The following is a 55,150-nucleotide window of genomic DNA, read 5'->3' as shown; positions in this document are numbered from 1 at the left end:
GGCTGCTCGGCTCCATGATCTTCGCGTCGGTCTGGCAGGCCGCCACCGCCCGAACCCGACAGTCGGAGCCTGGCCGCCGGGACGCCACCGTCGTGATCGACGAGGCCCACAACATCCTCAACCTCGCCGGCTCCGTCAACGACATGCTCGCCGAAGCCCGCGGCTACCATCTCTCGCTCGTCCTGGCCCATCAGCACCTCGCCCAGCTCCCCCGCGACACCCAGCTGGCGATCTCCGCCAACGCCCGCAACAAGATCTACTTCACCTGCTCGCCCGAAGATGCCCACGCCCTCGCGCGGCACACCCTCCCCGAACTGGACGAACATGACCTCGCCCACCTCGACGCCTACACCGCTGCCACCCGGCTCGTCACCAACGGCCGGGAGAACCCCGCATTCACGCTCCGCACGAACGAGCTTCAGCCCGCTCAACGCACAGCTGCGGACACCAGCCGTCCCACCCCGATGCCGCTCGCGCCTGCGAAGGTGTCGGACAGTTGACCGGAGGCCCCGCGGCAACACAGGCACGATGCGGACCGATATCGCCAACTGATTGAGAACGCCGCCAATATTGACCGACTGGGTCAGTTATGAAACAGTCACATCATGCCTCGTCGGATGCCGCCGGACCGGTTCGCCGCTGTGGTCGCGGCGTCTGCACAGGTGTTCGTGGCGCATGGGTTTCAGAGGGCGCAGGTGCAGGACGTCGCGGACGTGCTCGGGGTCAGCAAGGGCGCGCTGTACGGGTACGCGACCGGCAAGCTCGCGCTCTTCTCTGCGGCGTTGAGGTACGCCGACGGGGTCGAGCCGCTGCCGGACCGGTCGATGCTGCCGGTCGCACCAGGGCTGCCCGGCGACCTCGCGGCGGTCGTCCGGGGCAGGCTCGCCGCGCAGCTCCCGGACCTCGAGCTGACGGCGGCACTGTTGCGGGACGAACCACCAGACGGCGTCACGGGGCCGCAGGAGCTCACCGCGGTGGTGGCCGACCTGTACCGGCGGCTGTCCGCGAACCGGTTCGGGATCAAGCTGGTCGATCGCTGCGCGCCGGAGTTCTCCGAGCTGGGGCAGGTCTGGTTCGAGGACGGCCGCTCCCTGCAGATGGGGGCGATGGCCGACTATCTGCGTCGGCGCGGCGCCAGCGGCCACCTGGTCGTCCCCGGGGTGGTCGAGCTGGTGGCCCGCACCGTCGTGGAGCTGTGTGTGCTGTGGGCGGTACACCGGCACTGGGACCCCGCCGGCACCCCGGTCGGCCTGCCCGCCGGCCGGGAAGACTTCGACGACGACGAGGTGGTCGACATGCTCACCCAGCTCCTGGCCCGCGGGACGGCGCCCGCGCCGTCTGTCGCTACCAAGACCGGTGGGCGACGGTGACGGCGGCGGGGACGCACGTCGCGCACCCGGTGTTCGCAGCGCTCTACACCCGGATGGCCCGCGGCATCGAGGCCGGTCCCGTCGGCGCGGAACGTCGGGCGCTGCTGGCGTCCGCCAGGGGCGTGGTCGTCGACCTCGGGTCGGGGGTGGGGCTGAACCTGCCGCACCTCGGCCCGGCCGTGACCGCCGTCCACGCGATCGAGCCCGACCCGCACATGGTCCGCCGGCTCACCCCGAACTTGCCACCGGGCGCGGTCGTGCACCAAGTGGGGGCCGAGACGCTGCCGTTGGATGACGCCAGCGTAGACACCGTCCTCGCGACGCTGACCCTGTGCACCGTGCAGGACCCGACCGCCGCAGTCGCGGAGATCCGGCGCGTCTTGCGGCCGGGTGGACAGGTCCTCGTCCTGGAGCACGTGCGGTCCCTAGACCCGGCTCTGGCCGCGTGGCAGCAACGGCTGCGGGTGCCTTGGCGGTGGTTCGGCGCCGGCTGTAACCCAACCCGGGACACGGCCGCCACGTTCACCGCAGCAGGCTTCGACACCGGCGGGCTGCGACGGATCGACGTTCCCGGGCTGCCGGTGACCCGGGAGTGGGTCACCGGCACCTTGTGGGCGCCATGAGCCGCGCCTGACGTGACTCAGCGAGCAGCGACGGCACGGGCGACAGCGGCGGCCAGGGTGAGCGCTGCGCCGGCGCCGTTGGTGTCGCCCTTCTCGAAGTCGTCGCCGGCGACGGCCATCGAGTTGGTGACGTGGGCGATGCAGACCACGTCGCGATCGCGGGCGGCGGCGTAGGCGTACAGGGCTGCGGCCTCCATCTCCACACAGATAGCACCGGCGTCGACGGCCACGGCGATCGCTGCCTCGGTCTCGCGGTAAGGCGCGTCGGTCGTCCACGACGAGCCGCTGAACAGTGTGCCGCGTGGGGTGGTGAGGGGTGCGAGTGCTGCGGCGAGGTGGCCGGAGAGGTCGGACCAGGTGCTCGGTGGTTGGTAGTGCAGGCTCGTTCCTTCGTCGCGCAGGGCGCGGTCGATGAGGACGAAGTACGGCGGGTCAGCCAGTGGCGCAAGCTGGCCGGCGGAGGTGATGCTGACGACGAGGGTCGCTCCGCTGACGGCGAGCTGCTCGGCGACGAGGACCGCGAACGGGGCTCCGACCGCGCAACCGACGACGCCCGCGCGCAGGCCGTCCCACTCGGTGGTCCACATCTGGGTGTGGTAGCACGCCCAGCCCGGCTCGAGGCGACCGCGCCCGGTCTCGACGAGGTGGCGGACGACGTCACCGTCGGGGTCGAGGAGGCAGACGTCCGGGACGGGCCGGTCCGACAGCTGCTTCTGCCGGCGCGCCTCGCGCAGCAGGTTCTCCGGCCGGAAGACCGACGGCTCGGCGTACGCCTTGCCTTGGAGCAATGGTGGTGCGCCACCGGTCGACGCGAGCTTCACGGTCAGGGCTCCTCTCGGCCGACACATGTCGCCAGTCCAGGTGCGTGTCTGCTGACCGGCGGTCAGGCCGATTGCGATGCGGGTTCGCGGTGCATGGTCTCGTACATCCTGGCGGCGACGAGCAGGCCGGAGGCGGCGGTGAGGGCCGCGACGGTCCAGATCGCCGGGCGGATGCCCCAGGCGTCGGCGACGAGGCCGCAGAGCAGGGCGCCGACGGCGAACCCGCCGTCACGCCAGAGCCGGTAGATCCCGACCGAGCGGGCCCGCCAGGTCGGGTGGGCGACGTCGCCGATCGCGGCGAGCAGGGTCGGGTAGACCATCGCGGTCCCGGCGCCGAGGGCGACCGCAGCACCGGCCCAGCCCGCGAACGACGTGGCGATGGCGAACCCCGCCAGGGCTGCGGCCTGCAGGAGCATCCCGGCGACGATGAGCGGTTTGCGTCCGACCCGGTCGGACAGGGCACCGGTGACGAGTTGGCCGGCGCCCCAGACCGCCGGGTAGAGCGCGGCCAGGACGCCGATCCGGGCCACGGACAGCCCGGCTGCGGCGAACAGCAGCGGGAACAGGCCCCAGGCGAGGCCGTCGTTGAGGTTGTTCACCATCCCGGCCTGGCTGGCCGACGACAGTGCACGGTCGCTGAACGATGTCCGCGTGAAGATCTGCCGGTCGGTCAGCCCACCGTGATGGCTCGCCCCGTCGTCCGACTTGGGGACAGGGGTGGTGCGGGTGCCCGCTTCCAGGCGTGCGTGGTGGTGGGTCTCGCGGACGAACAGGGTAGAGACCCCCAGGCCGAGGGCGGCGAAGGCGAGGCCGAGGTAGAACGGTGCCGGTCGCAGCCCGTAGCGGGCGGCGAGGTAGCCGGTCGCCAGGGCGGTCGCGGCGACGGCGCCGTACCCGGCGGCCTCGTTGAGGCCCATCGCGAGCCCGCGTCGGGCGGGGCCGACGAGGTCGATCTTCATGATGACCGTGGTCGACCAGGTCAGGCCCTGGTTGACGCCGAGCAGCACGTTCGCGGCGATCACCCAACCCCAGGAAGGCGCCCAGATGAGCAGCAGCGGGACGGGCAGCCCGACGAGCCAGCCGGCGACGAGGACGGGCTTGCGCCCGTACCGGTCGGACAGGGTGCCGGCAAGGTAGTTCGTCGCGGCCTTCACGGCACCGAACGCGGCGATGTAGCCCAAAGCCGAGGTGTACGCCGGGACCTTGAAGACCTGGTCGGCGAGCAGCGGCAGGACGGTGCGTTCCTGGCCGAGCATCCCTCCGACGAGCGCGTTGACGGCGACGAGCAGGGTGAACTGGGCCGCGTTGACGCCGAGCCCGAGCCTGGGAGTACCCCGATCCGGGATCACGACCGCTCCCCCGCGCCCTCGGAGACGGCCGGGCTCCCAGAGACTGCCGGACCACGGGCCAGGTCGGTGCCAGTGGCGGCGCAGAGGTCGTCCGGGCCTCCGGCAAGGACGGCGACATCGGTGCGCCCGGCCGCGAGCAGCAGGCTCGCGGCGGACATCGCCCGTTCGCCGTGCCCGCACATGACCAGCACCGGCCCGGGCCGGATCGCCGCCACCGCCTCAGGGTCCAGGAGCCGGCCCAGCTCGAGGTGGACCGCTCCCGGCACATGCCCGGCCGCGAACTCGCTGTCCTGACGGACGTCCAGGACGGTCGTCCGTCCAGTGTCGCCGGCCGCCTCGGACGCAGAGACGACGCTCGTGGCGGTGACCGGCAGCCCAGCGTCACGCCACGCGCGCAGGCCACCGGCGAGTTCGCCGACGACATTGTCGAAGCCGACCTTGAGGGCCTGCCACACGACCTCGTCCATTTCGTCGACGTTGTCGCGGTCATCGACGTCGTGCGGGGTGGGCCGGTCGCAGACGACGACCACGGGACGCTCGGGATCGGCGAGCCAGCCGAGCCAGGTACCGAAGGCCGGGCGCAGCGGGTTCGACAACGATCCGGGAACGTGACCGGCGGCGAAGGCTTCGACGGGTCGAACGTCGACTACCTGAGCGCCCCTGCCCTGCAGGGCCAGGACGTCATCGACGCTAAGCGCCGATGGGGTGACCGGGACCGGGACCAGAGCCGGCCCACGGCGGTTGAGCTCGCCGAGGCGACCGAAGTAGGTGGGGTAGGTGCCGAGGCCGGCCAGGAGCCGGGACACGAACTCGTCCTCGCCCGCGGGGGGCCCACCGATCCCGACGAGCAGCGGGTTGGTCGTCCGCTCCCGGCCGATCGTCGTGGTCCGGTCGGCGCCAGGAGGAGCCGAGCAGAACGAACCGGCGCCGTGCGTCGGCCATACCGGCAGGTCGTCGGACAGTGTCAGCAGCCGTCGGACCGATGCGTACTGGGCCCGAGCGAGCTCGACGGTCCGGTCCGGGGACACCAGATCGGTACGGGCGGCGGAGCCCACGATGAGCGACCCACCGGTGAACACCCCGAGCGGGCGGTCGCCGTCCAGGAGCAGGAACGCCAGGTGCTCACCGGTGTGCCCAGGCGTCGCCAGAACCTGCAGCCGCAACCCGCCGAGGTCGACCTCGTCGCCGTCCTTCAGGCCCGTGTGCGGGAACTGCCGCTCGCCGGCGGCGGACGCCAAAACCCGGGCTCCCTCGTCAGCGGCGAGCTGGACCGCCCCGGACAAGAAGTCGGCGTGCAGGTGGGTTTCGGCGGCGAACGTCACCCGAAGCCCGGACCCCGCAGCGGCCCCGCGCAGACGGCGCAGGTCCCGGCTGGCGTCCACAGCAAGAGCACGCCCATCACCGAGATCCACCAGGTAGGCCGAGTTGCCCAGCCCCTCGTCGACGAGAGCAATCACACCCGGAACACCCGGCACCCCTGACACGCTCGCCACGTCAGCCTCCTCGCTCGCCCCTGCGATATCCCAACGTGGACAACCGATCGGGACTATAGTCCAATAATCTCTGGAAGATTGGACGGTATCGTCGGATGGGTGAAGATCCTCATACTGCTGAACGACCCTCCCTACGGGAGCGAGCGGACCTGGAACGGGCTGCGACTGGCGGGGTCACTGGCCCACCGCGACGACGTCGAGGTGCGGGTGTTCCTGTTCGGCGACTCGGTCGGGGCGGCGGTCGCCGGCCAGAAGGTGCCCGACGGCTACTACCACCTCGACCGGATGACGTCCGGTGTCCTCCGGCACGGCGGCCAGATCGGCTGCTGCGGGACCTGCCTGGACGCCCGCGGCCTGACCGATGTCTCCCTCGTGGACGGCGCGGAGCGCGGAACGCTGGACCTGTGCACCGACTGGACGCTGTGGGCCGACAAGGTCATCTCCTTCTGACCGTCAGACGTCTGACCGCCAGGCGCCTGTGGAACGAAGGCACGCGATGAGCCGCCGCGCGGACAAGGACGCACTGTTCGAGCAGTTCGCCCGCATCGGCAAGGCCTTGGCCAGCCCCAAGCGGCTGGAGCTGCTCGACCTCCTCGCCCAGGGCGAACGCACCGTGGAATCCCTCGCCCGCACCGCGAACCTGGGCGTGACGACCTGCTCGGCACACCTGCAGACCCTCAAGCAGGCCCACCTCGTCACCACCCGAAAGGACGGCGTCCGCGTCCACTACCGCCTCACCGGCCCCGACGTCGCCGCCCTGTACGGCCACCTCCAGGAGGTCGCCGCCACCCACCTCAGCGACCTGCAGCCCGCCGCCCGCGCCTATCTCGGCCCCGAGGACACCGAGGCCGTCGACCGCGACGAGCTGCTGCGCCGCGCCCGTGCCGGCCAGGTCACCGTCATCGACGTCCGCCCCGCCGAGGAGTACGCCGCCGGGCACATCCCCGGCGCCGTGTCCGTCCCGCTCGCCGAGCTCGCCGACCGCCTCGACACCCTTCCCGCCGACCGGCAGATCGTCGCCTACTGCCGCGGCGCCTACTGCGTCATGGCCCACGACGCCGTCCGCCGCCTGCGCGCCGACGGACGCCCCGCCGCCCGCCTGCGCCACGGCATGCTCGAGTGGCGTCTCGCCGACCTCCCCGTCGCCACCGCCTTCGCGGACGACGTCGCATGACCGACATCGCCACCGACACGGGAGCCGGCCCGTTCCGGAACGGACCGATCTACCTGGACTACAACGCCACCACCCCGATCGACCCAGGAGTCACCGACGCCATGCGGCCGTACTTCGCGGAGCACTTCGGCAACCCGTCCAGCAGCCACGCCAACGGCACCGCTCCCCGCGCGGCTCTCGCCGCCGCCCGAGCCCAGGTCGCCGCCCTCGTCGGCGCTGCCGCGGGCGAGATCGTCTTCACCGGCAGCGGCTCCGAGGCCGATACCCTCGCCATCCGCGGCGTCGTCCTGGCCGCCCTCACCGACGACCCGACCCGGTGGGCGCACGGCCGCCCGCACGTCATCACCCAGGTCACCGAACACCCCGCCGTCCTGCGTGCATGTGAAGCCCTGCACCGCCTCCACGGCATCGACGTCACCTACCTACCCGTCGACACCGACGGCTTGGTCGACCCCGGCGCCCTCGCCGACGCCATGACCGACCGCACGGTCCTGGTCACTGTGATGCATGCGAACAACGAGACCGGCACCATCCAACCCATCGCCGAACTCGCCGAGGTCACCCACGCCCACGGCGCGCTCCTGCACACCGATGCGGCCCAGAGCATCGGCAAGGTCGCCGTCCACGTCGACACCCTCGGGGCAGACCTGCTCACCGTCGTCGGGCACAAGATGTACGCCCCCAAGGGAATCGCTGCCCTCTACGTTCGCGAGGGGCTCCGCCTCGAGCCCGTCGTCCCCGGCGGCGGGCAAGAACGCGGACTGCGCGCGGGTACCGAGAACGTCGCGTTCGCCGTGGCCCTCGGCTCTGCCGCGGATCTCACCGCCCACGCCATCGCCGCCGGCGAGACCGAGCGCCTGCGCGACCTGCGTGACACCCTGCACGACCTACTGGAACAACGACTCCCGGGCAGGGTCCACCTCAACGGTCCGCTGCACGGCAGGCTGCCCAACACCCTCAACATCAGCATCGACGGACTCAGCGCCGACGCCCTGCTCGCCGATCTCCCCTCGGTCGCCGCGTCCACCGGATCGGCCTGCCACAGCGGCCGAACCGAGCCGTCACCGGTCCTGACCGCGATGGGACGGACACCTCAGCAGGCACTCTCCGCGGTCCGCCTCTCACTCGGGCGGTGGACGACCCACGCGTCGGTCACGGCCGCCGCCGACGCTCTGGGCGCTGCAGCCGCCGTGACCTGATCGGCCACCAGAACCCAGGAACGACACACATCCCTGGTGGCCTTCACCATGGCCGTCCGGTCACGACTCGCATCCTTGGTCGGGGCAGCCGCACGCGTCGTCCCCGGCCCCTTCGCGACCCGAATCCTGGGCGATCGGCGCGCAAGAGCAGGCCTCGCCTCGCCAGGCCGTCCTTCCTTCGCGTACGGCGAGGCTGGCGACGAGCAGACCGACCACGGCGTCGGCCCACCACCAGCCGAACGCTGCGTTGAGCGCGAGCCCGGCGAGCAACACCGCCGAAAGGTAGGTGCACAGCAGGGTCTGGCTCGAGTCGGCGACCACCGCGGCCGACCCGAGTCGTCGTCCGGTGCGGCGCTGCGCCCACGACAGGAACGGCATCACCATCAGAGACAGGGCGGCGACGGCGATCCCGATCCGTGACGGGTTCGCCTGGTCGCCGCCCGTCAGGGCCCGCACCGACTCGAAGGTCACGTAGGTGGCGAGGGCGAAGAATGAGATCCCGATCAGTCGCAGCGCCTGGCGTTCGCGGGTCTCGGGCAGTGGGTGACGGAACTGCCACAGGATGACCAGCCCGGAGGACATCTCCACGATCGAGTCCAGCCCGAACCCGACCAGCGCGATCGAGGACGCCGCGGCGCCGGCGGCGATCGAGACGACCGCCTCGACGAGGTTGTACGCGACCGAGGCGGCAGCCAGCTGCTGCGCCCGCCGTCCCAGCCGGGCTCGCGCGCCGGCCTCGAGCGCGATCGCCGTCCCGCTCACGAGGCTGCCCCGACGCCGAACCTGGGACACAGCACCACTGCCTGGCCGGTGGCGGACAGCAGCGTCTCTGCGGCCCGAAGGACCTCGAGCACCTCCGGCCCGACAACCAGCGAGTACACCGACGAGCGCCCCACCGCCTGCACCGCGACCATGCGGCAGTCGAGCAGGCACCGCAGATGGGCCGAGACGGTCGACTGCGCCAACCCCAGGTGCTCGGTCAGCTCCCGCACGTTGTGCTGCCCGAGCAGCAGGTGGTTCACGATCGCCAGCCGCGACGGATCACCCAACCCCCGGAACAGGCTCGCCGCAGCGACCAACCCCACCTCCGCATCGGCGGCCGAGATTCCCTCGCCATGCCCATCGAGGTTCACCGCTAACATCGTCACCTTGCGATGATAGATCTTCGCGGCCGGAAGGCTCCACTCCTGGATATGACCGAGCACACTGACCGACCCTTGACGCAGGGATTCTGTTAGTGAATTCTAACCGTTAGTGGATACTCACCGAGCAGTTGATGGCTGGGACGCCCTCGCCGACGGGACTCGGCGGGCGATCGTTGCGAGGCTGGCGGACCGCGAACTTGCGGTCGGTGAGCTCGCGGTTGGACTGCCTGTCACGCGGTCGGCGGTGTCGCAGCACCTGAAGGTGCTCAAGGACGCCGGGCTGGTCAGCGAACGAGCTGCCGGGACACGGCGGATCTACCGGCTCAATCCCAGCGCGGTGGCCGCGTTGCGGGACCAGCTCGACACCTACTGGCAGCGCGCCCTGGCCGGCTACGCCGACGTCACCGCGCAGGCACGACTCACCGAGCCGTCACCGGCCGAGTCGCAACCCGAGGAGAACTCATGACCGAGGCCGTGGTCCGCAGGACGGTCGTCGTCCAGGCGCCGCAGGACAAGGCGTTTCATGCCTTCACCGAACGGTTCGGCGACTTCAAACCACGAGAGCACAACATGCTCGCCTCGCCGATCGCCCAGACCGTCTTCGAGCCGCGGGTCGGGGGCCACATCTACGACCGCGGGGAAGACGGCTCCGAGTGCAGGTGGGCGCGCGTGCTCGCGTTCGACCCACCGCAACGGGTGGTGTTCAGCTGGGACATCGGCCCGACCTGGCAGGTCGAGTCCGACCCGGCCCTGACCAGCGAGGTCGAGGTCCGGTTCGTTCCCGAGACCCCCGACCGCACCCGCGTCGAGCTCGAGCACCGCCACCTCGACCGCCACGGGCCGGGCTGGGAAGCCGTAGCTGACGGCATCGGAACCGACGACGGCTGGCCGCTGTACCTGGCCAGGTACGCCGACCTGCTAACCGGTGGTGCCTGACGTGACCGCGACGGTCGTCAGCACCGACATCAACCGCAGTGCCGCGGAGGTGTACGCGTATGCCACCGACCCGACCCGTTTCAGCCAATGGCAGGCCGGGGTCGTCGACGGCCACCTCGAGCACACAGCGGCCGCAGGCGTTCCACCTGCGGCGCCGACGATCGGCACCCGATGCATGACCACCCGACGCATCGGCGGCGCGAACCGGTCGTCCACCTCCCTGATCACCCATGTCGACCCGCCCAGGACCTGGGGCGTCCGCGGCACCGACGGACCCATCCGCGCCATCGTCGACCTCACCGTCGAACCCCTCGACGGCAACCGCAGCCGACTCACCATCTCCGTCGACTTCACCGGACACGGCATCGGCAGACTGCTCGTCCCCCTCGTCGTCCGTCGACAAGCCCGCACCGAGATGCCCAACAACCTGGCCGACCTCAAGCGCACCATCGAAGCGAGCGCTCGCATTCGGTCCGGGAATGAGTGAGGCCCCGGATGCGGTCCGGCTAGGTGCGGACGTGCAGGCGCCAAGCAACCCCTCGTCGAACAACCCTGCCACCGATGCCCCGGCGGGGCCGGGCTCCGCGGCTGTGGCCTTGGCTGCCCCGATGCGGCAGCAGCGAGGGATGCCTGTCGTCTTCACCGCCGGCGCGGCTGTCGGGATCCTGGGTGGGATGATTGGACTGGGCGGGGCGGAGTTCCGGCTCCCGCTGCTGATCGGCCTGTTCGGCTTCGTCGCCCTGCAGGCCGTGATTGTCAACAAGGCCCTCAGCCTCGTCGTCGTCGCCAGCGCCCTGCCCGCCCGGCTCGCAGCCGTGCCCCTGCACGACCTGTCCCCGCACTGGACCGTCGTGGTCAACCTGCTCGCCGGCAGTGTCGTCGGTGCCTGGCTAGGCGCGTCCTGGGCCACCCGGATGCGCTCGACCACCCTCTACCGGGTCCTTGCCGTCCTGCTCGTCCTGATCGCTACCGCCCTGGCCGCCAACCACCTCGGCACCCTAACCACACTTAACCTGCCGCCTGCCGTACGCGTGATCGTCGGGCTGGCCGCCGGGACCGCGATCGGCGTCGTCGCAGCCCTCATGGGCGTCGCGGGCGGCGAGCTCTTGATCCCCACCCTCGTGCTGCTCTACGGGGTCGACATCAAGATCGCAGGCAGCCTGTCCTTGGCCGTCTCGCTGCCGACCATGCTCGCCGCGTTCACCCGCTACAGCCGCGACGCCAGCTTCACCGTCCTGCGCGCTAACACCCGGTTCCTCACGGTGATGGGCGCAGGCTCCGTCACCGGCACCGTCATCGGCGGCCAACTCCTCGGCATTGCCCCTGCAGTCCTCCTGGTCCCCGTCCTCATCGCCCTGCTCCTCGCCTCGGCCATCAAGGTGTGGACCCACAAGTAGGGACCCCCTCCCTCGCTGTGCTGGGGTCGTGCTGGAGCGTTCAGCGACGATCGGGGGTGAACTAACAGGAGCAGTTGCCGGAGGCGCAGCCTGAGTCTGCAAGCTTGGCAGCGGTGCGGCGCTTGAGCCACCACATCCCCGTTGCCGCGGCGATCAGGAGGCCGGCTGTGGCCAGAAGGATGTTCTCGGTCAGTGCGGCGCCCGTGGCGGTGAGCAGGCCGCCGGTGATCAGGACCGGGAGCGCGCAGCACGCGGCGCAGGCCAGCGCTGCGAGGGCGGCGGCGATCTTGCTGCGGCGCGGTGGCCGGCTGTCGGTGGGGTGGAGGTCGGCGAGGTCGGCGCGATCGGGGTTGTGGTCCTGAATGGTCACGGGGTGGCTCCTTCGGCGAGCGAGGCGAACGGCAGGGGGCAGTCGTGGCAGGAGCAGGCGGTCAGGCTGTCGCAGTCGGCGGCTATCACCTGGTTGAGGGTGTCGCGGATCAGGGTGAGGTCTCGGAGCTTGTGGTCGATCTCGTCGAGCTTGGCCCGGGCCCGGTCCTGAAGGTCGGGCGTCGGGTGCGCGCGCCGGCCGGTGGCGAGCAGGTCGGCGATCTCGTCCAGGGTGAACCCGAGTCGTTGCGCGGCTTTGATCACCCCGATCAGGGTGACGGTCTCGGCAGGGTAGGTGCGGTGTCCGCCCGGGCTGCGTTGCGGGGTGGTGATCAGTTCGCGTCGTTCGTAGTACCGCAGGGTCTGGACGTTGACCCCGGCCCGTTCGGCGACCTCGCTGGTGCGCAGGCCCCGGTTCATCGTCCGGTCACCGGGTCACGAGAAGTCAGCGGCAGGCCCGCTTCGGCCCATTCGGCCTTGCCGCCGGGATAGACCCGTACGTCGCTGTAGCCGAGGTGTTCGAACGCGCGGGCGGTCAGGGTGGAGCGCCCGCACCCCGGGCCGGAGCAGTACACCACCACAGACTCGGACCTGCGCGGGACCAAGGCGACGGCGAGGTCGACGGACAGCGGTCCGGGAACGTTGACGGCGCCAGGTAGGTGCCCGGCCTGGTACGCGGCCACCGAGAGCGCCTCGACCAGCACCGCCGAGCCGTCGTCGAGCAGGGTGACCAACTCGTCCAGGGTCACGCTCCTCATGACCAGACCTCCCGCTGTCCGGCTCGCGGGGCGGCCGGTAGCCCGCCGCCGGCTCGGTGCGGGCGATCCTGGTGGGCCATCAGCCTTCCCCTCGGCGGTCGTGCGATGCGGGGTGATGGGTTGCTCACGTGATCGACCCTAAGGCTGTACCTGGGTACCGGATTCAAGCCCGCCGTGCCGTGATCCAGGTCACGTCCACAGGTGCCGGGTGCTGGGTGGGTCGTGTAGACATCGTGCGTCAGCACTCTCGTCTGGCCACGCGCTGGAGGTATCCGGGATGGACGGCGTGCTCGCCCTGGCCGGGTGGCTCGAGCGACGCCTGGTGCTTCTGGTCCTGGGGGTCGGCACGCTCGGGGTAGCCGTGCCGGGGTTGCCCCGGGCGGTCGCCGATGTGGACGGGATCAGCATCGCGCTGGCGTTGCTGGTGTTCTCGGTAGGGCTCGGCGTCGACCCGGGTGGCCTGTTCCCACCCCGGGCGCTGCTGGGCCGCTGCCTGGTCGTCACGGTGGGCGCGGCGGCGGTGCTGCCGCTGCTGGCGTGGTCCTGCAGCCGGCTGGTGGACGATCCGGCCCTGCGCGGTGGGGTCCTGTCGGCCGGTGTCGCCCCCGCCGAGGTCGCTTCCGTGGCGCTGGTTGCACTGGCCGGTGGTCCCGCCACGGCCGCGATGACCGTCCTGATCGGATCCACCCTGCTCAGCGTCCTGATCGCGGGCCCGGCGCTGAGCGCGCTGGCCCGCGGAGCCAGCGCCGACCCGGCCAGCATCCTGGGGGGCCTGCTGCTGGTGGTCGCGCTTCCGCTGCTGGTCGGGGTCGGGGTGCGAGCCCTGCTTCGGGACCGGCCGGGCCCGGCCCAGGCGAGCCAGACCGGGAGCCTGGTGTTGGTCCTGCTCCTGGCCTGGCTCGTCGCCGGACAGATCGAGCTGAGCCGGCAGTACCTGATGGTGGCGGCCGCCCTGCTGCTGTTCCTGGTCGGCTCCACCGCCCTGGGACTGCTGCTGAGCGCCGGCCTGCCGGCGCCCGAGCAGGTGGCGTTGACCCTGCCCGTGGGCATGCGTGACTTCGCGATCGCCGCCGGGATCGCCACCCAGGCCTTCGGAGACGCCGCAGCCGCGCCGCTGGGCCTGTACGGGCTACTGGTCCTGCTGCTGGGCGCGGCGGCCGCGGCACGATCCGGAACCCACGCCGCGACCGGTGCCGCTCACCCCTGACCGGACAGGGGAGCGTGGGCACGGCCGGACCGGATCTCCCGCAGTTCGGCGGGCCGGGTCACCTGGCCTTCGGTGATCACGATCGGCACGCCGGTGGCGGCGACGAACCGGTCGTGGACCTGCTCCACGTCGGTCCACCGCTGCTCGGGCAACTCGTAGAACAGGTCCAGCACCGCGCGGGCCGAGTCGTCGTCGATCGTGGTGGCCTCCCACAGCACCTGGTCGGCGACCACTGTGACGGTGTTGGTCATGAACGCGCAGCAGGCGTTCTCCCGCGCGGCCAGGTCCCTGGCCCAGGCCTCGATGCCGTCGTCGGCGCGCAACCGCCATCGCATTCCCACCTCGGTGTGTTCCCGCGAGATGAAGGCCGCGTCGAACAGGCGGGCGTACTCGCGCAGCCGTTCCTGGCCGGTGTCCGGCGCGTCAGTCATGTCGCATACCACGGCCGGCAGGGCCGGCCCCGACGTGCTCAGCCCGTCGGCCGGGTTCACTGTCGGGTGCTTCGTGGCTGTGGGGACGCTGGTAGTCGCATCGGTCATCGGTCCGCTCCTCAGATGGATTCCGGTCGGTCAGGATGGACCGTAGACTCTGGACCATGGTCCAGAGTCAAGAGCATGTCGGTGGACGGCTGCTGAGGATCGGCACCGTGGCCCGCCAGGCCGAGGTCAGCATCGACACCGTCCGCTACTACGAACGACGCGGGCTGCTCACACCCGCAGGCCGGCTCCCCTCCGGGTACCGGCTCTACACCCCGGCGGCGGTCGCCACGATCGCCCTGGCCCGCAGACTGCAGGCCCTGGGCATGACGCTGGACGAGGTCGCCGACGCGCTGCGCGCGCACGACCGCCCGGACGCCACGTGCCAGTCCGAGAGATGGCGGCTGGAGGAAGTCCTGGACCGCACCCGCGCCCGGCTGGCCGAACTGACCACCGTCCAGAACGACCTTCAAGCCGTCCTCGAATGCTGCAGCGCCGGCCGCTGCGAACTACGCACCGACCCCACAGCCGACCCGACCTGAACCTGCCGACCCGCCAAGGGTGACTGAACCCAGGGCTGACCGGGCCGGCGATGGACCGCTGGAGGTGGGCGCCGGAATCGGGTCGGAGCGGGCGCGGCGCGGAGGTTCCGCGTCATGCGTGAGCCTTGACCTCACGCCTGGACACGCTGCCTCGGATCACGGAGAAGGCAGCTACGGCCGCCAGCAGGTGCAGGAGCGCAACCACAGCCGCCAGGGAGGCCAGACCCGGGCGCGACTCGTTCAGCTGGTGGGCAATCTCCCGGACATCGAGGGCCGTGAAAGCAACCATCGTGGCGGTGATGGCGACCGCGACCAGAGGAGACCCCACGGTCAGGACAAGGACAGCCAGCAGCACGGACAGCAGGACCGCGGCCACGACCAGCGAGGTGGACTCGGGGTTGACGCCGAGCAGGCTCTCCGAGCTGCCCTGCGCCGCATGCACCGCCCCCGACTCGGTCCCCGACTCAGCGCCTGACTCTCCAGCCACTGCAGGGGCTTTGGATGCTTCTGAAACGGCTCCGTCGGCAGAACTGGGCTGTGTCGAGGTAGCCGCTCCTTCCTGGCCACCGTCCCCATCACCGGTCGTCGTCGCCGCCGGGCCTTGGGCCGTGCTGGCTGGTTCCGCGGGGCTGGATGCGATGGTGGCCGAAGTGCTTTCCGCGCTGGTGGCGCCGCGTTCGAGAGCGACGCCGGCGGCGAACGCGCCGGCGGACACCAGGAGCAGGGTGGCAGTAAGGATCCTGGCGCGGGTCAGCAGCATGTCGAGTCCTTCGGGTCGGTGGTCGCCAGACGCACTCCCCCGTGCTCACTCGGATGGAGCAGGTCGCGGTTCGCCATCGGCGGCTTCGGTGAGGGTCGTCGCTGGTAGGGACGCCGGCGGTGCTGGGCTGATTGCATCGGGGTTGCATCAGGTCTGATCGGGGCGTGCTGCAATCACGGTGACGTCCGAGACGTCCCTGTCAGTGAGGGGTGGTGAAACGCGCAGATGAACCGCTCGGGGCAGGGCGAGGACTTCCTGCAGGCCGCGTTGGTGCATGCCGACGTGGTCCACGCCCTTGCCCGCAGGCTGGCCCCGCATCCTCAGGACGCGCCGGACATCGTGCAGGAGACCTACCTACGGGGGTACGCCGCCTGGGGCCGACGGCGGCCCGACGATGTCGGGGCCTGGCTGGCCACCATCTGCCTCAATGTGGGCCGCGACGCGCTGCGAAGGCACGCCCGCCACAACACACTGCTGGACGACCGCCCCGCCCCCGACCTGCCCTCGGCCGTCGACACCGCCGACGCGGCGCTGGAGCGACTGGGCAACGACCGGATCGAGTCGGCCCTGTGGACTCTGCCCGAGGTCCAGCGGATCGCGATCACCCTGATGGACATCTGCGGGTTCACCGCGGCCCAGGTCGCCACCATCACTGCCGCACCCCGCGGGACGGTCCTGGCCCGCGTGCACCGCGGCCGCAAGACACTGGCGTTGATCCTGACCGATGAGCGAGCCGAACAGCGACAGCCCCGGGAGGTGTCGGATGGGCCCTGACCCAGAGGCGCTGGCCGCTGCCTACCTGACCGACATGCCGGCCCGGGCCCGCGCCCGCCACGACCAGCACCTCCTGACGTGCGAGGCCTGCTGGCGCGAGGTCAGCCTGGCCCGACGCGGCCGGGAACTGGCCGAAAGTGCTCACCAGGCCGCACCGGCAGGGCTCCGGGAGCACCTACGAGCAAGCGTCGCGGCGGCCGCCGCCGATCCCGCAGCAGGTCAGCGGGCCGCGGACCTGCCACTAGCCCGGCGGCCTCGCCCAAGGCTGATTCTGACGGTGGTGGCGACCGGACTGGCCCTCGCCATGGCGGCCTCGGTGTGGCAGCCGTGGCGGCCGACTTCCGAGCAAGGTCCAACTGCAGCGATCGCGACCACCGCAGCGCTCGATGCCGCGCTGGCCAGCTTCCGAGACGATCGGCTCCCCGGGACCGCGGTGCCGTCCGAGCCGGCCCCGGACCTGACAGCGCTCGGTCTGCGGCTGGTCGCGGCCGGAACCGGCCGTCAAGACCAGGCGGAGGTGACGATGTACGCCTACCGCGCCAACTCAGGGTCCAGACTCGCCGTCTACCGCAGCAGCCGGCCCTTCCCCGAAACCGACCAGTCCCGCGAGATCCCGGGCACTGAGACCGCCTGGAGCCTGCAGTCGGACGACATCACCGTCCTGTGCGGACCGGACACCCACACCATGCTGCTGCTCAGCACCGACCCCGCGGCCGTCCACGAGGTCGGTGAACTGCTCGACCTCACCTGACACAAGCCTTGGGTGACGACGGCTCAGCACGACGATCTCCTCGCCGCGACCCACATGGCAGCCAGGCAGTCGACTGCTGATCGACGAGATCGACGCCGATACATTCGTGGTCATGGAACAACCGGCCGGGATGGCGCAGCTTGACGCCGTCAGACTGCGGCGCGCAGTGCTGATCGTGGCCGCCTTGAACTTCGGGTACTTCTTCGTCGAGTTCAGCGTCGCGTTGATGGCCGGATCGGTGTCTCTGCTCGCCGACAGTGTCGACTTCCTCGAGGACACCTCGATCAACCTGCTGATCTTCATCGCACTGGGGTGGCCGCTTGCGCGCCGGTCACGCCTGGGGAAGGTGATGACACTGGTGATCCTTGCTCCCGCCGTCCTGGCGGGATGGGAAGCGATCCACCGACTCACAGCCCCCCGCATCCCCGACGTGGTGCCGCTGGTGGTCGCATCGCTCGGAGCGATCGCGGTGAACGGCACCAGCGCCTGGCTCTTGGCCCGCGTTCGACATCACGGCGGTTCGCTGAGCGCTGCCGCGTTCCTGTCAGCGCGTAACGACGTTCTGGTCAACCTCGCCATCATCGCCATGGGCATCTGCACCATCTGGGTGCGGTCCGGCTGGCCCGACCTCATCCTCGGCTGCGTCATCATCGCTCTGGCGCTGCGCGCTGGATGGGAAGTGTGGGAGGTCAGTGAAGAAGAGCGACTGGCCGCCAGAGCCCTGGCCGGTGAAAGGATCGAATGATCACCCAGAAGGACCAGAACTCCATCCTCGCTGGGTGGCCGACCCAAGCGGTTCTGCACGACTCCGCATCCCGCTTCGGCACGAGACCCCGGGCGGGTCAGGGTCAACTTGCTGGGTCAGCGCGCGGCCTCGTCGCTGCTGCCGAGCCCCACGGGAGAGACACATCACCCGCCGCCGATACTACGAAGGCCACCGAGGGCGCTATGAGCGAGGCAGCCTCCATCAGCGACCGCCCGAGGTGCACGAGCTGACCGATCGCGGGTCCACGGACACACGCGGCCCTAACGACGCTGTCACCGTGTTCGTCCGGCTAGCAGCTGATCTCGTCGTCGCAGGTGTTGCCGCGCCAGGTGTTCCACCCTGCCTGCAGGCAGGCTGCGGCCACGACCAGGGCGACGATGGGGTCGGCCCGCCACCAGCCCAGGGCGGCGTTTGCGACCAGGCCGATCAGGACCGCGATCGACAGGTAGGCGCAAAGGATGTTCTGGGTGCCGGCGCCGCTGGTGGCGTGGGAGCCGAGCTGGCGGCCGAGGCGCTTCTTGGCTCGCCCGAGGATCGGCATCAGCGCCGCGTCGATGCCGGCCAGCCCGATCCCGACCCAGCTGCCGCCCGCAGCGTTCCCGGTGGCCAGGTGGTCGATGGCGGCGACCACGATGTAGGGCACCAGGAGGATGAAGGAGACGGCCACCACCTTCTGCGCCAGGCGCTCAGCGGTGACCGAGTGGATCCGGTCGCCACTGAACCGCCAGATGATCACCAGCGCGGCGGCGGCCTCGATCGCGCAGTCCAGGCCCCATCCGATCAACGCGACCGAGTCCGCGGCGATCCCGGCGCTCATCCCCACCACGCCGTCGATCGCCAACCACACCAACGTCACCCAGGACAGCACCCGGACCCGCGCGGCCAGCGCGAGCCGATCAGGGGACCCGGCGGTAGCCGGGACGAGGACCATCCCCGTAAAGTAGCAACACTTCCAACTATCAGCAAGGATTCTTGATGAGTAGTGAGGTCGACTCCGCCGTCGTCGACGAATGCCGGCGACTGGCCCACACCTGGGCGCCGGTGCTACAGGCCTTGGGCAACCCCGAACGCCTCCTCATCACCCTGTGGCTGGCCGGAACCACCAGCTCGGTCCGAGACCTCGAACGCGTCACCGGCCTGAGCCAGTCTCTGGTCTCCTACCACCTGCGCGCCCTGCGCGAGGCAGGCCTGGTCACCGCCACCGCCCAAGGGCGCGCCAACCGCTACGAACTCGCCCACCCCGACCTCGACAAGCTCGCCCAGTTGGTCGGTGGCCTCGACACCCGAACCCTCCCGGCGGGAACGCACGGACCCGAGACGACACCGCCGGCTACGCGATCGGTCCTCGAAACCTGACTTTGCCGAGACCCTGACCCGATGCCAAGGCGTGGCTAACAAACCGCCGTCCACGGACGTCAACGACGGTCTATGCCGAGTCGCTGCATGCCGGGGCCGTCGAGGCCGTCGAGCAACTTCGCCAGCGGGACGTCGAGGGCGCCGCACAGCGGTAGCAGCCAGTCGACGCCGATCTGGCGAGAGCCGGCTTCCCAACCGCCGACCGTGGCACGGGAGACGCCGAGCTGGCCGGCGAGTTCGGCCTGGGTCCAGCGTCGGCGCACGCGTTCAGCCGCGACGTTGCGCGCAAGGAGCGCGGACAGCGGCTGGGACACGAGTGACATGGTGGAACGAGCGCAGGTCCGACCAACACCGCCGCGTGAGTGATTGCTGCGTTTTGCATCTTGACGCTGCGTATCGCAACACCATAGCCTCCTACGTGTCCGGTTGATGCGGGTTGAGTCTCAAGCTCCCCGCATCAACCAGGACCTGGACGCCCGGTGCGTCGGCGAGAGCGTTGAGGGTTCGAGCCGAAGCCAGCCGGGGCCACTGCGGTCCCCCTGGGGCCTCAACCCCCACCGTTGGGGGCCGCAGTGCGCCCTCAGCCAGTCACCCTTCCGCCTGCCGGGCCAGATGATCCGCGTCGTCGTAGACGGGCCCGACAAACCCCCGACAAGTCCCCGAGAAACCCCCGACAACCCCCCAGCAACGGCCGAGCCGTCCACGGCTCGGCCGTTGGCGCATTCGTGCAGGTAGGAGGCCCGCGATGCCCGATCCGACGCCGCCGGGCCGACCCCGACAAGCCCCTAAGAGGGCACCCTCCCGTACGGGGGATCATAATCAGCCATCCAGAATGCTCGCCGTCGTCCACCAGCTCCAGCCCCGCGACCACGTAATCGCCGCTCTGCTCGTCGAGCACCGCACCCTGACCACCGGCCAGCTCACTGCCGTCCTGTTCGACTCGCCGTCCACCGCCCGGGCCCGCCTCTACCGGCTGCGACACCTGCGCTGGGTGGACCGGTTCACCCCCGTCCGCACCGGCCAGCACCGCCAGACGTACTGGGTCGCCGGACTGCTCGCGGCCCGCTACCACGCCGTCCACCAGGGCAGCTCCGCACCCACACCACGAGCCTGGCGGGACCGGGTCGAAGCGATCGCCGCCAGTACGCACCTGACCCACACCCACGGCGCCAACCAGGTGTTCATCGACCTCCTCGCCTACAGCCGGACCCACCCAGGCACCCAACTGGCGCGCTGGTGGGGACCAGCACGGACGGCGGCAGCCGTCGGACAGCGAGTTCACCCCGACGGACACGGCGTCTGGGCCGAGGACAACGACACCCACGGCCACGACGGCGACCGGCAGGTCGGATTCTGGCTGGAGTACGACACCGGAACCGAACCCCTGGCCCGCCTGATCGGCAAGCTCGACCCCTACGCCCGACTCCAGGCCGCCGGCGGCCCCGACTACCCCGTCCTGTTCCACCTCCCTGGGTCGGCCCGTGAGGCCCACCTCCACGACCTCCTCGCCCACCGCCCGCAGCGGCCAGGCGTCATCGTCGCCACGACGACGCCCACGGCCGCGGCGACGAGCCCGGACGCCCTGACCGGTCCGGTCTGGCTGCTGGACGGCGCCACGACTCGGTGCTGCCTGATCGACCTGCCCAGCAGCCCCGGGCGGCCCGGGCCCTATCACCCGGGCCCGCCCATCGCCGACCAGGACCCCCTGTTCCTGCTCCGCCAGCCCCCACCCCACGACGAGGGCCAGTTCGAGAACGAGGGCCAGTTCGACGCCAACGGCCAGTTGGTCGACGACGTACCCAACTGACCCAACCAGCCGCTCTCGGGAGCTTGCCTGGTTGGGTCGATCGCCTACGGTCGAGGGACAACAGAAACCCCCACAAGATCCACCCGCACCACCGGGACTTGGCCATCGCGGCCGCAGATCCGACATCGCCCACCGCCTCTCGGCTGGTCGGCCCGGACCTCTCCGCAAACAGCCAACCCATCGCCACCCAGCTACGCCGCCCACCTCGGGCTCCCCACTCGCCGCCGCGCGAGCACTCACGCCCCGCATCGAGGGCACTCCCCTACCCGGCAGTCCCTGTCGGTTCAGCTATTCGCAGCTGCCTGCCATCACCCGCGACCGGGTGGGACGTCGTCCCACGCGGCGCATCCGCATGCCCACCTCCGGGCACCCAACCAGGAAGGAACCAACCGAGATGTCCACTCCAGCCAGCACCGCAACGACGGTGCGCCTCCGCGAGCCCAGCGATCTGGTGACCGCTGTGCCGTACCTGCTCGGCTTCCACCCCGACCCCGGCAGCATCGTCGTCCTCGGCCTGCACGAGCGCCGGATCGCGATCACCGCCCGCGTCGACGCCTCCGCCGTCCACACCGACCCGACCGAGATGTGGCGACGACTCGCCGGTCCCCTCGCCGACGCCGACACCCACGCCGTCGCGCTCATCGGCTACATGCCCGCCGACGAGGTCGACATCGTGTTCACCCTCGCAGCGACCTCACCGCTCCCCGTGCTGGAGATGCAGCGCGTGGACGACGGCCGCTGGTGGTCCCTGACTTGTACCCAGGACTGCTGCCCACCCGGCCAACCCATCAGCTCCGACACCCCGGTCGACGTGGCGTTGATCGCCGCGAGCGGCTCCCCCGCCCCGACCCGGGACAGCCTCAACGCGCACCTGCAGCCGGGACCAGACGAGCTCGTGGACGACGTCGCCGCCCACCTACCACGACGGCCGCGACCGACCACCGGTGACGCCTACCGGGCGATCGACGACGCCCACACCGCCCGCACCGACGGACCACTCCCCCTCACCCCCGACGAGGCCTCCCTGCTCCTCCAGGCCTTGGCAGACGTCGTCGTCCGCGACGCCGCCAGCGGCTGGCACGACGACGCAGCCTGGTGGCTGTGGACCGACCTGATCCGCACCGCACCCACCGGGTGGATCGCCCCCGCGGCAACACTCCTCGCGACCACCACCTACCAACGCGGCAACGCCGTCCTGGCCCGGCTCGCCGCAGAACACGCCCTGCGCGACAACCCCGACTACGCCCTCGCCCAGCTCGTCGTCGGTCTGACCGAAGCCCACGTCCACCCCGGCCAACTCCGTGAGGCGCTGTCCGTCGCCGTCCGGGACGTCGCGGAGCTTCACCCCGGCCTGGCCGACCTGATGGGCGGTGACCCCGATGCCTGACGACAGCCACCGACCACGACACGGCGCCGTCCGCGTGACACCCGGCGGGTCCCCGGTCATCCACACCGTCGCCTGGCTCGCACTGCGCACCCGCGGCGTCCACGAAGGCCTCACCCGAGACCTGCATACCTGGGCGCGCCGTCATGGCCTGCGGACCCAGCCCGGCAACCGCAACGACCCGACCGAGACCGCTTGGCCCGAACTGGCCACCGCCTGGTGTCGAGAAGGCCACCACGGTCTGGCGGCGTCCAGTCTGATCAGGCACTCGGCGAGCCGGCTCGACGCCGCCGTCTGGGTGCTGCCGTCCGCCACCATCGACGGCCGCCGCATCGTCATCGTCGGCGTCGACGGCCGCCCGCCCACCATCTACGCCGACGGCTGCCGCGACAGCTGGGCCTGGCGAGACGCCGACAGCCTGGTCATCACCTGCCCCGCCGGGCACGGCTGGACCTGGCGAACCGGACGCGAACTGCTCACGACGACGGGCCGGGCAACCACCCTCACCGCCGTGTTCGGGTCCAACCTCGACGTCCCGTTCACCACCTGCCCAACCTGCACCGGCGTGATCACCGACCGAGACGACGACGCAACGACCGAAAGCAAGCACGACGACAGGGACGACGTACGTACCGCCTGCGGGTGTGACCGCGACCCCTGGATCGTCTGCCCCACCTGCGGCCAGGTCTGCACCCTCAGCCTGCCCACCCCCTGACTGCCAACCCTCACTAGGCAGCACCTCAGCCGGCCCACTTCCCCAACCGGGACGACGTGGAGCCGGCTTTCGCATGCCCACCAACAGATCGACAACCCGTCGAGCTGACAGGAATCAACGACAGGAAGGAAGAGCTCGTCATGGCACACGAACTCGAGACCATCAACGGCCGCACGGCCTTCGCCACCGCCCGGGTGCCCGCCTGGCACCAACTGGGCACCGTCACCACCGACTGCATGACCGCCACCGAAGTCATCACCACCGCTCTGCTCGGCGACTGGAACGTCCGCAAGATCCCCGTCGCCGGCACCGCTCCGGACAGCACAACCGTGGCCGCACCCGACAAGGCCATGACCGTACGGACCAACCCCGTCACCGGCGCCACCGACTACCTCGGCGTCGTCGGCCGCGACTACACCCCCGTCCAGAACGAGGCCTGCGCCGAACTGCTCGACCTGCTCGCCGACGCCTCCGGCGCCCACTTCGAGACCGCCGGCTCACTGCGAGAAGGCAGACGCATCTTCATCACTCTGCGGATGCCCGACGGCATCCGCATCGCCGGCATCGACGACCTCGACCTGTTCCTCGCGGTCTCGACCAGCCATGACGGATCCATGGCCCTGCGTGTGGACGCCACCCCGGTCCGGGTCGTCTGCGCCAACACCCAGCGACTGTCCCTCAAGCGATCCGTCGGGCACTACACGTTCCGACACACCACCAACATCAAGACGAAGATCGCCCAAGCGCGCCAGGCGATCGGCATCAGCTACAGCTATGCCGACGCGTTCGCTGCCGACGCCGAACGGATGCTCGACACCGCCCTCGCCGAAGACGCCTTCCGAGCCGTCTGCGAGCAGATCTGGCCCACCCCACCTCTGGACGCCCCTGCGCGGACCAGGACCAACCACCGTCGCCGCGCGGCGACGCTCGACTACCTGTTCACCGACGCACCCACCCAGGCAAACATCCGCGGGACGACGTGGGCCGGCTGGCAGGCCATCACCGAGTACGTCGACTTCTACGCCCCCGCCCCCAGCCAGGCCCGGCGCGCCGAACGCACCCTCAGCTCGGCCACGGTCACCGGGATCAAGCAGAAGGCACACGACCTGCTCGCCCCCGTCCGCAACTGAACCGCCCCTCCACCCGGACCGAGGCGGTGGCGCCTCCCTGGCCCCACCGCCTCGGCTCCCGGCTTCCCCTTTCCCTGTCGGGCAACCAGCCACGACGACTACTACGACACGAAGGAGAGCAGGATGATCAATCCCGACTCACGCGTCACGATTCATCCCGGCGGCTACGTCACCGTCGACGTCCTTGTATGGCTCGACCAGCGCACCGGCGGCCCCATCGATGAACTGACCACCGCGCTACAGAACTGGGCATCCCGACCGGACGCGGCACCCGACTGGCTCGAGAACGCACAGACCTGGATGACGACCAGCGGATTCGAGCCCACGAGCCCCGAGCTCGCCGTCACCGACGTCATCGCCCACGTCGAGACCCGGCTCGACGCCGAAGTGTGGATCCTGCGCGGCATCCACCGGGATTGGGGGCCGGTCGCCGTCGTCGGGATCAACCATGACCCGGCGACCGTGTACGCGGACGCCTGCACCGACTCCGGCGACTGGTTCGACGCCGACAGCGTCGACATCACCTGCCCCGGCGGACACGGCTGGACTTGGCAGGAGCGACCGCGACCTCATCACCGCGGACGGGTCGTTCGTCACCCTCACCGAAGTGTTCGGTCCCAGTGTGGATGCCCCGTTCAAGCCGTGCCCGCACTGCCGCGCCTACATCGGCGGCTATCGCTCGAAGCCGTGCGGCTGCGACGGCATCCCCTGGATCATCTGCCCGACCTGCGGCCGCCGCTGCGACCTCCACCTGCCCACTCGATAACCAGTTCGCCCCGCCCCTGGGGGAGCCGACCACGGCGTCTCAACCCCAGCCTGTCTCGGCTCCCCCAGGTACGCGCTCACCCAGCGCACGCCCTCACCCGCTGCCCCGCCGCCGGTCGCGCATAACCGGCCTTTCTGCGTTTGGACGCCGTCATGAACCGCACCATCCGCCGTCGCGGCACTCGCTATCCCCCCACTTGCCCTGAGCCTCGGCGTCGGACTCCTCACCAGCGGCGCAGGCGCGGCCTGCCCTGCGCCGGCCGCCAGCCCAGCCATCGCCACCGCTTCGTACGGCCCGTCTGTCAGCGCCGCGACGATAAGTTCGCCCGACCCCGCAGCGACACGTACGCCGGCCAGCGTCTGGGACGCCGAGCAACTCGCCAACGCCCGCATCATCACCACCGTCGGCAACTCGCTGGGCGTGCCACCACCGGGACGGATCATCGCTCTGGCCGTGGCGCTCCAGGAGTCCAGCTTGAACAATCTCCCGTACGGCGACCGCGACTCCCTCGGCCTGTTCCAACAGCGCCCGTCGCAAGGGTGGGGCACCCCCGACCAGATCCTCACCCCGACCTACGCGGCGACCCGCTTCTACCAAGCCCTGGTCGCGATTCCGAACTGGCAGCAGATACCGCTCACCGAAGCGGCGAACGCTGTCCAACGCAGCGCCCACCCGTCCGCATACGCCGACCAGGAAGCCAAGGCTCGTCAGATCTACAACACGGTCACGGGTGCCGGCGCCTCAGCGGCGATTGGCGGTGTCGATCAACTCCTGGGCAACCCCGGGTGCCTGCTCGGCGGCGGCGACGGGCTGCCCTCCGACGTCGCGTCGGTGCTGCCCGCCGCCTTCTCCCTGCCCGTCGACACACCGTTGCCGGTCCGGACAGCGATCGTGTGGGCCCTCGGCCAGCTCGGCACCCCCTACTCGTACGGCGGCGACTGCACCGACGCCCACTCCGTAAACCCCGCCCACCAGTGCGACTGCTCCAGCCTCGTCCAGCAGGCCTACGCCCATGCCGGGATCCCCCTGCCCCGCACCACCGGTGACCAAGTCCAAGCCGGCCAGCCCGTCCCCAGCCTCGCCGACATCAAGCCCGGAGACCTCGTCTTCATCCCCGGCGCCGACGGCACCCCAGCCCGCCCCGGCCACGTCGGCATGTACATCGGCGACGGCCTAGTCGTTCAAGCACCCCACACCGGCGCCGTCGTCCAACTCACCAAGATCAGGTCATGGGCCACCCAGATCACGGAAATACGGCGGGTTCGAGCGTAAGGCCGCCGTCGTGTTGGACGTGGCTACCGTCGCCGCGTCGGAAGGTGTGCGGTGCTCCACGTCGAAGCGACCGACTGGCTCAGCACCAACCTCCGCCGACCGCCGCCCCATGCCGTGACTTCACGCAGATTGGGGACGTTCGACCATGACGTCGCTCTCGCTTCCCCGCCCATTGGACACTTCCGCTGGTAGGTATTGAGGATAGCGTTCGCGCAAATAGGCAAGACCTGAGTCGTGCGAAGTCTCGTAGTCCAGAGAGTTCTGCACAAACTTGAGACGATGCTGGGCATCGGAGATCAACTCACTCCACTGCTTGACCACCAAGCGGTATGTGTCGGTTTCCTGAACGACGCCAAAGGGTAGGTTTCGTTGGCGGCGCTGTTCGTCCACCGTGCGGGTCGTCTCGTTGCCGACCAGCCAGAAGTCCCATTTCACGTTTGGCTGGGCGAAGCTGTCATCATTGACAATCGCACTTGCGTACGCCCGAAGCTGGCTGACGTCGTCGTCGTCGAGTTTGTGTTTCGGCCTCTTGAGTTCGACGACCAACTGTTCGAAGGAGTCGGCGTTGGTCTGCAGTCGCCGCCCTAGGACCAAGTCCGGGATCGCGTCGGAGCCGTCCTCAAGGCGGACTTCTTGCAGGTCCGCAAGCTCAACTTCCTTTCCGAGCTTCGATAGAAACTTCCTCAGGACCTTGGTCAGTCGCTCATCGTCCCCCGTGAGACTCCACTCTTCGCCGAAGATCCAGGTCTCGTGGGCCAAGATCCGGTGTAGCTGACGCCGCTCCAGCAAGCGGCTCTTGATCTGCCGATCAAACAAGATCGTGTTCAAGCCGCTCAGGAAGTCCATCCTGGAGCCGATCGCCCGGCCTGTCTGGATGAGTTGAGACAGGGTTGTGTGCCTCAGCATCTGAGCAAGCTCGTCGATCCGTGCCTTCGGAAGCCGCGCGAGGTCGGTGAGAATCGGGAGCAGCGCCTCGGGATCATTCTCGAACGTCTCCCTGAGCAGCCGGAGGGCGAGCGCTTTCGATTGCCCACTCTTGCTCTCGTCAACAGTGCGGGACGCAGCCATGGCAACAACTCGGAAGGTGTCACGGGTAGCGGCCTCAACCTGAGTTTTCGGCTCCTCCTTATACGGCCAGACGCCTTCGTCCCGCCATCGCTGGATGGTGGCGGCCTCGCGAAGGCGGTGCCGCTCCGACAGATGCTGACGGATGGCATCGCGGGCCGCCGCGATCAGGCGGCCGGTGGGTGTGTCAGTGTCGTCTTCCAATCCAATCGGTTCCCGACCGCCGAAACCGTCCCACTTGAGGTAGGCAGTGAACTCGGAGCCGGGTGCCTGAATCCGCGCCTCAACCTCCTCGAAAACGCGGTCATCCGCATCGCACAAGAAGATCGCACGCCGTACACTCTGTAGTTTCCACTCAATGATGGTTAGGGTCGCGACGCCTTCCCATTCATCGGCATCCTTCAGCGCAATCACTTCGCGATGCTCTTGGACCGACCCGGGATCGATGTCATGGCCCAGAAAGCGGATACTGAAGTCCTTGTGCCGGTCAAGGTGGAGCGCAAACTCGATCAGGATCGACTGACGCAAGTCGCTGACGGCATCGAATGCAGCGACCGCCTCTTGAGTCAACTGGATGACCGAGACGCGAGTACCCGTCTCGGCGGTGTCCGGCTCAGGTTCGAATGTCTCGATGTCGAAGCTGTCTAGAGATGTCCGCCGACCGGTGACCCGGACAGTTCCGAGGCCACCCTCTACCTTTTCGGCAGTCGACACCCAACGAACGACGTTGCCCAACCCGAAGGCAGCGTATCGCCCCCGGCCATGCCGACCGTGGACCACTCTGGTACCGCCGACGCTCTTGGTTCCCGGCATCAACTTCCAGCTGTCACCGACCCGAGAGAAGGACCGTTCAGCACGTTCCAGCCCCATTCCGTTGCCATCGTCCGCAACTTCAATCTCTTCGAGGCCACCAAGGCCGTTGTAGCCACACGTAATCGTCACGACGTGGGCATCCTCGTCGAAGGAGTTCCACACCAGCTCGGACAACCCAACAGAAGGCCGCTTGACGTAGCCCTCCAAGATCGACTGCCCCGCCTGGACCTTGACCGTTGTCATGGAGTCATGCTGCCACGAGGCACCGACAGAGCAGGCGGGCCCGCACGCTGAGGTCGCTGCACGTAGAGTGGTGCTTGTGATCGATCTATGGGCGGAGTCCGACCTGCCTGTGCTCGTTGAGCTGGTGCAACGGCTGGAGGTTGAGGGCGCTCACCGTGTCGACACGCCTCTGCACGTCGGCGATTTGACAGAGCGGCAGATACAAAGCGCCCTTCGTCGCCTCGAAGACGGTGGCTACATCGTCGGCGTTTCCACGCAGATGCGGTACCCCGTCGTGGTCACCGGCGTCACAGAGCGGGCACGACGCGCCGTTGGGGCCTGGCCCTCAGCGGAGTCGCTTACCGAGCGACTACTCGTCGCACTCACCGATGTCGCCGAGCAGGGAGAGACGCCAGAGGCTCGCACACGAGCCCGACGACTTCTGGACGCGGTCGGACAGGATGGACGCGGCATCCTCATCGGCGCCTTAGGGAGCGCCTTAGGCTCCAAGTTGCTCGGCATATAGAGGACGCAGCGGCGCGAGTCTTGGTCGCGGAGATCGGTGACCATCACGGCGTAACTGCGCAGACTGCCGGCCTTCACGATTCTGGGCGGGTGAACGCCCTGGGCTGGGGATTGAAGATAAGGCGATCACACAACGCGTTTATACGATTTCGCCATGGCAAGAGTTTCATGAGACGGCACTTCGTCGATCTCAAGAAGAGCCACCCGCAGACGGCTTAGCTCGGTGTCAATCGCCGCATCGTCGCCAGCCCGAGCCAGGGCGGTGATCGCCCTTCTAGACAGTTCCTCGTTGGTTGCGTCGAGCGCAGCGGCACGCAGGGTCAGTTGGGCAGCCATCGCACCATCCTCTGGTGCGATTTGATCCGCGAGCTGCGTATGGGCGCGGATAGCCTTCCGGCGTAGTTGTTCGCGAACCGGCTCGAGCCAGTTGTGGTCTTGACCGCGAGCCAGCTCAAGCACGGGCGCACTCACAACGACCTGCAATAGGTGCACTCGTTCCGCCGGATCAGACGCTGCCACCGCCGCGCCCATGGCGTCCTCCAGGTGCCAGAGGTCTACGTCGACGACATCGGTGTTGAGATGGTAACGGCCGCCAGTGTTGACGACGGCTTGAGCCGATTGGTCGGGCAAGGCGAGGCGTATGCAGCGCCGGAGGTTCCCGACCTCGGTCGAGAGCCGCTCCGCTGCGCGGCGCAACGGTGCGTCTGGCCAGATCGCTTCAAGGATGTCGTTCTTGTCCGCTCCCTTGCGGTGCAGGGCGAGGTAGATGAGCAACGTGCCGGCGTTCTGCCGTAGCCCAGGCACCGGTAGGCCTTCGTCGTCGAGGACCGCAACCTTGCCGAAGAGTCGGATCCTGACCTTCGCGGCGTTCATGCCCTGCGGGACAACTGGCTCATGATTCAAGGTCGGCGGCTCGTCGAGATCACCGTCGGTCTCCCCTTCTGGGGACGAGTCATCCGCGCGGTCCGGTTCGGCTTCGGCGATGACGCCCAGCAGTTGTGCGGTGGTCGGCTGGTCGAGGACCGCGACTCGGATCGACCCCGGCTTCCCATCACCCGCGGTAGTGCGGCCGTCAGCTTCGATGGTCGCTGTAGAGCCGGAGGGCCAGTCACCGAGGAACACCGCGGCGGAGTTCGTGCTGGGTCCTTGCTCAAGGAGGGCGATCAGCCGTTGCGCCGCCTGCTCCCCCGTTGGGACGTCCGCCAGAAGCACGAGCTGCGGCATGGGTGGGTTCGTCGGATCGGCGCGCAGTGCCGCGATGTCGGCAGCGTCGTGCTCATCCAGGAGTCGCTGCCTACGCAGGATGATCGCCTCGATCTCGGCGATGGCTTCATCAAGATCAGGAGTCACGCAGAGCCGTTGCAGGTCCTTCACCGGGCCGGCGTCGCTGGCGAGCAGCCGTCGGAGCGTTGCCTCGGGGACTACGACCTCGCCCTGCACGTCCGGGTCGTGCGTCCCTCCGGAGGTCAGCGCGGCGACGAGTAGACCGCGGGCAGCAGAGTCGGCTCCGGCACCGATCAACCCCAACCCGCGATCCGGAACAAGCTCGCTGAGATCGGCGAGCTCCAAACCCGACGGACCCACTGCCGGAGGAGACACCAGCGACTGACGGGCGATGTGTTCGCTGACTGTCGAGGGCGCCGGCACCGGCTCCAGCAGGGTCGGTGCCTGCTGACGGATTGTGCGACGCAGACGGTCAACGACGGCGGGCAGTGGTTGCAGATCCTCGTCGTCGACATACGACGGGTCTCCGGAGTCGCGGTCTTCGCCCGGGTTCGACCAGAGAGGCAGATATCGATGTCGGCGGCGACGGCGTACCCAGACCATGGCGGCGGCTCCACTGATGGCAGCTGCCAGCGGCAGCCCGACCCACCCGCCAGGTAGCTCGACCCCGGCCGAGGGCCCGCGCTCGACCTGACGATTCGTTGGCGTTGCCTCCGCCGAGGGCGTCGCGACGGAGGCGACGGACGGCGAGGCCGCCTCAGTGATGGTTGAGGACGACGGCGTCGGTAGCCCGTGTTGCGACGGCGCAGGGGCCGAGGTCGGGGACGCTGATGGTTCGCTCGGCCGTCGGTGCGAAGGTGGCGGCTGGGGCTGAGATGCGGGCTGGTCGGGCAGGCTGAGGATCCAACCGGGTTGGATGAGATCGGGGTCGGTGAGTCGGCCGCCGTCCGGCTGGAGTCTTCCCTGGTTGAGGCGGTACAGGTGGGGCCACGCGTTGCCGTCGCCGAGATGCGCCTCCGAGATCGACCACAGGCTGTCACCGCGGAGAACGGTCACCGTGCCGTCTCTCGGGCTATGCGTCGGGGCGCCGCTGGTCCGGGTGGATACGCCGTTCGCCGGCGCAGCCTTGTCCTGCAGGTCGATGGGCAGGGCGACGGTCCACCCGGGGCGCAACAGTCCGGGCGAGGTCATGACGACACCGTCGTGCTGCTGACGCCCTTCGTTGAGCTGCCAGATCTCGGGCCATCGTTGCCCATTGCCGAGGAAGTGGTCGGCGAGATCCCAGAAGGTGCCGGGGCTGTCGGCGCGGATCGTGTAGGTCGACACCTGTTCAGCCGCAACACCATGAGACGAAGCGGCAACCGACTTGGGTGGTTGCGACGTGCCCGCATTCGGGGCAACGGCAACCGAGGCGACGACGGCTTGTGGTGACAGTGCCGGGGACGCGATGCTGGCGCCGTTGGCCAGCAGGAACGCGGCGGTGATGAGCGCGTGGGCCAGGCGGCGCTGCCCGGAGAACACCACTGGGAGTTGGTCGGGGATGCGGACTCGGGTAGTCGCCGCGATCGCCTCTATCAGGACTGCGATCGCGAACTGGGCCCAGGCGACGTAGGCGACTGCAGCCAGGACGTCGATGAGGGCGGTGTCCGATAGGTCGCCGGCGGCCAGGTCTGGCCAGCCGCGCAGGGGGTTGCCGATGGTCACGGCGAGGAGGCCGGGGATGCCGATCACCGTTGCTACGAGCAGCAGTCCGGCTCCGAGGGCGCGTAGGTATCGCATCACGGTCCTCCCGGCGTCGTGGTGCCGTGAAGGACAGTGGCCGTCGCAGTTGCGGTGCCGGTCAGGTCGTTGATGCCGACCGCGGTCAGCACCGTGGCCTGCCGCGGCACGTGCGCTGTGACGGATACGTCGAGGCCGGCGATGGTTACCTCACCTGTGGCTCCGCCGAGCGCCAGCACTCGATCAGTTGCGGCGCGGGCTGCGGTGGGGTCGACTCGCAGGTCTGTCGGGGTGAGTCCCCGCAGGGACGCTGGGGACAGGGCGTCGGCTCCGGCTCGGGCGGCCTGCTCGGCGAGGTCGGCCGCGCGAGCGCGGGCGGCAATCGCTGCTCCCCCATCGATGACCAGTCCAGCCATCGCCATCATCGCTACCGCCCACACCGCCAGGTATACGGACACGGACCCTTCGTCGCCCTGGACACTCCACCCCGTGGGCGGTCGGCGGTTGCGTTTCAGTGCGCTGGGCGTCATGGGATCGGTCCGGCGAGGTCGCGGTGAGCTTCGATCGGTGAGTTCGCTGAGGCCCGCATGGCAAGTGTTCCCGGCAGTCCGGCCATGGCAGTCGCGGACAGGTCCACGGAGCACGTCACGGTGACGGCGACCTGGCCGCCGGGCCGAAATGCACCGGTGTCGACGGTCACCCCGGCCCCGATGCAGGACAGGCCCGCGGCCGTGAGGGACTCGCGAGCGGCCTGCGCAGCGTCGGCGTGGGCTTGCCCTGGCGTGGTTGCGAGTGATGCGGCGCGGGCGGCGACGGCAGCGGCTTCGTCGACGAGCGCGCGACCGTGGGTGACTCGCCCGAACGCCACGACGACGAGAAGCATGATGAGCACGACCGGGGCGAGGATGGCCAGTTCGATCGCCATCAACCCCTCCTCACCTCTTGCAGCCCTACGCCAAGCCCATCGAGCGCTGCCACCGCTGCGTGTCATGAGAATCGCTCCACGGGCGCTGTTCCGGACTCGTCGACCTGGAATGGCCCACCAGGGATGACCGAGAGCACGCCGGCCCGGATGTGAACGGTGACGGTGGTTGCAGTGCGCGAGACCTCGACTCGTGGCGCGGTGACCAAGGTGGGGGCGACAGCCTGCAGGTAGCTCTGTGCGGAGCTCTGACCGTCAGCGGCGGTGGCCTGGTAGGCACGAGCAGCGCGGAGGCCGTCCTGGACGGCGGACTCGACGACGTGTCGCCCGTGCCAGAGCAGAGCCCACTGGACGACGAGCATCGTGAACAGCACCACGGCGGGCAGCGTGATCGCCGCCTCCACGACGGAGTACCCACCGTCGCCCTGTCGACGACGGCGTAGACGCAGCCGGTCACGGATCCCGTTCACCGGTGGCCTGCTACTGCGTGCGCACGGCGTTGGCAGCGCCGATGGCCTTGGCGACCAGGATGCCCACGACGATGATCGCCGCCGCGGCGAACAGACCGACGATGATGGCGGTCTGGACGATGTCGCCACGGTCGTCATGTCTGTGGGCGCGGAGGCGGGTAATAAGCCAGGCCCGCACGAAGTTCAACTGGGTCAACACGAGTTGCCTCCTCAGAGCATCAGCACCGCCACGACGGCCGGGTAGGAGATGAAAGTGATGAAGCCGAACCCGATCAGCACCTGGGCAAGGCGCATCGATTGCTCCTGCTCACCGGCGCGACCCTCCGCTTCGGCAAGCTCGCGGCGGCGCATCGTGGCGGCTCGCGCGGTGAGGGTGGCGCGGACTCGGGCGCCGTCCCGCCCGACGAGACGGACCAGAGTGCCGAGGTCGCGGAGCTCGCCGACCCCGATCCGCTCTCCCAGGTCGGTGAGCGCCTGCCACGGGTCGGTGCCGGACAGAGTCGCTCGCCAGAGGGTGTCCCGCAGCAACGCCAACGGCCACCCCGTGCCGACCCGGGCGGCGTTGGGCAGCGCCTCGTTGGGTGCGGCCGAGCCGGCCATCTCGAGGGCGACGAGGTCGAGGTAGGCACCCAGAGCGCGGCGGAACTCCCGACGCCGCGCACTTGCCAAGCGGTGCGCTTCCAGATCGGTCAGGAACGAGAACCCGACCCCGATCAGGAGAGCGAGCAGCACCGGCGTCCCGGCAGGCAGTGCCCAGCCGGCGAGCAGTTGCATCACGGTCGCGGTGACAGCGACCAGAGCGAAACCCGCCAGTCCGGCGAGGAGCTTCCGGCCGAGCGCCCACTCCAGGCTGTGGCCGGTCAGGGCGAGGTCGCGGCGCAAGGCGGTCAGCAACACCCCTCGTCGCTCGAGCGCCTGGGCCAGCAATGCCCCCGCTCGGTCAGGCTGCCACGAGTTTCCTCCGACATCGCCCCGGGACACCGTAGTCAGCCCATACGTCGCCCCTCCGAGCGTCGAGGTGCTCGTCGTCGCGGCGCGCTGCTGGGCGTCGAACCGTCCGAGCTGCACGAGCGCCGACGGTCGAGGTGCAGCGAGACGCCAGATCAGTGCGAAGACCGCGAGCCCGAACCCGGCCCCGACCACCGCGAGGGCGATCATTGCCGGGCCCCGTTCGCAGCACCGGACCGAGCTGGCTGCCCCGTCAGGGACGCGACGAGCCGCTGGTGATCTGCGTCGAGCACGGCAGGGCTGCCAGGCCGGGCCAGGAAGGCCGTGACCGGGTCGGCCGCCGACAGTTGGCGCAGCCAGACGAACCCGGTGGCGAACATGCTGACCACGACCAGCAGCGCCACCTGCCCCGAGACCGTGTCGTACGGGCGTACGTAGGTGCCACCGAAGGCCATCAGGAACGCCGCGAACACCACCGTCATGCCGACGACGATCTGCACGCCTCGGCGCAGCCCGGCGCGCCCGGCTGAGACCCGTCGCCGCATGTCGAGCTCCTCCCGGGCCGCGACTGCCAATCCGGTGAGCACTTCGGCGAGTCGGTCGCCTCGACGCCGTACGTTGAGGATCAGAGCGGCGCACACCAGGTCAGCGCTGGCGTCGTCGAGTTCGGCGGCCAGGCTGAGCAGGGCGACGTCCAGCGGGGCCCGGGCGCGGATCTGACCGGACAGTCGGGTCAGAGCCGGGCGCAGCAGGAGTGGGCAGCTCGACGTGGACGCCGGGATCGCCTGCTCCAGACTGGCGTGCGCCGCAACGGTGTCCCGCAGCGACTCGGTCCAGACCACCAACGCCTCGAGTCGGGCGATCTGGGCCTGTTCGGCCCGGAGCCCACCGAACAGTTGCGGCCACCCTGCCACCAGTGCCGCGACCGCGACGGCAGCAACCGGCCATCGGGTGAGCAGCAGGACGACCAGGCCTACGAGCAGCACACCCACCAGCCGGGAGGCCGTCGCGGGTGAGGTGAGCCGGCGCCACAGCGCCGTCCATCGTCCGGGCGGGCGGCCCGGCTCGACGAGGGTGCCCCGGATCCCGACGACAAGCAGCACGAGCGCACCGGCCAGACCAGCGCCAATCAACGCGCCAAGCAGTGGTTCCGCCTGCAGCCCCATGGTGATCACCCAGTTCCGGAGGCCCAGGGCTGAATGCCTGCGGCCGCTCCGTGCCAGGCGCCGTCGTCGTAGCCGGCCTCCGCGAGCGCCCGCCACCGCATGATCGCCACCTCCGGGTCGCGGATCGCCGACCCGTCCGGCCCTTCGGCAAAGATGCGGGAGCGGGTGACCCGCCCGTCCGCGGATCCGGTGACCTCGAGCACCTCCATCACACAGCGGCGGCCACGGAGCCGCGGGTTCTTACGGACGAAAACGACGAAGTCGATAGTCGAGCCGATGAGGGCATGGCTGACGTCAAAGGACAGGCCTTCGTACTGGGCGGCGTAGGTGGCCAGGCGGTGGAACACATCGCTGGCGTCCCTGGCATGAATCGTCGACAGGGACCCGTCGTTGCCCTGACTCATCGCCGACAGCATCTCGACCACCTCGGGCCCGAGAACCTCGCCCACGATCACGCGGGACGGGTTCTGTCGCCGGGTTCGGCGCACCAGCGCCCCGATGCTGACCCCTCCGCCGCCCTCGGACGACGGCAGCACCTCTTCCATCTCGACCACGTCGGGATGCAGGTCGGGGTGGCGGCGCAGCCCGAGCTCCATGGCCCGTTCCACCGTGATCAGCCGCTCGGACGGCGGGATGCAGTTCACCAGTGCCCGCAGCAGGGTGGTCTTCCCGGCGTCTGTCGCGCCGGCGATCATCAGGTTGCATCGCGCGAGGACCGTCGCGCGCAGGAAAGCCGCGAGCTGGGCGTCGATCGACCCCAACTCCAGCAGGGTCACCTGCCGACGAGAGCTACTGCCTGGACGACGAGCGTCCCGGTGGCCGTTGCCTCGGGGACCGGCGGTTACGACCGGGGTGTCGTCGAGGAACATCTGCGGGAATCGGTTGCGACGGATCGACACCGACGGCCGCTCGCAGGCACCCATGATCGCCGACAGGCGCGACCCATCCGGCAGACGCAGATCCAGTTCCGGGGTAGCAGGAGTGAACGGCCGGGCATTGATCCCGGCGTACGAGCCGAGGGTCCGGACGATGTCGACCAGGTCCTCATCTGTCGCGGCGACAGGGCGTGCCCGGACTTTGCCCCGGTCACCGGCGTAGGTCACCCAGACCTCGTCGCAGCCGTTGATGTCGATGTTCTCGACGTCCGGGTCATCAAGCAGCTCCTGCAGGGCACCGGCGCCGAACATGGCCGCATCGACAGCCTCGACCAGATCGATGTCCTGGGCCGGGTCGGGCAATTCAAGGCCTACGGCGATCTCGGCCCGACGATGCCGAGCAACGGCGTCCCGAATGAAACTCAGCGCGAGTTGACGTTCGTCGGCCGCCGTCAGCTCGGGCTGGCCGCTGTTCTGGCGTGCCTGCTTCGCCGCGGTCATCCGATCCGCGACCTGACCCTGAAGGATGCGGACGAGCCCGTAGCCCGGGTCGCCGTTCACGATGCCACCGTCGCTGCAGCGGGGTCTGCTGTGGCAAGCGTCGGCCACCGCTGAGTCACCCTGTCGACGACATCCGCAGCCGACCTCAGCAAGTGTCCACGGCTCATCCGCACCGAGATCTGGCCCTCACGCAACCGTTGCGCCGACCCAGGATCTATCGCCAACGAGGCGAGCACCGGCACCGGGCACCCCACCGACTCCAGCACCCGGCTGATCTGTTGAACGGCGTCTGCTGCGTCCCGGCGCCTGGCCAGCGCAACCACGGCGACCGGGTTGACGGGCTGGGAGGGGTCACCGAACTGGGAAGCGAGCTCAGGAACTCGGGCTCGCAGGTGGAACAGGTGCTCGACGCTGACCTCCGTGAGCACCAAGATCACGGTGGATCGATGAGCAATGGCCATCGTCGGCGTGCCCGGGTAGAGCCGCCCGAGATCGGCGAAGGCGGTCCCCGGCCAGGCCGCGAGAGTGTCGGCAACGGCTGGCCAGAGGCTGCGCATCGGCGCGTACGACGTAGCGTTCGGCGGCCCGCAGATCACATCGACACCCCAGAGCGTGGGCTGCGCATAGCCCGGCAGGGCCTCAGGCGACAGCGTGAGGCGGGTGTCGGCCGCCAGAGCAAGCAGGCCGCCCTCGCTGCGGATCCGGCCACCAGTCGTGGGATGCCGGGCCCGGAACTCCAGGTCACCGCCGGCCGGGTCGGCGTCCACCACCAGCCGTTCCCCTGGCCAGGCCATAGCCAGGGCAACCGTGGCCGTCGTGACTCCCGGCGAGCCCTTGTCCGCGCAAATGGCCACGATCATCGCGGGGCCACCCGAATCAGCGCGGCCCGGCCAGCGCCACTCGCCGCCGCAGCTGCCACCGCCCGCTCCGCGGGCACAACGAGCGTCAACAGCGTGCCACCCGCCAGAGCCGGGTCATCCCGGACGGCGAACACCGTGGCTCGATCCACCAGGACCGAGGCAGTAGTCGATTCGGGCGCGCCGGTCGCCGGTAGCTCGACCACGGTCACCGCATCCCCCGGCGCCAGACCATCGGCGGGGATCTGCCCCGAACGGACCGCCACGCCCACCTGAGCCTGGGTAGGAGCCAGCACTGGCTCAGTCGTGATCATCGAGCGTTGCAGCAACATGTTCGGGAGAAGCGGCACCGCGGCGACCTCCCCGACCACCGACTCGACGTTCTGACCCGCGATCGCAGTCACGGCGCCGGCCACCGCGACCGTTGACACGTCCGCGCGTTCGATCAGGTGACCGGCCGGTACCTTCCGCACGACCACGACCACGGCGGTCTTCGCGCCTGCCGAGGAGTACAGCCAGGCCCCGATCGCAGCGAAGGCGACGATCAGAGTCAGCGCGAGCGCCGTCCAGCCCGGCCGCCGTTGACGAGTCGGCAACGCCGCGCCTGCCCGCAAGGGTGTTGTCGCCGAGCGCGTCGACCGCCCCGCCTTGGCAGGTCGAGGCGACACGGTGGTAGCCATCAGCGGTTCACCGCTTGGAGCTGCTGCACCATGAAGGACGAGGACGCGGAGGTGAGCAACACCGGCAGAGCTCCGGTCTGGCCGTTGCTACCGACCCAGGTCACGCGCCACTGGATCGTCACCGTGGCCGTCACCGAGTCGCGGACGTGCAGGTAGGTGTAGCCGCAGCCGCCGCCAGACGGCGCAGCGTCGCCGTCCTGCTCCTGCCACGGCCGGCCGGGGCCTGGGCAGGTGACCGGCGCGTCGCCGGTTCCGGGGTCGTAGACCAGCGCGACCGGAGTCGCCGTCGCGGTCGCCGAGATCGCCCCGGCGGAAGCGGTGCGCGATCTCGGAGTGAAGGTGGCTGGGTCCGTCCAGAACCAGGTCCACAGGTTCACCCACGTGTACGGGCGACCCCGATCGCTGTTGATCGCCGTCGGTGATCTCTCGATCGTGGGTTCCGGTAGGCGCAGCAACGAGTACGCCTGCTGGGCCAGCATGGCTGGCGTGACCACCGGGAGCGTGGGGGCACAGCCGACACTCTGCATCAGCGGGCCAAGACCAGTCGGCGGCAGCCCGGCCTGGAGGAAAGCCGATCCCCAGGCGTAGCAGTACAGACCTTGGTCGGACGCCGCACAGGCACGACTGGTCGGGTTCACCGAACAGGGATCAACCGCCGATACGTCGGCCACGGTGGCTGCCTGGCCACCGTCCTTGGAGCTCCCGCCACGACCAGGGCGCCCCGGCGCGTGCACGTCGATTCCGACCGTCCCACCTCCACCGGGCGTCACGATGATCGGCGGTGGGTTGCCGCCACCCGTCGCGCCAGCGGATGCCACGGGTCCGGCGAGCACCGAAGCCACCGACATCCCAGCAACTGCCAGCGCCGAAGCCAGCACCCGTCGCCGCGTCCAGGCACCGCGGGTCAACATGGCGTATCCACGAGGAACTCGATCTTCTGGACCCGCCACGTCCCGTCGTCCCCCTTGACGAAGGTGGCTCGGGTGTTGTCCTTCGCCCGGCCGACCGTGCGCTTGACGCCGGTCTTGACGACGAGGGTTCCGTAGTGGCTGGTGTCCATGCAGTCCCCCATCACCGCGAGGTCCTTGCCGTCGATCGGGCTGTTCCAGTACGGGTGGTTGACCACCTGGCCGTAGAAGCCCAGCCCGGACGCGGCGAAGGTCTTCGCCTCGTCGAGCACCTGCTGCCGAGTCGGGTCCACTGCGACGTTGGCGACTGTGGCGGGCCACTCCGTGGACGGCTTGGCCAACAGCCCCTGGTGGATCTGCCAGTAAGTCGTCCAGGCCTGCTCAACGGCTACCCGATCGGTCGCCTCTCGGTCCGCGGTGGACGGCGGCGAAGGTGACGGCGACGTGCTCGCCGCGGGCGAACTGGTCCCCGAGGCGGTGCTTGTGATACCCGAGGACGACGTGGATGCGGTGGACGGCGCCCCGCCAGGCGAACTGTCGCCGGAGCACGCCGCCACGAGCACGCTGACCAGCAGCACGGCGACCACGCCGGTCGTGGCTCGATATCGCGCCCGACCGCAAGCGCCACGAGACTGTCGCGCTCTCCAACCAGTCACGGTGCCCCCTACCTGATGGGCGGACAGTCCTTACACCTGAACTCCGATGATCATCAGCGCTCGTCATTTTTTTCAGAGGAACGTCTCTTTACTACTGTAGACTGCAGACGAGTGTCAACGGTCGGATGCTCAGGAGGTGGTGATGACGGAACCCTCGCCCCCGGCTCCGAGGGTGCTGGCCGACAAGATCGACCACCTCTTCCAGGTGGTGCGGCCCGCGAAGGGCGAGTACACGCACGAGCAGGTTGCCAAGGCGATCGAGGAGCGCGGCGGGCCGACCATCTCGGCGTCCTACTTGTGGCAGCTGCGCAAGGGGCTGCGCGACAACCCCACTAAGAAGCATCTGGAGGCCCTCGCCGATTTCTTCGGCGTCCCGGTTGCGTACTTCTTCGACGAGGCCGCTGCCGACCGCATCGACGTCGAGCTCGACCTACTCGCGTCCATGCGCGACGCCGACGTTCGCCACGTGGCCTTGCGCGCGTCCGGTTTGTCCACTCAGACTCTGAAGGCGATCACCGACATGATCGAGCGAGCTCGTCAACTCGAGGGACTGGACGACTGACGTACTCGGCGTAAGCAGACCCCATGGAGGGGGTGGCCGTGAACTTGAAGGCGCTGCGTCAGCGCTGCGAGCGGCTCCTGCTGGACATCGAGGTCCCGGACCCCTTCGACGTCCACGTCTTCGCGGACTCCGTTAGTCGCCGCCGTGGCCGGCCGGTCCGGCTGCTCGCCAAGACCTCCCCGCTCGGCCCGTGCGGGATATGGCTGGCTCTGCCCGCAGTCGACTGGGTGTTCTATGAGGACGGCACCAGCAGGCTGCACCGTGATCACATCATCGTTCACGAGTTGGCCCACCTGCTCGCCGCGCACGAGCCGACCACCCAGCTTGCGCCTGAGCTGCTGGCGGGGCTGCTGCCCGACCTCGACCCGAGCATGGTGAGGCGTGTGTTGTCCCGGTCGAGCTACTCCGCGGTCGAGGAGCAGGAAGCCGAGATGATCGCCACGCTCGTCCTGCAACGGGCCGAACGGCCGGCGTCCACGGAGTCGAGAGCGTCCGTTCGACCGAGGGATGCAGACGTGCTCGCTCGCCTCGAAGCGACCCTCGGCGGCCGACAGGACGAGCGTCGTGGTCGATGACGCCGTCGCGTTCGTCGCGGTCTTGCTGTGGTTGACCACTGCAGTCGAGTCGGCGAGCGTGCTGCGACGGCGCCACCGCGAACCTGCCCTCGACATGCTGCTGGTCACGTTCGGGCTGCTCGCCATCACGGCGACGTTCTTCGTCCCCGCGGTACACCTGGCCGTAGGCCGAGTCACCGGGGTCGCCAACATCGGAGAGCCGATCGCGCGGACGGCCCTGCTCGGTGCCGCCTGGTCGGTCCAGATCATGCTCCACCGGCTGGGCGACCAGGGGGCCGCCGGGCTTCGGTTCGGACGGCGCGGCCTGGTCCTGGGGGCCTTCGTCGTCGCGCTGTGGGCGTGCTTCCTGGCCGCGCCCGTCGACACCCCTACCGCCAGGTTCACCCGCGACTACGGCCATGAGCCGGCCGTAGCCGCCTACCTGGTCGTGTCCCTCGCCTACCTGTGGCTGGCATTGATCGATGTCATCCGCGGCACGATGAGATATGGCCGAGCCGCTCAACGCCCGCTCGCGCTCGCCCTGCGGCTGATTGGTCTGGGGTGTTGGCTCGGGCTCGGCTACGTCGCTGTCAAGGCCGTCTTCGTCGTCATGCTCGTCGCCGGGCGCGGCAGCGCCGACGGCGGCATCGAGTCGACGATCTCTCGGCTGCTCGCCGTCGCCGGCGGGCTGCTGGTCATCATCGGGTCAGCGCTCCCCTACCTGGCCCACCGCGCCGGAGCCGCTCGTACGTGGATCGTGACGTATCGGAACCTGCAACGGCTCTACCGCCTCTGGGAGCTGATGTATTGCGCCGAAGCCGGCTTTGCGCTCGATCCGCCTGGCTCTCGGTTGGTCGACGTGTTCCGACTACGCGACCTGGACCTGCGGCTGTACCGAAGAGTGATCGAGATCCGGGATGGTTACCTCGCTCTTGCCCCATACCTGCCTCCCGGCGTTTCCCTTCCCGCTCGACCGGACGACGAGCAATCCGAGGTGCTCGCGATACTGGCGGCAGTGGCCAACAAGCGCGAGGGCCGGATCGCCCATGCGCAACCCAGGTCGAAGCCCGCGAGCTCAACCCTGGCTGACGATGTGGATCACCTCGCCCGAGTGTCGCGCCTGCTGCCCAGGTCGCCCCGACACCATCTCGCTGTGACGGCCCGTCCCGCCATCGGGGAGAATCCACCAAGCCACCCGACTCCGAGGACGACCACGTGACCAGGGACATCGCACAACAGCAGCCTCGCCGGACGGGTGCCTTGGTCGTGGCGCGCCTCCTCACCGAAGCTCTGGCACCGATCGTGCTCATCGTCGCCCTGCTGTTTGCGGTGGCCATCCACGCCAGCCCCAGCGTGGGACGTGGCCTGCTCTACGGCGCCGTTACCGCCTTCTTCGCAGGCGGTCTCCCCTACGCGATCATGATGCTCGGCATCCGGCGCGGCCACCTTGGCGACCGCCACCTCACCAAGCGTCAAGAACGCCCGATCATGATGGTCATCGGATTGGTGTCGGTCACCGTCGGGCTGCTTCTCACCTGGTGGCTCGGAGCCCCTCGTGCCCTGTTCGCCCTCGTCGCGGCCATGGTCGCGGGCGTCGCCGTCGCGCTCGCCATCACCATCTTCTGGAAGATCTCGATCCACACAGCCTGCGCCGCCGGCACCCTCGCCATCCTCGTCCTCGAGTTCGGAGCAGCCATGTGGGCCTTATGCCCTCTCGTCGCCGGCATTGCCTGGGCCCGAGTCAGTCTGCGCGATCACACAGTCGCGCAGGTATCGACGGGGGCCTTGGTCGGCTTCGCTGTCGCGACGCTGACCATGGCGAGCCTAAGGTAGCTCAATTCGTGCCCACCCCAGCCGTGCGCCAGAATCGGGCTCGATTCATCAACTACTCGCCAGCAGTCATCGTAAGATCAGACAGTCGCCGGGTAAGTAGCTCGGCCAGCGGAACGGCCACCGCATTGCCGATCGCACCCATACTGCGGGAGCGGGCCACAGGGAACTCATAGTCATCCCGGAAGCCCTGGATCCGTGCTGCCTCACGCACAGTGAGGTAGCGCACGGTCCCGTCATCGAAACGGATCATCGCTTCGCCTCCGCTTACACCATGAACACCTGCCTTGATTGTCTTAGCGGGCCAGTCGAAGGGACTCCCAGAGTGCTTCGCATAAGTGCGTGCGCCCGGAATCCCTTCATGGTTTGCGAAGCCGGGTGTTGACAAGCGGTCGACCGGCTCTGGAAGACCCCTGATGCAATCACGAATGGTCTGCCACCGAAGGCCCGGCGGCCGTCCACCCTCCTTCAGGTCACGAACGCGACTCTCCAGACCATCTGGCAACTCAGGCATGGCCTCGCGGTGTTCTGTCCAGTAGTCTCCGCTAACCCACTGGTCGTAGAGCAACGCGTCCCTGCTATGCGTGGCATCAGGCTCCTTCCACGACTCGGCGCCCGGCACATCGCTACGTATGCCGACCAGGATGACGCGTCGACGATTCTGTGGAAGCCCGAAGTCGGCGGCGTCAAGAAGAAGCTCGTGAACAACGTAGCGGAGTTCTCGGGCTCGTGCCTTCTTCACGCGATCGTGATGTTCAGTCCACAATTCGTCACCCTTGGCCGCGATCGTCGGCTTCTCCAATTGGTGCTTGATGTAGCTGAAATACGGCGCAAAGGACGGCCGGGTCAATCCAGGCACGTTCTCAAAAAGCGCAAAGCGTGGACGAAACTTTCGAACCGCTTCGATGGCCGCCGGAAACATGTTTCGCTCATCCATGTCGCCAGCGTGTACTCCAGCCAGCGAGAAGGGTTGGCACGGCGGTCCCCCGGCCACCAAGTCGACCTCGTCCTCGTTGATGTCGGTCTCGCGCAGCCACTCCCGCACGTCCTGTTCGTGAACGTCCTCGACCGGCCAAAGCTCAGGATGCTTCTTGGCGTTGTGGCGCAAGATCGCCGCAGCGTTCTTGTTCCACTCAACCAGGGCGAGGTGCTCGTAGTCGGCCTGGCGGGTGCCGAGAGCCATTCCTCCTCCACCGGCGAACAGCTCGATGGAGGTATGTCGGGGGGCCATCAGGGCTCCCCCTTCGTTCGAGCACGCACGGCCAGCTCCACCCGGTCGGCGACCGCGCCGAGATCGCGCTCGATGTCCGAAGCCCAGGCTCGCAAGACCAGCCAACCATCAGCCTGCAGCCGTCTGGTCACTTCGCGGTCGCGCGTCATGTTGCGGGTGATCTTCTGCCTCCAGAACTCCGCGTTATGGTGTTGGAACTCGTCCTCGAACGACGCGTAGCCGCGTAGCCTCCAGCCATTGCCGTGCCACCGGTCGCCGTCGACGAAACAGGCCACCTTCGGGCCGGCGAAGATCACGTCGGGCCGCCCCAGCACTGTGGTACGAACGCGGTAACGAAGCCCACGGGCAAACAACTCTCGGCGCAACGCAAGTTCGGGGCGAGTTCCCGAACTCTTGACCGCCGCCATGATGCGCGATGTCACCACAGGGTCGCGCCTCATGACGCACCCCCTTCAGCTGCTACGCGCTTCGCTGCCGCGGTCCGGTAGTACTTCAGCCCCAGAGAGCAGCGGTCCGCGATAATGGCGAGTCGTGACCTTTCGGCCGCCGTTGTCGGGTCGGCCATGGTCTCCGTGACCACAATGACCGCCTCCACACCTGGCGTCGCCGCCAGGTAGTTCAGGCATGCCCAGACAAGGTAACGGAAGTTCTTAGCCTCGCCCCATGCAAGGTATGTCTTGGTTCCTCCCTCAACAGACGCGACGCCATGGAAAGGCTTCACCCCCGTGCTGCCATCGATGACTATCGCCCCTGGACCCAGTGCATGGCGGGCAATCAGCGTCGGCGTTGGCCCCAGCGAGGAACCGAATCGAGCATATCGACCCGCGCCCTGGAGGGCCCGGGCATACTCCTTCATCGGTCCGTCCTTGATCCACGAACGTGCCGTTTCGCTACTCATATACTCTGTGAGCAGGCCACCGATCTCGGGGTCCGAGACCCACTTGTCATATTGGGCGGTGCGCTGGTTCGGTGAAAGGTGTTCCCATCCCCCTCGGTCGGCGTCCGCGTAAAGTGCCTTCACCACCGACTCGATTTGCTCGGCGGGCACTCTGCGAGAGTCGGCACGTGTCATGGGACCGCAATCTCCGGGTCGATGAACTGCAAGCGCGCATCGTCGTTCGTGGTCTCTAGCGAGGCCGCATCCAAGATCCACTGCTCAAGTAGGGATTCGGCTTTGGCGTCGGAGAAAGTGATTTCGGGCTGCGGCACGTTCGGCAGAACCTCGATCTCGTCCGCCTCGGTCTGTCGACGCAGGTTTAGGACAGCCGCCACTCGACGAAGGTCACTAACGAAATCGAGGGCGATGACCTTGTGCTTGCCCTCGCGGAGTCGGAGCCCACGGCCGAGTTGTTGCACGAAGATTCGCCGGCTGTGGGTTACGCGCGCGAAACAGATGATGTTGACGTCAGGCACATCGACCCCCTCATTCAGGATGTCGACCGCAGTGAGAATCGGAACCCGTCCCGCCCTAAAGTCGAGGAGCCGGAGTTGCCGGTCACGCATCGTCAAACCGGGTCCGGTATGGATCGCCTGGGCGTTGTGCCACTCCGGCGTGCGACGCAGTAATTCCGCCATGCGCTCGGCGTGCTCGATAGTCTGGCAGAATACGATGGCACGTGGATCGAGAGTTGAGTTCCACGCGGTGAGCAATTCGTCACGCACTGCCTCATCACGCTGCGGCAGGAAGAGTTTGGTATTGAGTTCCTTCATCGAGTACGAGCGGCGTGAGGCGTCCTTAACTACATCCCAGTCAATGTTGTCAACGAACAGGCGGTAGTCGACCTGCGCCAAGTACCCCCGACGCATACCTTCCTCAATCCCGAGCTTGTAAGAGGCCGAGCCGAACCGGTCCTCTATGTCGTACTTGTCGCCTCGCCATGGCGTCGCGGTGACACCGAACTGACTGGAGTCCTTGAGTTCGTCAAGCAACTGGCTGTAGTGACCGTCCTCGCCGACGTGGTGGGTCTCGTCGACCATTACCACCGCCGGCCGGTAACCTCGACGTGCGGCCGTGAGAGCACTCGCCACGGTGGCGAAAGTGACGCCGTGCAGGTCGGCGGGTTTCTCGTCTCCGGTCAATATCTGGCTCTTCACTGTCTTAGGGAGGTGGCGCCAAACAGCTCGCTCCAGCTGAGCCACCAGCTCCTTGGTGTGGGCGGCCACTAGAATATCGGCGTTCGGGTCGAGCTCGAGGTGATGCGCGATCACCTCTCCCCCGATGACTGTCTTGCCGAGCCCTGTAGCCAGCACCAATAGCGCGCGACCTTCAGTGTCTATGTCTTCGATTAGGGCAGCCACGGCATCCCGCTGATAGTCGCGCAGCCGAATACGCGCACCTCGCTCAGGACACTGATCCCATAACTGGCTCAGATCTGCGCCAGTCCAGAAATCAATCCGCTGGCCAATGCGCGCGAGCGTCTGAGCGCGCGTCACCGCGTCTCGGCTAGGGGCAACATTCGTGACAACGACCCCACGCTCTGCGCGGTAATGGTCCATGGCCTCGGAAACCTCGTTTACCCCCGCCTTCGGAACTGAGCCGCGGCGCTGCCACTTGCACTGGAGGACCCACTGAACGCCGCTGATGGTCGCCAGCAGATCGCCACCTCGGTCACCCGCTCCGTCGATGTTGATAATGTCGCTATATCCAAGCTGCCCTAGGAGTCGCTCCACCTGTCGGGTGAATCGATCTGGTCCACCAAGAATGAGTAGACGCGGGTCGACATACGACTCAGTCATTGGTCGCAACCTCAGCGAGCTCACTGTCAAGCAGGCGGCAACTCAGACGCCCACGGTTCAGATCATCCGGCCGCGTGCGGGTCCGACGCTCAGCAAGCAAACCGACATCGCTCAGATAGCCTGCTATGCGGCTGACAGCGAGGGAACGTGCGTGTGCGTCTTGGAACGAGCCGTAGCTGGCGCGGAATACCTTTCCGTCGAAGAAGTTGTCCGGGCGCTGCTGAACAAGCCGCGTGACGGCAGTGACGGGGGCGTAGGCGATCCACTCACCTTCGGCCCGAACGTCAGCCCACGCGATGTCGAGTCCCTCACCGGCGAAGGCTTGCTCGGCCGTCGCCTGGTCATCCGCGCCGATGAGCGCCCAGAACCCCTCAGCATTGCCGGCGACCACGGGACGCATGGCGTCTCGGAGGCGGCTCAAGAGACCGTGCGCTACAGCAGCCAGCGCGTCTGGCGTGACCTTCTGGTCTGGTAGGCAACGCTCCTTGACGTCCGCGACGATCGAACTGAGGGTCGTGTTGCTTCCCCGCCGCTCCCGCATGTACTCCGCAATCCCGATCACTGCGTACTCGCGTGGGTCACCGCCAAACGCGGTGAAGAGCGGGTGCTCAAAATCAACGAAAACGTGTACCTCAGGCCCACGCTGCCCCTGGACATAGACGGGAACTCGTTGCCCATTGGAGTCGACGATCTCAGTCCCAGTCAGCCCGTAAACGGTTACCTGCCAGGAACTGTAGTTCGGTAACGAGTACTCGCCTGAGATGTCAAGTAGCTGTTCCCCTGCTGAGCGGTAGCGCTCCTGCTTCTGTTCCTCGGTCTCTCGCACCTGCGCCAGGTCGGGCGCCATCGGGACAGGGTCGGTCGGCGACGGGATGCCGAGACGGGCACGGGCGTCCTGCTCGGGATCGTCACTCGTCTGCGTGGCCTCCGGAGGTACGTTGGCTTTGGGCTCGTCATGCTGGCGAGCGGCCTCGTACCACATGGCGTCGCTCTCGAAGTCTGGGTTGCCCCTCCGAAATTCTTCCGCCCAGTCCCTGGACCTTTGGTTGATGGCGTGCGATCCGTCGCCAGGAACCAGACTGCGCAGGCCCGGATCCAGTCGCCGGTATCCGGTGAAAAGTCTCCCGATCGGGGACTCGTTGGTGTCGTAGCCAGCGGCACGTGCGTGTTGCGGCCGTAGCGGTCCTTCGCCGCGCAATTGACGCACGGCGTACTTCCACTCCGGAGTGTCGAACTCGAAGGCGTTCTTTTGATAGTTGACCCGCACGTGATCGAGATGGATCTCGCCGACAATGCGACCCTCGTAGGGCACTTCAATTGGGTACTCTGGAACTGGATGGGCTCCCGGCTCGTTCGGGTCAACCCACGAGAATAGACTGGGGTCACGTACTAGAATCTTCCGGCCGTTGCGTAGAAAGTCGATACCGAAGTCGGTCTTGTGAGAGTATCGCTGGATTCCCAGCCAACCCTCGATTCGGCGTTCCCGAACCTCTATCTGGCGACTTCCGCATTCCTCGCACGCCGAGACGCCAGCATCCTGCCATCGGCCACAGTCCTGGCAGGCCGCCAGTGGCGTCAGATCCTTGTTGATCTCAATGTACGCGGTAATGCGCTCACCTCGAACCACCACGAAACGGTCGTGGTTCCAAACGCATGGTAGCAACGGCTGGACCGCCGTGTTGTCGACGAGCAGCGAGAACCCCTTCTCGCGGAGCAGGAACGAGTAGACGTCACCGAGGACACGCCGGATCTTGGTCTGCTGCCTGGAAAGAGCCTCGTGCTGCTCCTGCTTCAGGTCACTGATGATGATCTCTGTACCGTGTACCGAGATGTCATCTTTAGGCTCTCGGGTGATCGGGACTTCGAAGTTGGCATTCTTCGCCATGTCTCGCAGATTGAGCGTGACGATGAGCCAGTCAAGGTCACCAGCTCGAGTGGTGCGGACTGTGGTGATGTTGCCGAGCCGAGCAGTTGCGATGTTAAAGCCCATGCCGAACAGGCCGAGCTTTCCGTATCGCGCGTTGCTGGTCCAGCCTGCCGAGACAGCACCGGTGAGGTGCTCCAAGCTCATTCCCCGACCGTTGTCGTTGATCCAGACCTGAGCGTCACGGCGATCTGAGCGTCGTCCCGGCAGCGAGATGGCAACAGTCGGCGTCTCACCCACTGGTCGTGCCGCGAGGAAGTCATCGAAGGCGTTGTCGATGAGCTCGGCGAGGCACTGCCACGGGGCGAATTCGATGTCACCGAGCACGGCCAGTAGGCGAGGGTGCGGGGTGACATCGATCGTCGTCCCGGTCACGGGGACGCTCAGTTCCTCAGTCACGACTGATACTCCTCGGGCACGTTCCACTCGTCACGGCTTAATGACACTGACCCTATCCGCGAGGTCCGACACTCCGCCCCCGAGCTGTCTCGTGTCGAGAGGATCCACGATGGAACCGACACGTCACTCTCGGAGACCGAAGCCTCAGCGCTGGGGCTGAGAGCGGTCCGGTCGTCCCGGCAGGAGCCTCCGTCCCCCCGGTCCCACCGTTCCGAACCTCGTCGACCTCGTTGAGGGCGCCATGGCGCAGGCTCGCAAGGCTGAGCATCTGCACCTCGGCAAGGGGAGACGGATTGACGTCAGACCTGGGAAGCTGTCACCGGAACTGCGCTGGCACCTTCGATAGCCCTGGTCCCCAGATCGGATGGAACAGCCGAGCGTCGCGTCCCTTCCTCTTCGGTATGCCGCAAACGTCATGAACCCCCGAACAGTCACGTCTTGCGGGGCGCCACTCCCCACTTCTGGACGAACGACTTGCCGTTGAGTCCCCACGTCGCCAGTTGGGCGCTGATCTTCCCCGTGTCCCGGTAGCCATTGTCGGCTGCCAGCGCTGCGGCGTACTTGCTGACGGCGTCGCGCAGCTTGACGAGGTTGTCGAAGGTGACCACTCTGGCCGCTGGCCGCGCCGACGCTTGCTTGTGCAGCATGAGGCTCTTGTGGATCAGGATCGGTGTCGCGCTGCACGTGTGGTCGTACTTCTCGTCGAACCAGTCCATCGAGTGTGACAACTGCTCCGCGTCGTGGCGCCATATCGCGTCAGTCGTGCTGCCGCTCTTGCACTCAATGACGAGGTAGGCCAACTCGCCCAGGGACCACAACACGTCCGGGCCTTCCCCGGTGTCGCGCTCTGGCCGCTGGGCGCCGAGACCCAGGTGCAAGCCGAGATCGTGCACGGCCTGCTCAAAATTCGGCACGCTGGCCGGGTCGGGATCAGGGCTGAGGTCTTCCAGGATCGCCGCAACGCCGACGATCAGATCGTTTCCGTTGCTGTAGCGCGTGGTCAGGCACTCGGCGGCCTGCCTCGCTTGGTCAGCGATGCTGCTCAAGCGGTGGTACTCGACGCCATCCCTCGGGCGTAGCACCGCCCTGTTGTCGATCTGAGCGGACCTCTGCATCTGCAGCGCAGCGGCTGGATCAGTCAGGTGCAGATAGCCGGCGGCGCGTTGCTTCAGCCAGCCCTCATGGCGGCGGTCGCCGCTGGCGGCGGTGATCGCCTCACGCATCTTGTCGTGAGCATCCCGGTAGCGGCCGAGCTCAGCCAGTCGGAATGCTTCCCTTTCGGCAACAGCGATACCAGAGATGGTGCTGGTGGTTGGGTAGGTGACGCCGTCGAGGGCGTCACGGCTCGCGGTAACCCATTCAGGATCCCGGTCCAGGCACTGGTTGATCACGCTGCCGAGCTCGGTAAACGGCACGCCGTGCAGCATGTCGGCGACTTGCTCAGATAGCAGGAGTTGGGCGTGGGTCGCCGGGCTGAATTTTGCGGCGCCGCCGGCCCTGTGCAGGCGCTGGGTGAGTTTTGAGCCGAGTAGCAGGACCACGCAGTGGTCATCATTGGATCGCACTCCACGGCCCATGCCTTGTTCGATGCGCTGGATCTGACGCGTGATCATCGCGTCGCTCTCGTCCAGGGCAAGGGCTTCGATGCGGTCCAGAGCGCTATATGCCTCGGGGAGCCCGTCGAGGGCGAGGATGCGGCAGGCGTCTCCGGGGAGGTCGATGCCGTCGTATCTATTGATCAGAACAACCAAGCCGACGTGCCCCTCCCGCAGGCTGCGGACACCGTCGTGGATGGTGGTGCTGTCGTGCTCGGCGGCCGCGACGTCTCTCCAGAACGCGGCTCGCCGGCGGGACGGCACGATGACCACGACGTTGTGGCGCGCGGCCTGCTCAACGAGGAAGTCTCGTACTTCGTCGTCCGTAGTGCCGGGGTGAGTCTCCAGCGGAGTGAGGATCATGCGATCGCCAAGGTCATCCGCGGTTTGCGGGGTGATTGGAGTCGCGATGGTGGTGGGCGCGGCGTCGAAGTGCGTGACCAGGACACTGTCATCGGCCAGAGTTGCAGTCAGATAGATCCGGCGCTTTGCGGCGACCAGGCTAGGGATCCGGTCAATCGGTGGGCAGGGCGGTTTGATCTCGATCTCGCTATAGCTGATCGCGGTGTCACATAGGTGCAGAACCTCACGGATGAGTGGCCACACGAACGTGAACTTGTTGGTGCTCTCGCGGTGCGGGTGCAGCACGTTGAGGACCTGCTCATGGCGGTCTGCCCAAGCCCAGTACGGGATGCGCAGTGCAACACCCGGAACATCTTCGGCCAGGTCGCGAACGGCAGAGGGCGATTGGTCACGCAGTGCGTCGTCGAACAGGTTGGCGAGCTCGTTGTAGGCTGCGTGGCCGCGGGAGATGGTGAGGGTGTACTGGTCCTCCAGGGTCGCCAAGCAGGCGTGCGTATCGTCAACCAGCACAGAGCCCATTTCGATCCGCTGCCGGGTGTCCCCCATTACACCGAACACCGACAAGCCATTGATCACCTTGTGGATGTGTGTGATGAGGATGGCCTTGCCGGACTGAAATCGGCCCGAACGGGGATCGTCGGTGGTCTCGATGCCCAGGGCGTCGGCTTCCGCCCGAACCTGATTGGCGAGGTATATGTCAGGCGTGATGTAGACGGCCGGGCCGGCGCCCTCGTTGAGACAACTCTTGAGCATCATCAACCCGACCACCGTCTTGCCGCCACCGGTGTTCATCTTGACCAGCAGGTCGGACTCGGTGCGCCGGCCATGCCATCGGTCCCAGACCTGGGTCTGCACGTCCCAGGGTCGGGCGTACTTCGGTGCGCGGGTGGGCAGCGCGGCAAAGATTCGTCTCGGTTCCGTGGCGGTGTCCACGACAGATCGCCTGGTCAGCCTGCCGAAGTCGAGTCCCACCATCATCAGCCCCTACCGGGGGTCACCTCCATCGTGCCGCGCAATCACAGGTCCTACAGCACATGTCACATCGTGGTCCGCGTCAGTCCGCCCGCGGACGGCGGGCTGTGCCCACATTCTGCCCACATTTGCCAGTCAGGCCCTCCACTCGATTCGAGCAGAGGGCCTCTGACCTGCAGTGATGCGGTGGAGCTGAGGGGATTCGAACCCCTGACCCCCTCCATGCCATGGAGGTGCGCTACCAGCTGCGCCACAGCCCCTTCACCTCGCGGAGGGCCCGAGGGCCCGTCCGTGAAGGCTTGAGGAGTCTATCCCAGCGAAGGGGCGTGACTCCAAATCGGTTCGGCCCGCGCGTCGCGGACCGGCATCACGACGGCGCCTACGCGCCCTTGCGGAGCAGGACGGCCGGCACGGTCCGCAGGACGATCTTGAGGTCGCCCATCGGTCGCATCGTCGCGATGTACTTGATGTCCATCCGGAGCCGCTCGTCGAACGAGGCCTGGTTGCGGCCCTCGATCTGCCACAGCCCGGTCAGCCCGGGGGCCACCTCGAGCCGGGCGGTGTGCCACAGCGCGTAGGTGTCCGCCGAGAACGACGTGGGGCGGGGGCCGACGAGCGTCATGTCGCCCTTGAGCACGTTGATGAACTGGGGCAGCTCGTCGAGGCTCGTCTTGCGCAGGATCTTGCCGACCCGCGTGATCCGCGGGTCGTCGATGATCTTGAAGTCGGGCCAGCGGACGATGCTCAGGTGCTGGAGCTCCGCCTTGAGCTCCTCGGCGTTGCGCACCATCGTGCGGAACTTGTACATCTTGAAGCGCTTGCCGTCCCGGCCCGTGCGCCACTGGCCGAAGATGATCGGCCCGGGCGTGTCGAGCCGGATCGCCACCGCGCAGGCCGCGAGGACCGGCAGCAGCATCGGCAGGACGACGGCACAGACCAGCAGGTCGACGAGCCGCTTGACGAGCCGGTAGTCGAAGGCCATGCCTCAGGCCCCCCGGCGGTCGCCCACGCCGGCGTCCCAGCCGGCGTCGTCCTGCTGCCGGGCGCGCTCCTCGGCGAGCCGGAGCGGGACCGTCGGGACGTCCGCGTCGTGCAGGTTGATGAGGGCGACCGGTGCGCCGTCCTCGCCCGGGACGAGCGTCTCGACCGGGGCGGCGGCCTCGATCGTCGACGCGATCGCGCCGAACGTCGTGCCGTCCTCCGGGAAGGAGGCGATGACGACCTGGCTGTCGCGGACGTCGGTCAGCGTCGCCTGGAAGCGCCGGACGAACTGCATCGCGTGCGAACGGTTCGCCTCGGGCAGGACGACGAGGACGTCACGGCCGTCGGTCCAGTGACCGTCGTCGGCGCGCAGGTGGGAGTCGAGGTCGGTCGCGAGCCGCTCGGCGACCGCGACCGCCGACGTCCGCACCCGGACCAGGGCGACGGCCCGGCCGTAGCGGCGGGCCCGGTTGATCTCCGCCTTGAAGCGGTCCGGGGACCGGCGCTCCGGGAGGGAGTCGGACGCCGTCCGGCCCCCCGTGTTGCCGATCACCACGAGGACGAGGAACAGGGCCACGAAGGCGAGGAGCAGGCGCAGCGCCCACCGCTCGACCCCCGGCCAGACCGCGAGCACCTCGGCCCCCGTCGCCACGGCTACACCGAGCAACGACAGCCGCTTTGTTGCTGCAGACAAGTCTGCGCCCCTTCCGCACGTTTCGCCCCGGATCACGAGCCGGAGGTCCAGCTCCCGGCGTCCCATCAGTCCGACCTGCGCGTTTACAGGTCGTTCATCCGGACGACCGGTCCCTGTTACACCTGGTTACCGCGTCCTTGCGAATCCGGAAGTTATCAGCGGGCGCAGATAGCCGGTCGGAGGTTTGCAGGAAAAGGGCCGAAGAGGTGAGGGCCGAGGCGGATCGCCGGACGATCACCGGCCGCTCCTTGCATGATGGACGGGCGCGTCAGCGTGCCACCCAGGAGGATGGCACGCTGACGGACCGTGACCCCGGCTCCGCCGGCCGGGGTGGTCGACGAGGAAGAGGTTGTCGTGCTCGTGAGGGGCGTCCAGCGCTCAGCCGAAGCGCCCGTACCCCCGCACCCGGGCCGACCCCGGGGAGTAGCCCCAGCCGAGGTACGGGTTGATCTTGACGTTGCCGCCGGCGTTGCGCAGCCCTCGGGCCGGGTAGACGACCCGCGTCGAGGCCCAGCCGACGTTGTCCGCGATGACGTTGCCGTAGCCGCTGAGCCGGTACGTCGTCACGTTGGGCTTGCCGTACCCGCTGCGGACGAAGATGTTGCGGTAGATACGGACCCGCGACGCCCCGTAGGACAGCTGCACGTTCGACGGGCCGCGGTTGTCGTAGAAGGTGTTGTAGCGGATCACGACGTTGCCGACCGCCCCGGCGGACGGGGACGCCGGGCCGACCTTGATGCCGCGGCCGTTGGTGCTGCGCGACAGGACGTTGCGCTCGATGACCCCGCCGCCCATGCCGGCGTTGACGTAGATCAGGTGGTCCTGGTTCACCGTGTGCGTGCGGTAGGTGTCGTGGATCCAGCTGTGGTCGATCTTCCAGGCACGCGCGCCGCCCGTGACGAGGACCGCCGCGTAGGACCGGGCGCCCCAGATCTGGGCGTCGCAGATGCGCCAGCCCACCCCGCCGCTCATCTTGACCATGTGCTCGTTCGACCGGTTCGCCGTGCTCCACGTCACATCGATGTTCCGCAGGGTCCAGTAGTCCGCGCCGGACAGCCACAGCACGCCCCGGACGACCGGGTTCTCGCCCTCGGCGGCCCGGACCGTGATCCGGCGGGACGCCGTCCCCTTGGCCGGGCGGAGCTTGACCCGCTCCCGGTAGGTGCCGCCGCGGACGACGAGGGTGCCGCCGGCCCGCAGCGCCTTCATGCCCCGGGTCAGGGTCCGGAACGGGTGGGCCCACGTGCCGGCGGCCGAGTCGCTGCCCCACGGGGCCACGACGTAGGACGAGGCCGCGGACGCCGGTGCCGCGACGGGGGTCAGCGGGAGCGCCAGGACTGCGAGCACGAGCGCGGCGAGCGCCCGGCGCAGGGCCGTGCCCCGGGCACGACGGGCGGGGCCGGCGGGACGGCCCTGCG

The 55,150-nt window shown here is 68.4% G+C and carries 61 protein-coding genes and 1 tRNA gene (1 of these 62 cut by a window edge); 27 read left to right on the top strand and 35 right to left on the bottom strand.

Annotated elements, in window-relative coordinates; all coding sequences use genetic code 11:
* The 3 genes from ECOMGDLI_RS01265 to ECOMGDLI_RS01255 all read left to right on the top strand — a co-directional run.
* Window positions 1-500: the 3' portion of a type IV secretory system conjugative DNA transfer family protein gene (locus ECOMGDLI_RS01265; RefSeq protein WP_088312816.1), read on the top strand. 1,960 nt of this gene lie to the left of the window's left edge; only the last 500 of its 2,460 coding nucleotides appear in the window; its start codon lies beyond the left edge, outside the window; the stop codon is at window positions 498-500.
* Between the two features lie 105 nt (window positions 501-605).
* Window positions 606-1,370 carry a helix-turn-helix domain-containing protein gene (locus tag ECOMGDLI_RS01260; protein ID WP_088312814.1) on the top strand — a complete coding sequence of 255 codons (765 nt, stop codon included), beginning with the start codon at window positions 606-608 and terminating at the stop codon, window positions 1,368-1,370.
* Between the two features lie 53 nt (window positions 1,371-1,423).
* Window positions 1,424-1,993, top strand: a complete 570-nt coding sequence (locus ECOMGDLI_RS01255) for a class I SAM-dependent methyltransferase (RefSeq protein ID WP_143447413.1) — start codon at window positions 1,424-1,426, stop codon at window positions 1,991-1,993.
* Window positions 1,994-2,010: 17 nt separating this feature from the next.
* Here the strand turns inward: ECOMGDLI_RS01255 and ECOMGDLI_RS01250 are convergent, their stop codons facing one another.
* Genes ECOMGDLI_RS01250 through ECOMGDLI_RS01240 form a run of 3 tightly spaced genes read right to left on the bottom strand, consistent with a single transcriptional unit; the run spans window position 2,011 to window position 5,647 of the window.
* Window positions 2,011-2,841: a nucleoside phosphorylase gene (locus ECOMGDLI_RS01250; protein ID WP_088312810.1), complete on the bottom strand. Its 831-nt coding sequence runs from the start codon at window positions 2,839-2,841 to the stop codon at window positions 2,011-2,013.
* Window positions 2,842-2,876: 35 nt separating this feature from the next.
* Window positions 2,877-4,160, bottom strand: coding sequence for an MFS transporter (locus ECOMGDLI_RS01245; protein WP_369812692.1), 1,284 nt, complete (start codon window positions 4,158-4,160; stop codon window positions 2,877-2,879).
* Window positions 4,160-5,647, bottom strand: a complete 1,488-nt coding sequence (locus tag ECOMGDLI_RS01240) for an MBL fold metallo-hydrolase (RefSeq protein WP_088312850.1) — start codon at window positions 5,645-5,647, stop codon at window positions 4,160-4,162. The genes ECOMGDLI_RS01245 and ECOMGDLI_RS01240 overlap by 1 nt, the downstream gene beginning before the upstream one ends.
* A 108-nt stretch (window positions 5,648-5,755) precedes the next feature.
* Here ECOMGDLI_RS01240 and ECOMGDLI_RS01235 point away from each other — a divergent pair, with 108 nt between their 5' ends.
* The 3 genes from ECOMGDLI_RS01235 to ECOMGDLI_RS01225 are packed head-to-tail and all read left to right on the top strand — an operon-like array spanning window position 5,756 to window position 8,029.
* Window positions 5,756-6,106, top strand: a complete 351-nt coding sequence (locus tag ECOMGDLI_RS01235; protein WP_088312808.1) for a DsrE/DsrF/TusD sulfur relay family protein — start codon at window positions 5,756-5,758, stop codon at window positions 6,104-6,106.
* A 46-nt stretch (window positions 6,107-6,152) separates the two neighbouring features.
* Entirely contained in the window at window positions 6,153-6,830 is a 678-nt protein-coding gene (locus ECOMGDLI_RS01230; protein ID WP_088312806.1) for a metalloregulator ArsR/SmtB family transcription factor, read from the top strand.
* On the top strand, window positions 6,827-8,029 hold the full coding sequence (locus ECOMGDLI_RS01225) for a cysteine desulfurase family protein (RefSeq protein WP_088312804.1): 1,203 nt from the start codon (window positions 6,827-6,829) through the stop codon (window positions 8,027-8,029). Before ECOMGDLI_RS01230 ends, ECOMGDLI_RS01225 begins: the two co-directional genes overlap by 4 nt.
* A 60-nt stretch (window positions 8,030-8,089) precedes the next feature.
* On the opposite strand, the gene ECOMGDLI_RS01220 is transcribed toward ECOMGDLI_RS01225, so the two are convergent.
* Together ECOMGDLI_RS01220 and ECOMGDLI_RS01215 are read right to left on the bottom strand one after the other, a co-directional pair.
* Complete coding sequence (locus ECOMGDLI_RS01220; RefSeq protein WP_088312802.1) at window positions 8,090-8,791, bottom strand: cation transporter; 702 nt, start codon at window positions 8,789-8,791, stop codon at window positions 8,090-8,092.
* Complete coding sequence (locus ECOMGDLI_RS01215) at window positions 8,788-9,234, bottom strand: helix-turn-helix transcriptional regulator (RefSeq protein ID WP_233153249.1); 447 nt, start codon at window positions 9,232-9,234, stop codon at window positions 8,788-8,790. Before ECOMGDLI_RS01215 ends, ECOMGDLI_RS01220 begins: the two co-directional genes overlap by 4 nt.
* A 49-nt stretch (window positions 9,235-9,283) precedes the next feature.
* Between ECOMGDLI_RS01215 and ECOMGDLI_RS01210 the strand changes: the two genes are divergently transcribed.
* The 4 genes from ECOMGDLI_RS01210 to ECOMGDLI_RS01195 all read left to right on the top strand — a co-directional run bounded on the left by ECOMGDLI_RS01210 (window position 9,284) and on the right by ECOMGDLI_RS01195 (window position 11,507).
* Window positions 9,284-9,640 carry a helix-turn-helix transcriptional regulator gene (locus tag ECOMGDLI_RS01210; protein WP_088312800.1) on the top strand — a complete coding sequence of 119 codons (357 nt, stop codon included), beginning with the start codon at window positions 9,284-9,286 and terminating at the stop codon, window positions 9,638-9,640.
* Entirely contained in the window at window positions 9,637-10,110 is a 474-nt protein-coding gene (locus tag ECOMGDLI_RS01205) for an SRPBCC family protein (protein ID WP_088312798.1), read from the top strand. The genes ECOMGDLI_RS01210 and ECOMGDLI_RS01205 overlap by 4 nt, the downstream gene beginning before the upstream one ends.
* 1 nt (window position 10,111) lies before the next feature.
* Entirely contained in the window at window positions 10,112-10,597 is a 486-nt protein-coding gene (locus ECOMGDLI_RS01200) for an SRPBCC family protein (protein ID WP_088312796.1), read from the top strand.
* A gap of 139 nt (window positions 10,598-10,736) precedes the next feature.
* Window positions 10,737-11,507, top strand: coding sequence for a sulfite exporter TauE/SafE family protein (locus ECOMGDLI_RS01195; RefSeq protein ID WP_198954421.1), 771 nt, complete (start codon window positions 10,737-10,739; stop codon window positions 11,505-11,507).
* Window positions 11,508-11,568: 61 nt separating this feature from the next.
* On the opposite strand, the gene ECOMGDLI_RS01190 is transcribed toward ECOMGDLI_RS01195, so the two are convergent.
* Genes ECOMGDLI_RS01190 through ECOMGDLI_RS01180 form a run of 3 tightly spaced genes read right to left on the bottom strand, consistent with a single transcriptional unit; the run spans window position 11,569 to window position 12,625 of the window.
* Complete coding sequence (locus ECOMGDLI_RS01190; RefSeq protein WP_088312794.1) at window positions 11,569-11,877, bottom strand: hypothetical protein; 309 nt, start codon at window positions 11,875-11,877, stop codon at window positions 11,569-11,571.
* On the bottom strand, window positions 11,874-12,296 hold the full coding sequence (locus ECOMGDLI_RS01185; protein WP_088312792.1) for a MerR family transcriptional regulator: 423 nt from the start codon (window positions 12,294-12,296) through the stop codon (window positions 11,874-11,876). The genes ECOMGDLI_RS01190 and ECOMGDLI_RS01185 overlap by 4 nt, the downstream gene beginning before the upstream one ends.
* Complete coding sequence (locus tag ECOMGDLI_RS01180) at window positions 12,293-12,625, bottom strand: rhodanese-like domain-containing protein (protein ID WP_158220832.1); 333 nt, start codon at window positions 12,623-12,625, stop codon at window positions 12,293-12,295. The genes ECOMGDLI_RS01185 and ECOMGDLI_RS01180 overlap by 4 nt, the downstream gene beginning before the upstream one ends.
* A 286-nt stretch (window positions 12,626-12,911) precedes the next feature.
* Here ECOMGDLI_RS01180 and ECOMGDLI_RS36385 point away from each other — a divergent pair, with 286 nt between their 5' ends.
* Window positions 12,912-13,841, top strand: a complete 930-nt coding sequence (locus tag ECOMGDLI_RS36385) for a hypothetical protein (RefSeq protein ID WP_088312788.1) — start codon at window positions 12,912-12,914, stop codon at window positions 13,839-13,841.
* On the opposite strand, the gene ECOMGDLI_RS01170 is transcribed toward ECOMGDLI_RS36385, so the two are convergent.
* Window positions 13,832-14,380 carry a hypothetical protein gene (locus tag ECOMGDLI_RS01170; protein ID WP_088312786.1) on the bottom strand — a complete coding sequence of 183 codons (549 nt, stop codon included), beginning with the start codon at window positions 14,378-14,380 and terminating at the stop codon, window positions 13,832-13,834. The genes ECOMGDLI_RS36385 and ECOMGDLI_RS01170 overlap by 10 nt on opposite strands.
* A gap of 107 nt (window positions 14,381-14,487) precedes the next feature.
* Between ECOMGDLI_RS01170 and ECOMGDLI_RS01165 the strand changes: the two genes are divergently transcribed.
* Window positions 14,488-14,859 carry a MerR family transcriptional regulator gene (locus tag ECOMGDLI_RS01165; protein ID WP_198954420.1) on the top strand — a complete coding sequence of 124 codons (372 nt, stop codon included), beginning with the start codon at window positions 14,488-14,490 and terminating at the stop codon, window positions 14,857-14,859.
* Window positions 14,860-14,971: 112 nt separating this feature from the next.
* On the opposite strand, the gene ECOMGDLI_RS33540 is transcribed toward ECOMGDLI_RS01165, so the two are convergent.
* Window positions 14,972-15,619, bottom strand: a complete 648-nt coding sequence (locus tag ECOMGDLI_RS33540; RefSeq protein WP_143447412.1) for a hypothetical protein — start codon at window positions 15,617-15,619, stop codon at window positions 14,972-14,974.
* Window positions 15,620-15,844: 225 nt separating this feature from the next.
* On the opposite strand from ECOMGDLI_RS33540, the gene ECOMGDLI_RS01155 reads away from it, so the two are divergent.
* The 3 genes from ECOMGDLI_RS01155 (at window position 15,845) to ECOMGDLI_RS01145 (ending at window position 17,889) form a co-directional block, all read left to right on the top strand.
* Complete coding sequence (locus ECOMGDLI_RS01155; RefSeq protein ID WP_088312782.1) at window positions 15,845-16,393, top strand: RNA polymerase sigma factor; 549 nt, start codon at window positions 15,845-15,847, stop codon at window positions 16,391-16,393.
* Between the two features lie 280 nt (window positions 16,394-16,673).
* On the top strand, window positions 16,674-17,144 hold the full coding sequence (locus tag ECOMGDLI_RS33535) for a hypothetical protein (RefSeq protein WP_143447411.1): 471 nt from the start codon (window positions 16,674-16,676) through the stop codon (window positions 17,142-17,144).
* 112 nt (window positions 17,145-17,256) lie between these two features.
* Window positions 17,257-17,889 carry a cation transporter gene (locus tag ECOMGDLI_RS01145; RefSeq protein ID WP_198954419.1) on the top strand — a complete coding sequence of 211 codons (633 nt, stop codon included), beginning with the start codon at window positions 17,257-17,259 and terminating at the stop codon, window positions 17,887-17,889.
* Window positions 17,890-18,199: 310 nt separating this feature from the next.
* Here ECOMGDLI_RS01145 and ECOMGDLI_RS01140 read toward each other — a convergent pair whose 3' ends face one another.
* Window positions 18,200-18,841 (bottom strand): cation transporter, encoded by a 642-nt coding sequence (locus ECOMGDLI_RS01140; protein WP_198954418.1) that lies wholly within the window; start codon window positions 18,839-18,841, stop codon window positions 18,200-18,202.
* Between the two features lie 44 nt (window positions 18,842-18,885).
* Here ECOMGDLI_RS01140 and ECOMGDLI_RS01135 point away from each other — a divergent pair, with 44 nt between their 5' ends.
* Window positions 18,886-19,266 carry a helix-turn-helix transcriptional regulator gene (locus ECOMGDLI_RS01135; RefSeq protein WP_088312778.1) on the top strand — a complete coding sequence of 127 codons (381 nt, stop codon included), beginning with the start codon at window positions 18,886-18,888 and terminating at the stop codon, window positions 19,264-19,266.
* Between the two features lie 59 nt (window positions 19,267-19,325).
* On the opposite strand, the gene ECOMGDLI_RS01130 is transcribed toward ECOMGDLI_RS01135, so the two are convergent.
* On the bottom strand, window positions 19,326-19,580 hold the full coding sequence (locus ECOMGDLI_RS01130) for a helix-turn-helix domain-containing protein (RefSeq protein ID WP_158220831.1): 255 nt from the start codon (window positions 19,578-19,580) through the stop codon (window positions 19,326-19,328).
* Window positions 19,581-20,098: 518 nt separating this feature from the next.
* Between ECOMGDLI_RS01130 and ECOMGDLI_RS01125 the strand changes: the two genes are divergently transcribed.
* From ECOMGDLI_RS01125 to ECOMGDLI_RS01100, 6 genes are all read left to right on the top strand, one after another.
* Window positions 20,099-21,073: a replication-relaxation family protein gene (locus ECOMGDLI_RS01125; protein ID WP_158220830.1), complete on the top strand. Its 975-nt coding sequence runs from the start codon at window positions 20,099-20,101 to the stop codon at window positions 21,071-21,073.
* Between the two features lie 451 nt (window positions 21,074-21,524).
* Complete coding sequence (locus tag ECOMGDLI_RS01120; protein WP_158220829.1) at window positions 21,525-22,460, top strand: DUF4192 domain-containing protein; 936 nt, start codon at window positions 21,525-21,527, stop codon at window positions 22,458-22,460.
* A complete protein-coding gene (locus tag ECOMGDLI_RS01115) occupies window positions 22,453-23,172 on the top strand; it encodes a hypothetical protein (RefSeq protein WP_143447410.1) in 720 nt (239 codons plus the stop codon). The genes ECOMGDLI_RS01120 and ECOMGDLI_RS01115 overlap by 8 nt, the downstream gene beginning before the upstream one ends.
* 140 nt (window positions 23,173-23,312) lie before the next feature.
* Entirely contained in the window at window positions 23,313-24,302 is a 990-nt protein-coding gene (locus ECOMGDLI_RS01110) for a DUF932 domain-containing protein (RefSeq protein ID WP_088312768.1), read from the top strand.
* A gap of 123 nt (window positions 24,303-24,425) precedes the next feature.
* Complete coding sequence (locus tag ECOMGDLI_RS33530; RefSeq protein ID WP_143447409.1) at window positions 24,426-25,193, top strand: hypothetical protein; 768 nt, start codon at window positions 24,426-24,428, stop codon at window positions 25,191-25,193.
* 328 nt (window positions 25,194-25,521) lie between these two features.
* The gene (locus ECOMGDLI_RS01100; protein WP_198954417.1) at window positions 25,522-26,340 is read left to right on the top strand and encodes a C40 family peptidase; all 819 of its coding nucleotides are present in this window, start codon (window positions 25,522-25,524) and stop codon (window positions 26,338-26,340) included.
* 120 nt (window positions 26,341-26,460) lie between these two features.
* On the opposite strand, the gene ECOMGDLI_RS01095 is transcribed toward ECOMGDLI_RS01100, so the two are convergent.
* Window positions 26,461-28,461 (bottom strand): ATP-binding protein, encoded by a 2,001-nt coding sequence (locus tag ECOMGDLI_RS01095; RefSeq protein ID WP_088312762.1) that lies wholly within the window; start codon window positions 28,459-28,461, stop codon window positions 26,461-26,463.
* Between the two features lie 76 nt (window positions 28,462-28,537).
* Here ECOMGDLI_RS01095 and ECOMGDLI_RS01090 point away from each other — a divergent pair, with 76 nt between their 5' ends.
* Entirely contained in the window at window positions 28,538-28,966 is a 429-nt protein-coding gene (locus ECOMGDLI_RS01090; RefSeq protein ID WP_143447408.1) for a hypothetical protein, read from the top strand.
* A gap of 125 nt (window positions 28,967-29,091) precedes the next feature.
* Here ECOMGDLI_RS01090 and ECOMGDLI_RS01085 read toward each other — a convergent pair whose 3' ends face one another.
* The 12 genes from ECOMGDLI_RS01085 to ECOMGDLI_RS01035 form a co-directional block, all read right to left on the bottom strand.
* The gene (locus ECOMGDLI_RS01085; protein WP_158220828.1) at window positions 29,092-31,920 is read right to left on the bottom strand and encodes a LysM peptidoglycan-binding domain-containing protein; all 2,829 of its coding nucleotides are present in this window, start codon (window positions 31,918-31,920) and stop codon (window positions 29,092-29,094) included.
* A 47-nt stretch (window positions 31,921-31,967) separates the two neighbouring features.
* Window positions 31,968-32,366, bottom strand: a complete 399-nt coding sequence (locus tag ECOMGDLI_RS01080; RefSeq protein ID WP_158220827.1) for a pilus assembly protein TadG-related protein — start codon at window positions 32,364-32,366, stop codon at window positions 31,968-31,970.
* Window positions 32,367-32,434: 68 nt separating this feature from the next.
* Window positions 32,435-32,833 (bottom strand): TadE/TadG family type IV pilus assembly protein, encoded by a 399-nt coding sequence (locus ECOMGDLI_RS01075; protein WP_158220826.1) that lies wholly within the window; start codon window positions 32,831-32,833, stop codon window positions 32,435-32,437.
* A gap of 62 nt (window positions 32,834-32,895) precedes the next feature.
* A complete protein-coding gene (locus ECOMGDLI_RS34290; protein WP_158220825.1) occupies window positions 32,896-33,234 on the bottom strand; it encodes a TadE/TadG family type IV pilus assembly protein in 339 nt (112 codons plus the stop codon).
* A gap of 76 nt (window positions 33,235-33,310) precedes the next feature.
* Window positions 33,311-33,499, bottom strand: coding sequence for a hypothetical protein (locus ECOMGDLI_RS34285; RefSeq protein ID WP_158220824.1), 189 nt, complete (start codon window positions 33,497-33,499; stop codon window positions 33,311-33,313).
* Between the two features lie 11 nt (window positions 33,500-33,510).
* Complete coding sequence (locus ECOMGDLI_RS01065) at window positions 33,511-34,458, bottom strand: type II secretion system F family protein (RefSeq protein WP_088312749.1); 948 nt, start codon at window positions 34,456-34,458, stop codon at window positions 33,511-33,513.
* A complete protein-coding gene (locus ECOMGDLI_RS01060) occupies window positions 34,455-35,414 on the bottom strand; it encodes a type II secretion system F family protein (RefSeq protein ID WP_143447406.1) in 960 nt (319 codons plus the stop codon). The genes ECOMGDLI_RS01065 and ECOMGDLI_RS01060 overlap by 4 nt, the downstream gene beginning before the upstream one ends.
* Before the next feature lie 5 nt (window positions 35,415-35,419).
* On the bottom strand, window positions 35,420-36,850 hold the full coding sequence (locus ECOMGDLI_RS01055; RefSeq protein ID WP_198954416.1) for a CpaF family protein: 1,431 nt from the start codon (window positions 36,848-36,850) through the stop codon (window positions 35,420-35,422).
* Window positions 36,847-37,650 (bottom strand): hypothetical protein, encoded by an 804-nt coding sequence (locus tag ECOMGDLI_RS01050; protein ID WP_088312745.1) that lies wholly within the window; start codon window positions 37,648-37,650, stop codon window positions 36,847-36,849. Before ECOMGDLI_RS01050 ends, ECOMGDLI_RS01055 begins: the two co-directional genes overlap by 4 nt.
* A complete protein-coding gene (locus tag ECOMGDLI_RS01045; RefSeq protein WP_143447405.1) occupies window positions 37,647-38,327 on the bottom strand; it encodes an SAF domain-containing protein in 681 nt (226 codons plus the stop codon). Before ECOMGDLI_RS01045 ends, ECOMGDLI_RS01050 begins: the two co-directional genes overlap by 4 nt.
* Window positions 38,327-38,998: a hypothetical protein gene (locus ECOMGDLI_RS33525; protein WP_158220823.1), complete on the bottom strand. Its 672-nt coding sequence runs from the start codon at window positions 38,996-38,998 to the stop codon at window positions 38,327-38,329. Before ECOMGDLI_RS33525 ends, ECOMGDLI_RS01045 begins: the two co-directional genes overlap by 1 nt.
* A 233-nt stretch (window positions 38,999-39,231) precedes the next feature.
* On the bottom strand, window positions 39,232-39,528 hold the full coding sequence (locus tag ECOMGDLI_RS01035) for a hypothetical protein (protein WP_088312739.1): 297 nt from the start codon (window positions 39,526-39,528) through the stop codon (window positions 39,232-39,234).
* A 505-nt stretch (window positions 39,529-40,033) separates the two neighbouring features.
* On the opposite strand from ECOMGDLI_RS01035, the gene ECOMGDLI_RS01030 reads away from it, so the two are divergent.
* From ECOMGDLI_RS01030 to ECOMGDLI_RS01015, 4 genes are read left to right on the top strand one after another with little or no spacing between them, the layout of a single operon-like run.
* Entirely contained in the window at window positions 40,034-40,453 is a 420-nt protein-coding gene (locus tag ECOMGDLI_RS01030) for a helix-turn-helix domain-containing protein (RefSeq protein WP_088312837.1), read from the top strand.
* 23 nt (window positions 40,454-40,476) lie between these two features.
* Window positions 40,477-41,028, top strand: coding sequence for a hypothetical protein (locus tag ECOMGDLI_RS01025; RefSeq protein WP_088312737.1), 552 nt, complete (start codon window positions 40,477-40,479; stop codon window positions 41,026-41,028).
* The gene (locus tag ECOMGDLI_RS01020) at window positions 41,018-42,226 is read left to right on the top strand and encodes an MAB_1171c family putative transporter (RefSeq protein WP_088312735.1); all 1,209 of its coding nucleotides are present in this window, start codon (window positions 41,018-41,020) and stop codon (window positions 42,224-42,226) included. Before ECOMGDLI_RS01025 ends, ECOMGDLI_RS01020 begins: the two co-directional genes overlap by 11 nt.
* Entirely contained in the window at window positions 42,223-42,840 is a 618-nt protein-coding gene (locus ECOMGDLI_RS01015; protein WP_088312733.1) for a phosphoesterase PA-phosphatase, read from the top strand. The genes ECOMGDLI_RS01020 and ECOMGDLI_RS01015 overlap by 4 nt, the downstream gene beginning before the upstream one ends.
* A gap of 52 nt (window positions 42,841-42,892) precedes the next feature.
* Here ECOMGDLI_RS01015 and ECOMGDLI_RS01010 read toward each other — a convergent pair whose 3' ends face one another.
* From ECOMGDLI_RS01010 to ECOMGDLI_RS00970, 10 genes are all read right to left on the bottom strand, one after another.
* Window positions 42,893-44,068, bottom strand: a complete 1,176-nt coding sequence (locus ECOMGDLI_RS01010) for a DNA cytosine methyltransferase (RefSeq protein ID WP_088312730.1) — start codon at window positions 44,066-44,068, stop codon at window positions 42,893-42,895.
* The gene (locus tag ECOMGDLI_RS01005) at window positions 44,068-44,508 is read right to left on the bottom strand and encodes a very short patch repair endonuclease (RefSeq protein WP_088312728.1); all 441 of its coding nucleotides are present in this window, start codon (window positions 44,506-44,508) and stop codon (window positions 44,068-44,070) included. The genes ECOMGDLI_RS01010 and ECOMGDLI_RS01005 overlap by 1 nt, the downstream gene beginning before the upstream one ends.
* On the bottom strand, window positions 44,505-45,116 hold the full coding sequence (locus ECOMGDLI_RS33520) for a hypothetical protein (RefSeq protein ID WP_143447403.1): 612 nt from the start codon (window positions 45,114-45,116) through the stop codon (window positions 44,505-44,507). Before ECOMGDLI_RS33520 ends, ECOMGDLI_RS01005 begins: the two co-directional genes overlap by 4 nt.
* Before the next feature lie 20 nt (window positions 45,117-45,136).
* The gene (locus ECOMGDLI_RS01000; RefSeq protein WP_088312726.1) at window positions 45,137-46,804 is read right to left on the bottom strand and encodes a DEAD/DEAH box helicase family protein; all 1,668 of its coding nucleotides are present in this window, start codon (window positions 46,802-46,804) and stop codon (window positions 45,137-45,139) included.
* Complete coding sequence (locus tag ECOMGDLI_RS00995) at window positions 46,797-49,127, bottom strand: ATP-binding protein (RefSeq protein ID WP_158220822.1); 2,331 nt, start codon at window positions 49,125-49,127, stop codon at window positions 46,797-46,799. Before ECOMGDLI_RS00995 ends, ECOMGDLI_RS01000 begins: the two co-directional genes overlap by 8 nt.
* 431 nt (window positions 49,128-49,558) lie before the next feature.
* Window positions 49,559-52,018 carry a DEAD/DEAH box helicase gene (locus ECOMGDLI_RS00990; protein ID WP_143447402.1) on the bottom strand — a complete coding sequence of 820 codons (2,460 nt, stop codon included), beginning with the start codon at window positions 52,016-52,018 and terminating at the stop codon, window positions 49,559-49,561.
* A 226-nt stretch (window positions 52,019-52,244) separates the two neighbouring features.
* A tRNA-Ala gene (locus tag ECOMGDLI_RS00985) sits at window positions 52,245-52,317 on the bottom strand.
* 119 nt (window positions 52,318-52,436) lie between these two features.
* Complete coding sequence (locus tag ECOMGDLI_RS00980; RefSeq protein ID WP_088312719.1) at window positions 52,437-53,039, bottom strand: sugar transferase; 603 nt, start codon at window positions 53,037-53,039, stop codon at window positions 52,437-52,439.
* A gap of 3 nt (window positions 53,040-53,042) precedes the next feature.
* A complete protein-coding gene (locus ECOMGDLI_RS00975) occupies window positions 53,043-53,690 on the bottom strand; it encodes a hypothetical protein (protein ID WP_088312717.1) in 648 nt (215 codons plus the stop codon).
* Between the two features lie 420 nt (window positions 53,691-54,110).
* On the bottom strand, window positions 54,111-55,150 hold a 1,040-nt coding region (locus ECOMGDLI_RS00970), incomplete at its 5' end, for a DUF1565 domain-containing protein (RefSeq protein ID WP_143447401.1).

The organism is Kineosporia sp. R_H_3 (genome assembly GCF_002198675.1).
Classification (GTDB): Bacteria; Actinomycetota; Actinomycetes; order Actinomycetales; family Kineosporiaceae; genus R-H-3.
The sequence above is the reverse complement of the archived record's forward strand: the minus strand, read 5'-3'. Positions and strand labels throughout refer to the sequence as shown.

What these genes read in the sequence shown, in the direction of transcription:
- ECOMGDLI_RS01260 (WP_088312814.1), top strand. Translation starts at nt 606, where the DNA reads ATGCCTCGTCGGATGCCGCCGGACCGGTTCGCCGCTGTGGTCGCGGCG.
- ECOMGDLI_RS01255 (WP_143447413.1), top strand. Translation starts at nt 1,424, where the DNA reads ATGGCCCGCGGCATCGAGGCCGGTCCCGTCGGCGCGGAACGTCGGGCG.
- ECOMGDLI_RS01250 (WP_088312810.1), bottom strand. Translation starts at nt 2,841, where the DNA reads ATGTGTCGGCCGAGAGGAGCCCTGACCGTGAAGCTCGCGTCGACCGGT.
- ECOMGDLI_RS01230 (WP_088312806.1), top strand. Translation starts at nt 6,153, where the DNA reads ATGAGCCGCCGCGCGGACAAGGACGCACTGTTCGAGCAGTTCGCCCGC.
- ECOMGDLI_RS01225 (WP_088312804.1), top strand. Translation starts at nt 6,827, where the DNA reads ATGACCGACATCGCCACCGACACGGGAGCCGGCCCGTTCCGGAACGGA.
- ECOMGDLI_RS01205 (WP_088312798.1), top strand. Translation starts at nt 9,637, where the DNA reads ATGACCGAGGCCGTGGTCCGCAGGACGGTCGTCGTCCAGGCGCCGCAG.
- ECOMGDLI_RS01195 (WP_198954421.1), top strand. Translation starts at nt 10,737, where the DNA reads ATGCCTGTCGTCTTCACCGCCGGCGCGGCTGTCGGGATCCTGGGTGGG.
- ECOMGDLI_RS01185 (WP_088312792.1), bottom strand. Translation starts at nt 12,296, where the DNA reads ATGAACCGGGGCCTGCGCACCAGCGAGGTCGCCGAACGGGCCGGGGTC.
- ECOMGDLI_RS36385 (WP_088312788.1), top strand. Translation starts at nt 12,912, where the DNA reads ATGGACGGCGTGCTCGCCCTGGCCGGGTGGCTCGAGCGACGCCTGGTG.
- ECOMGDLI_RS01170 (WP_088312786.1), bottom strand. Translation starts at nt 14,380, where the DNA reads ATGACCGATGCGACTACCAGCGTCCCCACAGCCACGAAGCACCCGACA.
- ECOMGDLI_RS33540 (WP_143447412.1), bottom strand. Translation starts at nt 15,619, where the DNA reads ATGCTGCTGACCCGCGCCAGGATCCTTACTGCCACCCTGCTCCTGGTG.
- ECOMGDLI_RS01155 (WP_088312782.1), top strand. Translation starts at nt 15,845, where the DNA reads ATGAACCGCTCGGGGCAGGGCGAGGACTTCCTGCAGGCCGCGTTGGTG.
- ECOMGDLI_RS01145 (WP_198954419.1), top strand. Translation starts at nt 17,257, where the DNA reads ATGGAACAACCGGCCGGGATGGCGCAGCTTGACGCCGTCAGACTGCGG.
- ECOMGDLI_RS01140 (WP_198954418.1), bottom strand. Translation starts at nt 18,841, where the DNA reads ATGGTCCTCGTCCCGGCTACCGCCGGGTCCCCTGATCGGCTCGCGCTG.
- ECOMGDLI_RS01135 (WP_088312778.1), top strand. Translation starts at nt 18,886, where the DNA reads ATGAGTAGTGAGGTCGACTCCGCCGTCGTCGACGAATGCCGGCGACTG.
- ECOMGDLI_RS01125 (WP_158220830.1), top strand. Translation starts at nt 20,099, where the DNA reads ATGCTCGCCGTCGTCCACCAGCTCCAGCCCCGCGACCACGTAATCGCC.
- ECOMGDLI_RS01115 (WP_143447410.1), top strand. Translation starts at nt 22,453, where the DNA reads ATGCCTGACGACAGCCACCGACCACGACACGGCGCCGTCCGCGTGACA.
- ECOMGDLI_RS01110 (WP_088312768.1), top strand. Translation starts at nt 23,313, where the DNA reads ATGGCACACGAACTCGAGACCATCAACGGCCGCACGGCCTTCGCCACC.
- ECOMGDLI_RS33530 (WP_143447409.1), top strand. Translation starts at nt 24,426, where the DNA reads ATGATCAATCCCGACTCACGCGTCACGATTCATCCCGGCGGCTACGTC.
- ECOMGDLI_RS01095 (WP_088312762.1), bottom strand. Translation starts at nt 28,461, where the DNA reads ATGACAACGGTCAAGGTCCAGGCGGGGCAGTCGATCTTGGAGGGCTAC.
- ECOMGDLI_RS01075 (WP_158220826.1), bottom strand. Translation starts at nt 32,833, where the DNA reads ATGGCGATCGAACTGGCCATCCTCGCCCCGGTCGTGCTCATCATGCTT.
- ECOMGDLI_RS01065 (WP_088312749.1), bottom strand. Translation starts at nt 34,458, where the DNA reads ATGATCGCCCTCGCGGTGGTCGGGGCCGGGTTCGGGCTCGCGGTCTTC.
- ECOMGDLI_RS01060 (WP_143447406.1), bottom strand. Translation starts at nt 35,414, where the DNA reads ATGGGGCTGCAGGCGGAACCACTGCTTGGCGCGTTGATTGGCGCTGGT.
- ECOMGDLI_RS01050 (WP_088312745.1), bottom strand. Translation starts at nt 37,650, where the DNA reads ATGATCGTGGCCATTTGCGCGGACAAGGGCTCGCCGGGAGTCACGACG.
- ECOMGDLI_RS01045 (WP_143447405.1), bottom strand. Translation starts at nt 38,327, where the DNA reads ATGGCTACCACCGTGTCGCCTCGACCTGCCAAGGCGGGGCGGTCGACG.
- ECOMGDLI_RS01030 (WP_088312837.1), top strand. Translation starts at nt 40,034, where the DNA reads ATGACGGAACCCTCGCCCCCGGCTCCGAGGGTGCTGGCCGACAAGATC.
- ECOMGDLI_RS01025 (WP_088312737.1), top strand. Translation starts at nt 40,477, where the DNA reads ATGGAGGGGGTGGCCGTGAACTTGAAGGCGCTGCGTCAGCGCTGCGAG.
- ECOMGDLI_RS01010 (WP_088312730.1), bottom strand. Translation starts at nt 44,068, where the DNA reads ATGGCCCCCCGACATACCTCCATCGAGCTGTTCGCCGGTGGAGGAGGA.
- ECOMGDLI_RS01005 (WP_088312728.1), bottom strand. Translation starts at nt 44,508, where the DNA reads ATGAGGCGCGACCCTGTGGTGACATCGCGCATCATGGCGGCGGTCAAG.
- ECOMGDLI_RS01000 (WP_088312726.1), bottom strand. Translation starts at nt 46,804, where the DNA reads ATGACTGAGTCGTATGTCGACCCGCGTCTACTCATTCTTGGTGGACCA.
- ECOMGDLI_RS00980 (WP_088312719.1), bottom strand. Translation starts at nt 53,039, where the DNA reads ATGGCCTTCGACTACCGGCTCGTCAAGCGGCTCGTCGACCTGCTGGTC.